Annotated in this window: 51 protein-coding genes (2 of these 51 running past the window's edge); 27 read left to right on the plus strand and 24 right to left on the minus strand. The window is 50.8% G+C overall.

What is annotated here, in order from left to right; translation table 11 throughout:
• Nucleotides 1–1,530, minus strand: the 5' portion of a protein-coding gene (locus SD69_RS04095; RefSeq protein ID WP_041522199.1) for a bifunctional protein-serine/threonine kinase/phosphatase. The gene continues 192 nt to the left of window position 1, outside the view; 1,530 of the gene's 1,722 nt are visible here — the first part of the coding sequence; its start codon is at nt 1,528–1,530; the stop codon falls past the left edge of the window.
• Between the two features lie 105 nt (nt 1,531–1,635).
• On the minus strand, nt 1,636–3,111 hold the full coding sequence (locus SD69_RS04100; RefSeq protein ID WP_041522200.1) for a NarK family nitrate/nitrite MFS transporter: 1,476 nt from the start codon (nt 3,109–3,111) through the stop codon (nt 1,636–1,638).
• Between the two features lie 508 nt (nt 3,112–3,619).
• Between SD69_RS04100 and SD69_RS04105 the strand changes: the two genes are divergently transcribed.
• Nucleotides 3,620–5,185 (plus strand): MFS transporter, encoded by a 1,566-nt coding sequence (locus tag SD69_RS04105; RefSeq protein WP_041522201.1) that lies wholly within the window; start codon nt 3,620–3,622, stop codon nt 5,183–5,185.
• Nucleotides 5,186–5,255: 70 nt separating this feature from the next.
• Here SD69_RS04105 and SD69_RS04110 read toward each other — a convergent pair whose 3' ends face one another.
• Nucleotides 5,256–5,780 (minus strand): hypothetical protein, encoded by a 525-nt coding sequence (locus tag SD69_RS04110; protein ID WP_041522202.1) that lies wholly within the window; start codon nt 5,778–5,780, stop codon nt 5,256–5,258.
• Nucleotides 5,781–6,111: 331 nt separating this feature from the next.
• Here SD69_RS04110 and SD69_RS04115 point away from each other — a divergent pair, with 331 nt between their 5' ends.
• The 6 genes from SD69_RS04115 (at nt 6,112) to SD69_RS04140 (ending at nt 13,927) form a co-directional block, all read left to right on the plus strand.
• Complete coding sequence (locus tag SD69_RS04115; protein ID WP_041522203.1) at nt 6,112–7,122, plus strand: LacI family DNA-binding transcriptional regulator; 1,011 nt, start codon at nt 6,112–6,114, stop codon at nt 7,120–7,122.
• Nucleotides 7,123–7,369: 247 nt separating this feature from the next.
• On the plus strand, nt 7,370–8,587 hold the full coding sequence (gene manD, locus SD69_RS04120; protein WP_041522204.1) for a D-mannonate dehydratase ManD: 1,218 nt from the start codon (nt 7,370–7,372) through the stop codon (nt 8,585–8,587).
• Between the two features lie 41 nt (nt 8,588–8,628).
• Complete coding sequence (locus SD69_RS04125; RefSeq protein WP_041524422.1) at nt 8,629–9,768, plus strand: Gfo/Idh/MocA family protein; 1,140 nt, start codon at nt 8,629–8,631, stop codon at nt 9,766–9,768.
• 11 nt (nt 9,769–9,779) lie between these two features.
• Complete coding sequence (locus tag SD69_RS04130) at nt 9,780–11,543, plus strand: sodium:solute symporter family transporter (protein WP_041522205.1); 1,764 nt, start codon at nt 9,780–9,782, stop codon at nt 11,541–11,543.
• Nucleotides 11,544–11,661: 118 nt separating this feature from the next.
• The gene (locus tag SD69_RS04135; protein WP_232301149.1) at nt 11,662–13,059 is read left to right on the plus strand and encodes an MATE family efflux transporter; all 1,398 of its coding nucleotides are present in this window, start codon (nt 11,662–11,664) and stop codon (nt 13,057–13,059) included.
• A gap of 34 nt (nt 13,060–13,093) precedes the next feature.
• Nucleotides 13,094–13,927: a hypothetical protein gene (locus SD69_RS04140; protein WP_041522206.1), complete on the plus strand. Its 834-nt coding sequence runs from the start codon at nt 13,094–13,096 to the stop codon at nt 13,925–13,927.
• An 82-nt stretch (nt 13,928–14,009) separates the two neighbouring features.
• On the opposite strand, the gene SD69_RS04145 is transcribed toward SD69_RS04140, so the two are convergent.
• From SD69_RS04145 to SD69_RS04160, 4 genes are all read right to left on the minus strand, one after another.
• Complete coding sequence (locus SD69_RS04145; protein ID WP_041522207.1) at nt 14,010–14,834, minus strand: alpha/beta fold hydrolase; 825 nt, start codon at nt 14,832–14,834, stop codon at nt 14,010–14,012.
• A gap of 277 nt (nt 14,835–15,111) precedes the next feature.
• Nucleotides 15,112–15,468, minus strand: coding sequence for a DUF1622 domain-containing protein (locus SD69_RS04150; protein WP_052480876.1), 357 nt, complete (start codon nt 15,466–15,468; stop codon nt 15,112–15,114).
• Nucleotides 15,469–15,673: 205 nt separating this feature from the next.
• Nucleotides 15,674–16,894 (minus strand): ABC transporter permease, encoded by a 1,221-nt coding sequence (locus SD69_RS04155; RefSeq protein WP_084591480.1) that lies wholly within the window; start codon nt 16,892–16,894, stop codon nt 15,674–15,676.
• A complete protein-coding gene (locus SD69_RS04160) occupies nt 16,891–17,556 on the minus strand; it encodes an ATP-binding cassette domain-containing protein (RefSeq protein WP_041522208.1) in 666 nt (221 codons plus the stop codon). Before SD69_RS04160 ends, SD69_RS04155 begins: the two co-directional genes overlap by 4 nt.
• A 66-nt stretch (nt 17,557–17,622) precedes the next feature.
• Between SD69_RS04160 and SD69_RS04165 the strand changes: the two genes are divergently transcribed.
• Nucleotides 17,623–18,180, plus strand: a complete 558-nt coding sequence (locus tag SD69_RS04165) for a DUF3299 domain-containing protein (RefSeq protein ID WP_041522209.1) — start codon at nt 17,623–17,625, stop codon at nt 18,178–18,180.
• Nucleotides 18,181–18,302: 122 nt separating this feature from the next.
• Here SD69_RS04165 and SD69_RS19160 read toward each other — a convergent pair whose 3' ends face one another.
• The 12 genes from SD69_RS19160 to SD69_RS04220 form a co-directional block, all read right to left on the minus strand.
• Entirely contained in the window at nt 18,303–18,470 is a 168-nt protein-coding gene (locus tag SD69_RS19160; protein WP_084591481.1) for an SEC-C metal-binding domain-containing protein, read from the minus strand.
• Nucleotides 18,467–19,393: a GTP cyclohydrolase FolE2 gene (gene folE2, locus SD69_RS04170; protein ID WP_041522210.1), complete on the minus strand. Its 927-nt coding sequence runs from the start codon at nt 19,391–19,393 to the stop codon at nt 18,467–18,469. The genes SD69_RS19160 and folE2 overlap by 4 nt, the downstream gene beginning before the upstream one ends.
• Before the next feature lie 47 nt (nt 19,394–19,440).
• Entirely contained in the window at nt 19,441–19,893 is a 453-nt protein-coding gene (gene hisI / locus SD69_RS04175; RefSeq protein WP_041522211.1) for a phosphoribosyl-AMP cyclohydrolase, read from the minus strand.
• Nucleotides 19,894–19,901: 8 nt separating this feature from the next.
• Complete coding sequence (locus tag SD69_RS04180) at nt 19,902–20,318, minus strand: MerC domain-containing protein (protein ID WP_041522212.1); 417 nt, start codon at nt 20,316–20,318, stop codon at nt 19,902–19,904.
• A 42-nt stretch (nt 20,319–20,360) separates the two neighbouring features.
• Entirely contained in the window at nt 20,361–20,822 is a 462-nt protein-coding gene (locus SD69_RS04185) for a Fur family transcriptional regulator (protein WP_041522213.1), read from the minus strand.
• A gap of 2 nt (nt 20,823–20,824) precedes the next feature.
• On the minus strand, nt 20,825–21,439 hold the full coding sequence (locus tag SD69_RS04190) for a DUF2796 domain-containing protein (RefSeq protein WP_041522214.1): 615 nt from the start codon (nt 21,437–21,439) through the stop codon (nt 20,825–20,827).
• Entirely contained in the window at nt 21,436–22,098 is a 663-nt protein-coding gene (locus tag SD69_RS04195; protein ID WP_052480878.1) for a DUF1826 domain-containing protein, read from the minus strand. Before SD69_RS04195 ends, SD69_RS04190 begins: the two co-directional genes overlap by 4 nt.
• A complete protein-coding gene (zigA, locus tag SD69_RS04200; RefSeq protein WP_041522215.1) occupies nt 22,098–23,306 on the minus strand; it encodes a zinc metallochaperone GTPase ZigA in 1,209 nt (402 codons plus the stop codon). Before zigA ends, SD69_RS04195 begins: the two co-directional genes overlap by 1 nt.
• Nucleotides 23,296–23,700, minus strand: coding sequence for a TraR/DksA C4-type zinc finger protein (locus SD69_RS04205; RefSeq protein WP_041522216.1), 405 nt, complete (start codon nt 23,698–23,700; stop codon nt 23,296–23,298). The genes zigA and SD69_RS04205 overlap by 11 nt, the downstream gene beginning before the upstream one ends.
• Nucleotides 23,694–24,068 (minus strand): MerC domain-containing protein, encoded by a 375-nt coding sequence (locus tag SD69_RS04210; RefSeq protein WP_041522217.1) that lies wholly within the window; start codon nt 24,066–24,068, stop codon nt 23,694–23,696. Before SD69_RS04210 ends, SD69_RS04205 begins: the two co-directional genes overlap by 7 nt.
• A gap of 204 nt (nt 24,069–24,272) precedes the next feature.
• Nucleotides 24,273–24,758, minus strand: coding sequence for a VOC family protein (locus tag SD69_RS04215; protein WP_041522218.1), 486 nt, complete (start codon nt 24,756–24,758; stop codon nt 24,273–24,275).
• A 62-nt stretch (nt 24,759–24,820) separates the two neighbouring features.
• Nucleotides 24,821–25,174, minus strand: coding sequence for a DUF1428 domain-containing protein (locus SD69_RS04220; protein ID WP_041522219.1), 354 nt, complete (start codon nt 25,172–25,174; stop codon nt 24,821–24,823).
• A gap of 990 nt (nt 25,175–26,164) precedes the next feature.
• Between SD69_RS04220 and SD69_RS04225 the strand changes: the two genes are divergently transcribed.
• The gene (locus SD69_RS04225; protein WP_052480879.1) at nt 26,165–27,913 is read left to right on the plus strand and encodes a polysaccharide lyase family 7 protein; all 1,749 of its coding nucleotides are present in this window, start codon (nt 26,165–26,167) and stop codon (nt 27,911–27,913) included.
• A 197-nt stretch (nt 27,914–28,110) separates the two neighbouring features.
• On the plus strand, nt 28,111–29,778 hold the full coding sequence (locus SD69_RS18340; RefSeq protein ID WP_084591483.1) for a polysaccharide lyase family 7 protein: 1,668 nt from the start codon (nt 28,111–28,113) through the stop codon (nt 29,776–29,778).
• A 270-nt stretch (nt 29,779–30,048) separates the two neighbouring features.
• Here SD69_RS18340 and SD69_RS04235 read toward each other — a convergent pair whose 3' ends face one another.
• The 4 genes from SD69_RS04235 to SD69_RS04250 form a co-directional block, all read right to left on the minus strand.
• On the minus strand, nt 30,049–31,920 hold the full coding sequence (locus tag SD69_RS04235) for a serine hydrolase domain-containing protein (protein WP_041522220.1): 1,872 nt from the start codon (nt 31,918–31,920) through the stop codon (nt 30,049–30,051).
• A 183-nt stretch (nt 31,921–32,103) separates the two neighbouring features.
• Nucleotides 32,104–32,418 (minus strand): hypothetical protein, encoded by a 315-nt coding sequence (locus SD69_RS04240; protein WP_041522221.1) that lies wholly within the window; start codon nt 32,416–32,418, stop codon nt 32,104–32,106.
• A gap of 169 nt (nt 32,419–32,587) precedes the next feature.
• Nucleotides 32,588–36,316, minus strand: coding sequence for a DUF7149 domain-containing protein (locus SD69_RS04245; protein WP_041522222.1), 3,729 nt, complete (start codon nt 36,314–36,316; stop codon nt 32,588–32,590).
• Nucleotides 36,317–36,775: 459 nt separating this feature from the next.
• A complete protein-coding gene (locus tag SD69_RS04250) occupies nt 36,776–37,747 on the minus strand; it encodes a CobW family GTP-binding protein (RefSeq protein WP_041522223.1) in 972 nt (323 codons plus the stop codon).
• Nucleotides 37,748–38,036: 289 nt separating this feature from the next.
• On the opposite strand from SD69_RS04250, the gene SD69_RS04255 reads away from it, so the two are divergent.
• From SD69_RS04255 to SD69_RS18690, 12 genes are all read left to right on the plus strand, one after another.
• Nucleotides 38,037–40,358, plus strand: a complete 2,322-nt coding sequence (locus tag SD69_RS04255; RefSeq protein WP_041522224.1) for a TonB-dependent receptor — start codon at nt 38,037–38,039, stop codon at nt 40,356–40,358.
• A 22-nt stretch (nt 40,359–40,380) separates the two neighbouring features.
• Entirely contained in the window at nt 40,381–41,709 is a 1,329-nt protein-coding gene (locus SD69_RS17980; RefSeq protein WP_052480880.1) for a hypothetical protein, read from the plus strand.
• 334 nt (nt 41,710–42,043) lie between these two features.
• A complete protein-coding gene (locus SD69_RS04265; RefSeq protein ID WP_041522225.1) occupies nt 42,044–43,831 on the plus strand; it encodes a DUF1631 family protein in 1,788 nt (595 codons plus the stop codon).
• Nucleotides 43,832–43,904: 73 nt separating this feature from the next.
• Complete coding sequence (locus SD69_RS04270; protein ID WP_041522226.1) at nt 43,905–44,399, plus strand: DUF4870 domain-containing protein; 495 nt, start codon at nt 43,905–43,907, stop codon at nt 44,397–44,399.
• A gap of 8 nt (nt 44,400–44,407) precedes the next feature.
• Nucleotides 44,408–45,388, plus strand: a complete 981-nt coding sequence (locus SD69_RS04275; RefSeq protein WP_041524430.1) for a 2-hydroxyacid dehydrogenase — start codon at nt 44,408–44,410, stop codon at nt 45,386–45,388.
• 193 nt (nt 45,389–45,581) lie between these two features.
• Nucleotides 45,582–46,844: a serine hydroxymethyltransferase gene (gene glyA, locus SD69_RS04280; RefSeq protein ID WP_041522227.1), complete on the plus strand. Its 1,263-nt coding sequence runs from the start codon at nt 45,582–45,584 to the stop codon at nt 46,842–46,844.
• A 301-nt stretch (nt 46,845–47,145) separates the two neighbouring features.
• A complete protein-coding gene (gene rpsF / locus SD69_RS04285) occupies nt 47,146–47,589 on the plus strand; it encodes a 30S ribosomal protein S6 (protein WP_041522228.1) in 444 nt (147 codons plus the stop codon).
• Nucleotides 47,590–47,592: 3 nt separating this feature from the next.
• The gene (rpsR, locus tag SD69_RS04290) at nt 47,593–47,820 is read left to right on the plus strand and encodes a 30S ribosomal protein S18 (RefSeq protein ID WP_041522229.1); all 228 of its coding nucleotides are present in this window, start codon (nt 47,593–47,595) and stop codon (nt 47,818–47,820) included.
• 11 nt (nt 47,821–47,831) lie between these two features.
• Nucleotides 47,832–48,677 carry a YybS family protein gene (locus tag SD69_RS04295; protein ID WP_041522230.1) on the plus strand — a complete coding sequence of 282 codons (846 nt, stop codon included), beginning with the start codon at nt 47,832–47,834 and terminating at the stop codon, nt 48,675–48,677.
• 37 nt (nt 48,678–48,714) lie between these two features.
• Nucleotides 48,715–49,161 carry a 50S ribosomal protein L9 gene (rplI, locus tag SD69_RS04300; protein ID WP_041522231.1) on the plus strand — a complete coding sequence of 149 codons (447 nt, stop codon included), beginning with the start codon at nt 48,715–48,717 and terminating at the stop codon, nt 49,159–49,161.
• Between the two features lie 147 nt (nt 49,162–49,308).
• Nucleotides 49,309–50,709, plus strand: coding sequence for a replicative DNA helicase (dnaB, locus tag SD69_RS04305; protein WP_052481349.1), 1,401 nt, complete (start codon nt 49,309–49,311; stop codon nt 50,707–50,709).
• Between the two features lie 369 nt (nt 50,710–51,078).
• Nucleotides 51,079–51,429 carry an ApeA N-terminal domain 1-containing protein gene (locus SD69_RS18690; protein WP_157471606.1) on the plus strand — a complete coding sequence of 117 codons (351 nt, stop codon included), beginning with the start codon at nt 51,079–51,081 and terminating at the stop codon, nt 51,427–51,429.
• Between the two features lie 52 nt (nt 51,430–51,481).
• Here the strand turns inward: SD69_RS18690 and SD69_RS04310 are convergent, their stop codons facing one another.
• Nucleotides 51,482–52,522, minus strand: a complete 1,041-nt coding sequence (locus SD69_RS04310; RefSeq protein ID WP_041522232.1) for an IS481 family transposase — start codon at nt 52,520–52,522, stop codon at nt 51,482–51,484.
• A 471-nt stretch (nt 52,523–52,993) separates the two neighbouring features.
• On the opposite strand from SD69_RS04310, the gene SD69_RS04315 reads away from it, so the two are divergent.
• The 5 genes from SD69_RS04315 to acs form a co-directional block, all read left to right on the plus strand.
• A complete protein-coding gene (locus SD69_RS04315) occupies nt 52,994–53,596 on the plus strand; it encodes a hypothetical protein (RefSeq protein WP_041522233.1) in 603 nt (200 codons plus the stop codon).
• A gap of 341 nt (nt 53,597–53,937) precedes the next feature.
• The gene (locus SD69_RS04320; RefSeq protein ID WP_041522234.1) at nt 53,938–54,450 is read left to right on the plus strand and encodes an MOSC domain-containing protein; all 513 of its coding nucleotides are present in this window, start codon (nt 53,938–53,940) and stop codon (nt 54,448–54,450) included.
• A 140-nt stretch (nt 54,451–54,590) separates the two neighbouring features.
• Nucleotides 54,591–55,442 (plus strand): pantoate--beta-alanine ligase, encoded by an 852-nt coding sequence (gene panC / locus SD69_RS04325; protein WP_041522235.1) that lies wholly within the window; start codon nt 54,591–54,593, stop codon nt 55,440–55,442.
• Between the two features lie 79 nt (nt 55,443–55,521).
• Entirely contained in the window at nt 55,522–55,902 is a 381-nt protein-coding gene (gene panD, locus SD69_RS04330) for an aspartate 1-decarboxylase (RefSeq protein WP_041522236.1), read from the plus strand.
• 508 nt (nt 55,903–56,410) lie between these two features.
• Nucleotides 56,411–57,671, plus strand: the 5' portion of a protein-coding gene (gene acs, locus SD69_RS04335) for an acetate--CoA ligase (protein ID WP_041522237.1). Its footprint extends 674 nt past the window's final position; only the first 1,261 of its 1,935 coding nucleotides appear in the window; its start codon is at nt 56,411–56,413; its stop codon lies off the right edge, out of view.

Raw genomic sequence — 57,671 nt, forward strand, 5'->3', positions numbered from 1 at the left:
CAGCGCTTTCTCCAGTGCACGGTCGAGCCAGATGGGCACCAAGGGGTTGTACTGCAACGCGGAGCGGTAGCTTAATTTTTGAAATTGATTGAGCGACATGGCTTTGCCATAGGCTTCACCGTAAGGGCGTTTGCCGGTGAGCATTTCGTACACCAGTACCGCGATAGAAAATTGGTCTGAGCGCGGTCCGGTGCGGCCACCGTAGCGATACTCCGGGGCGGAGTAGTCCAGTGTGCCCAGAATATGATCGGGTGTAATAGCTGATCCCATTTCTTGTATTCCGGCCACCCAGCAAGAGCCAAAATCGATTAAACAGGCCCCCTGGGTACCCAGTACGACATTGTCAGGTTTTAAGTCCTGGTGCAGCGTGTCTTTGCGGTGCAGGGCGCGTATGCCGGTTACCAGTTGCTCTGCCAGCTCCACGGCATCTGACACTTCGAGAGGAGCCCGCTCTTTGATGACTTGCGATAGCGTTGGCCCGGGAATGTACTCGGTTAAATAATACAGACACGAGCGCGGCTCCGGCGGCTCTACCACCCGCACGATGTGCCGGTTACTGATGCGCGCCCCAATCCAGCTCTCTTGCACAAAGCGCTCGATATAAGCCGGGTCGTCCTCATAATTAATCGAAGGTGTTTTCATGACCAGGTTTTTACCGTCGGGCGCCTTCACCAGATACACCTGACTGCGCTCGGACTCGTGCATGATTTTCTCGACGGTGAGCCCGTCAATGGTTTTGCCTACATCCAGCAAAGGCGCAAAGGGCAGCCGCGATAATACGGTGACCGCATCGGCTTGGCTCGAAGCGCCCAACTGCTCGACTCGGGCCAGCTGCACACTAATGTTGTCATCGCAACCGGCGTCCATGGCGGTTTGGTGCAACGTGTCACACAGCGTTTGTAGGTCGCTGTTTTGGTTTAATAAGGTCTCGAGAGTTTTATGGTCGACCCAGTCGTGCACGCCATCGGTACTGAGCATAAAAACATCACCCAGTTCGACCTCGTAGGTTTGCATATCGACTTCCAGGTTTAAGTCGGCACCCATAGCGCGGCTTAAGTAAGTTGTGCGGCGATCAATTTTTTGCGTGTGATCACGTGTGAGCAATTCTAGCTGACCGGCGCGCAGGCGATAAATTCGACTGTCGCCCACATGAAAGGTAAACAGTTTGTCGCCTTTGATCACAATAATGCTCAGGGTGGTAAGGTAACCCTCTTGCCGCACGCTGTTTTGACTTTGACTCCATAAATAACGGTTGAGCGATTGAATAACCCGGTTGGCGGATTGCCCGGTACGCCAGGTATCAGGCGTGGCATAGTAGTCCGTTAAAAAGCCGGTAATAGCGGTTTGACTGGCCTGGCGTGCGGCATCGCTGGTGCTGACACCGTCGGCAATGGCTATGGCAACGCCTTTAGTGGTCAGTGCCGCCCCTTCGGGGAATCGTGCTCCAACTGTATCTTGATTTTCGGCTTTGCGTCCGGCATCGCTCAGTTGCGCAAATTCGAGTTTTAGGGATGACTGGATATGCTCCATTGGGACCGTGCCTGATTGTTGTTCTTGTGGCGATATCATAGCGCTTCCTGTCGATGAAAAAAAAGCGGATCCGAAGATCCGCTACAGACACGGGGAAAAGTTGAGTTAGGTAAGTTCGATCTGCGCTAACGAGCCGTCTTCATTGGTTTCGGTCATGTGGCCTTTAGGCTCTTCTAAAAACTGTACAACACCGAAGATAACTAAGGCGCAGCCGCCGATCACCATAAAGAAGGTCGAGGCATCCACAAAGCTGTAAATCGTCAGGAAGGTTACGGCACCCACATTGCCGTAGGCGCCAGCCATGCCGGCAATTTGACCGGTCATGCGACGCTTAACCAATGGGACCATGGCAAATACCGCACCTTCACCGGCCTGAACAAAAAACGAACAGAACATGACGGCAACCACCGCGAGGGCTACGGGCCAGCCGGCGTCCACTTGCGACAGCGTAAAGTAACCAATAGTGAGGCCAACAATAAAAATAGACATGGACAAGCGGCGGCCGCACTTGTCGCTAATGTAACCGCCGCCGGGGCGAGCGACTAAGTTCATAAAGGCGTAGGCGGCACCTAATGCACCGGCCATTGCCAGGCTCATGCCTTCAAAGGTTTCGAGGAAGAACGCCGGTAGCATAGATACCACCGCCAGCTCAGAGCCAAAGGTGACAAAGTAAGCCCAGTCGAGAATCGCCACCTGTTTGAATTTGTATTTGTCGTGCTCGGGTACTTCGGCGCCCTGCAGCATGTCTTTGTTTACACGATAAATTTGCGAGAACTGATAGGCGCACAGGACGATCAACACCAGGTACATCAGGTAGGTGGTGCTTTGAGTCAGCAGGCCAACGCCGGAGGGGGACAGCTTCCAGGCCAGTACCGCCAAGATAAAGTACATGGGCAGGTTCATCGCCAGGTAAAAGTAAAAGTCTTTTTTGCTGGTAACTTCCAGGCCGCCGCTCTTTTTGGGCTTAAAGTACGTTGAGCCTTTTGGGGTGTTGCGGGCACGCAAATAAAACACAATAGAGTACGCCATAGCCATTAAGCCGGTAACACCAATGGCGTAGCGCCAGCCGTCGTCACCACCAAACATCAAGGCAACAGTTGGCAAGGTAAAGGCCGCTGCGGCCGAGCCAAAGTTACCCCAGCCGCCATAGACGCCTTCGGCTAAACCTACTTGGCGGGCCGGAAACCATTCGCCCACTAAGCGAATGCCAATCACAAAGCCGGCGCCGACAAAGCCCAGTAAAAAGCGAGTAAGCGCCAGTTGCTCGTAAGTTTGTGCCGAGGCAAACGCCAGGCACATCAAGCCGCCCGAGGCGAGTAGTAAGCTGTAAACGATGCGGGGGCCGAATCGATCCACCAATATACCCACCACAATCCGTGCGGGAATAGTAAGCGCCACATTCAGAATCAGCAGTGCTTTCCACTGGCTGATATCCATATCGAAGGCTTCCATGATCAGCGGTTTCAGTGGCGCGTGGCTAAACCACACGACAAACGTTAAGAAAAAGGCAAACCACGTCAGGTGTAACAGGCGAATGTTCTCGCGCGTGACATCCAATAAATTAAGTTTCGATGAGCTCATGTGCTAATCCGTCTATTCGGGCGCGACCATCAATGGTCGGCGCGGTGAGTCGGTGTGGGCCTGGTGCCCGCTAAGGTTGCTATCCATAGGGGCTATAGCAAGCGCTGTGCCACAGGTAGTACGCAAAAAAGTAGGGCAGGCTTCGAGCCCTTTATTATCAATTTTTGCTGTTTTTGTTTTCTTCTGGTGCGCGAGCGGTCGGAGTGCCTCGCTATGTGCGTGCTCTTGGTGCGGTTAAAGTTTTGGTGCGTGGTGCATTAATGTGCTCGAGTGCACCGCGGTGGTTCGCTGTTGGGGCAGGCCGGAAATCCGAAGCCGAGGGCCTGTTAATGCAAACGGTATCGTTAAAGCTTTGATGGCACCCGGTTTTTCACGGTTTTTGCTGTACATTTTTGGGGGGTAACCCTATGCTCCCCTGTGCCTGTTAAAGTGCTGGCGGGCCACGGTAATACTAGCCATTGAGCCAAAAAATACCCTATAACAACACCAACCTGACAAGAGGTGGAGAGTGACTACCCCGACCAAACAAAAATTATCCATAATTGAGAAAAGCGGCTACGCCATGGGCGACGCCGCGGCCAATTTGGTGTGGCGCGGCGCGCTGGCCTATTTAGCGGTGTTTTATACCGACACCCTGGGCATTACTGCGGCTGCAGCTGCGGCACTGTTATTGTTGGTGCGGGTATCGGACGGTATTACCGACATTATTATGGGGATGATTGCCGATCGCACCTACACTAAATACGGTAAATTTCGTCCCTGGATCTTGTGGTCGGCCCCGGTGCTGGGGCTATTTATGGTGCTGGCGTTTACCGCCCCGGATATTAGCCCCGAGATGAAGGTGGTGTGGGCCTATTTTACCTATATCGGTTTGACCCTCGCCTACACGGTTAACAATGTCCCTTATTCGGCCTTGATGGGGGTCATGACCTCCAGCCATGAAGAGCGCAGCGTGTTATCCGGCTACCGTTTTGCCGGGGCCTTTTTAGGTGGCGCCTTGGTGATGGCGGGCACACCGTATCTGGTGGAGTATTTCGGCCAGGGGGATGAGGCCAAAGGCTATCAGCAAACCATGTATGTGTTTGCGGTACTATTGGTGGCGCTGTGCGTGGTTACGTTTATGACCACCAAAGAGCGTATTGTACCTACGTCAAATACCGGCTCGTTTAAAAAAGAATTTAAAGATCTGCTGTTTAATCTGCCGTTTATTATCGTTCCGCTGCTGTCGGTTTCGCTGTTCTTTTTTAGTTTGACGCAGGCCGAGGACGCCACCTATAAACTCAACCCCTGGGTTATGGGGCCGTTGTGTGCCGTGGTGCTTATGGGTACCGGCTATTTGATTCGCACGTTAATCAACCGCCCCGAAGGAGCCGGCACTCCGTCTCAGCGCGACCTGATTGACCTGTTAACCAATAAGCCGTGGTTGATGATTTTGGGTCTGGGTTTTTTGACCATGCTGTTTAACGGCATTAAGTATGTGGTTATCGCCTACTACTTTAAACATTACTTGCAAGAACCCACCATGACTGGCATGTACTTTCTGGCGCTGTTGATTACTTCAATCTTCGCCGCCTTTGTGTGCGGTTACTTTACCCGTTTGGTGGGTAAAAAGACGCTGTTTATCGCCTCGCTGATTATCAGTGGTGTGCTCACCTGTTGTATCTCTTTGCTGGATCGCAACGATGTGACCGGCTTGTTTGTACTGGGCTGCGCCGCCGAGTTCTTTGCCGCGTTTATGCCGGTACTTACCTTTAGCATGCTGGGCGACGCCGCCGACTATTCCGAGTGGAAACACGGCCGTCGTGCCACGGGCCTGTTTTATTCCGCCGGTAGTTTTATTCAGAAAACCGGCGGCGGCTTTGCCGGCGCGCTGGTGTTGATGGTGCTGGGCGGTTATGGCTATGTGGGTACCGATCCGAGCACGATTGCGCAAACTACCGACGGTATGGTGATGTTAATGAGCTGGATTCCGGCGGTATTTKCCTTCGTGGCGGTGCTGCTGTTGGTGGTGTATCCGCTTAATACCAAGCGTATGGAAGAGATCGAAGCTGAGCTCAATATGCGCCGAGCTTAACTGAGGCGCTAGCGGGAGCGGCAGCCTTAGCAGGTGCCGCTCTCTCAAGGGGTAGGAATTTGATGGGTGTTTAGTGTTGCCACTCTTCGTTCAGTAAAACAGCCGAGTCCCCATCCAGTTTGATTTCACTTTTTTCCGTTTTATCGCCCTTCACAAAATAAAACTCGTAAACCACCGCGCCGCTCATTTGCTTGCTTTCAATAATGCGTTGCGGTTGCTTCTGGTCATAGGTTTCACTGTATAGCTCGCGTACCGGGGCAGGGCAGTCGGCTAACGATAGGTCGCGTTGGATTTCCACAACTTCCCACAGATCTTGCTCGTTTAACAGCATGTCGAACTCAATTTCGGTGCCGTCGGCGGTTACGCCTTCAAGGTCAAGATATTGGTTGCCGTGTTTAGATTCTTGCTCGGCCTCTTTTAAAACAAAGCCCGGCTGTAACTTTTGTACGGCCTCAAGGGCCTGGGCCGGAACACTGTCGCTAGAGATACCTTCTTTTTGGTATAAGTCGGCGCCAATATCCGATTGCGCAGCCTGTGCTGTGCCACAAAAGCCGAGCGCGATGACTAACAGTGATTGAGAAATACGATTTTTCATAGTGGTGTTCCATCGTCGAGAGTCATAAAGAAAAGTTACAGTTCTCGCGCTGGTGGCTCTTTATGGGTGATTTTATTGGCGCTGGGATGCCCCCGGCGACATTAATCACTCCTGTTATAATGTTAGGTACTCACCTATTGGGTCTCTCATGATGACGAGGGGCTAGGTGTATACTGAGTTTCTCAGATAATCTGAAAAATAGCTACGGTATTAGGTGCTTACACTTTCTCACCCGGCAGCGTTGGTTCGCGATGGATCGGGTATTTTATATCGGGTACCATAAGCGCCTGCCCGCCCAGCCTTTAAGCGTTAAACCAAAGTAGACTCAATAATGGCAAAGGTAAGATTAGTCGATGTAGCCGCACACGCTGGCGTATCCAAAAGTACCGTCTCGCAGTTCTTAAGTGGGCGCTTTGACTATATGTCAAAAGAGACTCGCGTACGTATCGAGGCTTCTATTGCCGCGTTAAACTACGTTCCCAACGCCATTGCCCGAAGCCTTAAAACCAATACCACTAAAACCATCGGCGTCGTTGTGCGGGATGTAACGGGCTTTTATACCAGTCGTACGATTCGCGGTATCGACGATTTTTGCAAAAGCAGTCAGTACAATGTGTTGATTTACAGTACCGATTTTGATCCGCAAAAAGAGGCTCAGGCGCTTCAGAACCTGAGTCAGATCAACGTTGATGGAATTGTTATTGCTCCTTCGGGCGCTAATGTTGCCTTAACCGATAAGCTGCTCGAGCAAGGGCTTCCTATTGTGCAGTTTCAGCTTGAGCATGAGGGGAATGAAAAATTCATTATTTTATCGGACTACAAACAAGCGGCGTTTGAGGCAACCGAGTACTTACTCAAGCTGGGCCATCAAAGAATTTGTTTTGTGACCCAAGAATTCGAGTCGGTAAAGTCGCGCCGTGATCGATATCTGGGTTACCGCGAAGCCTTGCAAGCCTATGGTGAGGCCTTTACCGAAGACCTGTTGCTCCGCTGGCAACGCGAGGACGGTTTTGAGCGCTCGCCTATTGGTATGTTGCGAGGGGATGAGGCACCAACGGCATTTTTCTCTCAGCACTTGGCTATCACCATAGATCTGCTGGAGGCGTTTAACAAAAGTAAGGTTGCCATCCCCGACGATGTTTCATTGCTGGGGTTTGATGACATTCCCATGGTGGACTTTTTTCAAACCCCGGTAACCGTTATCAAGCAAGAGCCCTATGATATCGGCCAGGAGGCCGCTAAATTATTGCTGCGTTTAATTGGCGACCCTGAGGTCGCACCGCAACGCATCACCACCCCCTGCAAGCTGGTCACGCGCCAGTCCTGCCGCAAGATCCGTTAATCCCCCGCTTTTCCTACCCCTTGTTTCTCCGCCTGTTTACGAGGCGCGTTAGTAAATGAGGGGGGGGGGCTCTGCAGTACGTTTTTGACCGTTATCGTTGAGTAAGGTCTCGCGGGTGGGCACCGGCCGTGTCCTTAAGGGCAGTAATCCTCTGTTTGACTTTCGTGACAGTTATGCTAAATTTGATACTAAACCGATTTAGTAAAACGTTTTACTGGGTTCGGGAGGCACATTTAGGGTAGTTTTCATGAAAATTGAAAAGATAGAAGTCTTTGTGAGTTGTCCGGGGAGAAACTTTGTCACTGTCAAAGTCACGACCTCGGACGGAGTGACTGGGCTGGGCGATGCCACGGTTAATGGGCGCGAGCAGGCCGTTGTCGCCATGTTGGAAGAGCATGTTATCCCTTGCCTGATAGGGCGCGATGCACAAAACATCGAAGATATTTGGCAGTACCTGTATCGGGGTGTCTATTGGCGCCGAGGGCCTATTAATATGGCAGCAATTGCCGCGATTGATATGGCCCTGTGGGACATTAAAGGCAAAGTGGCGGGCCTGCCGGTGTATCAGCTGCTGGGGGGCAAGAGTCGCTCGGGGGTGGGTTTGTATGCTCACGCCAATGGTGAAACGATTGAGCAAACCCTGACCAATGCTGAGCAACACATAAGCAACGGCTTTAACGCGGTGAGGTTGCAGTCGGCCGTGCCGGGCTTGGATGTCACCTACGGCGTGCTGGGTGATAAAAAAGATTATTTTGAGCTGCAGGGGAGTCGCCCGTTACCGCCGGAAGAATCTTGGTCCACCCCTAAATACATGGAAATGATTGTGGAGTTGTTTGCGCAGGCGCGAAGCCGCTTGGGCAACCAGGTCCAGCTGCTGCACGATGTGCACAGTCGCTTAACGCCTATCGAGTCGGCCAGGTTGGGTAAGCTGCTAGAGCCTTACAACTTAATGTTTATGGAAGACGCTAGCATCGCCGAGAATCAAGATAACTATAAGGTGATTCGCGAGCACACTACCACCCCGCTCGCTATTGGTGAAACCTACAATACTATTTGGGACTGTAAAGACCTCATCCAGAACCAGCTGATTGACTACATTCGGGTGGCCGCCACGCACGCAGGTGGTATTACGGCGCTGCGTCGGATTACGGATTTTGCCAGCCTTTTTAACGTGAAGCTTGCGCCTCATGGGGCGCCCGACCTATCGCCGGTGTGCTTCGCTGCGCATTTGCACCTTGATGTATGGGCTCCGAACTTTGGCGTACAAGAGTTTGTTGGGCTGGGGAATGAGCAATTGCAACAAATATTTCCGCATGGTCATCAAGTGAAAAATGGTATGGCTTACGTGAGCGATGCGCCGGGCCTTGGGGTCGAGCTTAATGAAGAGGCGGCCAGAGCCTTTCCTTATAAGCGCTCCTATTTGCCGGTGAGCCGTTTAGAAGATGGCACTATGTGGCATTGGTAAATGTTAACGAGTTGATAACAAAAGACAAAGCAGGTGAAGTGATGGCTAAAAATGTAACAGTACTCATTATGGGCACCGGATTTGCCGGACAAGGTCACACCGACGCGTTTCGCGCGGTAGGTGCCGAAGTGGTCGGCCTTGTAGGCAGAACCCCACACGTCGTCAGTGATGTAGCCAAAAAAATGGGCATCCCATATTCTGGCACTGACTGGCAAAAAGCACTGCAAGAATGTCAGCCCGATATCGTCTCTATTGCGACCCCCGGTGGGGCGCATTACGAGCCTATTAAGCAGGCCATTGAGTTTGGCTGTCATGTGTTTTGTGATAAGCCGCTAACCGATAGCGGTGAAACTGCGCTGGAGTTGTACCGACTGGCGGAGCAAAAGGGCGTAAAAACTGCTTTTGCGGCAAGCTTTAGGTACATGCCTGACATCATGCACGCCAAGCGCTTAGTGGCGGAGGGTGCCATTGGTGAACCCGTAGAGGTAGAGTGCATATCGCATTTTAACTTAGAGCGTGAGATTCCCTTTGGTTGGTCGCACCGCAAAGAGCACGGCGGAGGCCGACTTAATAATAATTTTACGCATAAGCTGTCCATCGTTACCTCGGTTATCGGCGAGAAGATTCTCGAAATTATGGGCGAGGTGCGCGATGATCTGGGTAAAGCGCCTATTGTGGAGGGAGTACGAAACTTCAAAACACGGCGCGATTTTATCCCTGAAGATATCAATGATCCAAGCCTAAAATGGGGCGACAGCAATGTAGAGTGGACTTACACAGTGCTGGCTAAACTCGAAAGCCCCCACGCGAACAAGCCAGTGTCTGTATTGTTTAAACACGGTGGTTTGAATCCGCGTTTTCACGAAGATCATATTGTTTTCTACGGCACCAAAGGTGCTATTTATATTAAAGGTCACTATGGAAGTGGGCCGCTTTATTTGTGGGGGGACGATAAGCAATGGCAAGAAATCCCCTTGCCACAGGATATCCGTGACGATGTGCCGAAAGTGACCGGTGATACAGAGCGCAACTGGCAGTACTTAGCTCGCGAGCTTGTAAAAGATGTACAGGGGGAACAAGTGCCGCCTTATCAAACCTTTAAAGAAGGCAGTCAGTATCAACAGCTGATTGATATCATTCGTAAAAATAATAATTGGACAGATGTCTCTCATCTGCAATAAAGGTTCGCTTTATGGTGTATGACTATATCGTCATTGCAGGCTATTTTTTTCTGGTTCTGGCTGTTGGTTTTTCGTTTACTAAGCTGGCCAAACACTCGACCAGTGATTACTTTCGCGGCGGCGGTCGCATGTTGTGGTGGATGGTGGGCTCAACAGCGTTCATGGCCCAGTTCTCAGCATGGACGTTTACGGGCGGGGCAGGTAAGGCCTTTTCCGATGGCTTTGCAATCTGCCTGGTGTTCTTTGCCAATACTTTTGCTTATTTTTGTGGTTGGGCTTTCTTTAGCCATCGTTTTCGGCAAATGCGGGTCGATACCCCCTCACAGGCGATTAAAAGGCGTTTTGGCGATCAGAACGAAACATTTTTTTCCTGGGCATTGATTGTCTTTAGCTTCATTAACGCGGGAGTTTGGCTAAACGCGCTGGGCGTCTTTGCCAGCGCCGTATTTGATGCCGATATTGACATTACCATTATTGCAACAGGGCTTACCGTATTGTTTGTATCGGTATTGTCAGGTTCTTGGGGGGTGGTTGCGTCCGATTTTGTGCAAACACTGATTGTGGCTGTGGTGTCGGTGGCGTGCGCAATTGTCGCCTTGGTCAAAGTGGGCGGCCCGGTTGAGCTGGTCAGCAATTTCCCCGGGGGCTTTGTTATGGGCCCGGATATGAATTATGGGCTTATCTTGGTGGGTACCTTTGTCTTCTTTTTAGCCAAGCAATTAATCACCATCATGAACCTGAACGATTCGTTTCGGTTTCTGAATGCCAAAGATTCTGATAACGCCCGCAAGGCGGCACTGTTGGCGATGGTGTTAATGGGCGTGGGCAGTATTATCTGGTTTATTCCTCCATGGGCGGCGGCGATTTTGTATCCGGATGCGGCCACAGCGTATTCACAGCTGGGTGACAAAGCCGAAGATGCGGTGTACTTAGTATTTACGCGTAACGCTATGCCGGTGGGCACTGTGGGGCTATTAATGGCCGGTTTGTTTGCCGCCTCTATGTCGTCGATGGATTCGGCACTTAATAAAAACTCTGGCATCTTCGTGCGCAGTATCTATCAGCCGTTTCTTGCCCGTCGGGGTAAGGTGTCGGATGATAAAAGGTTACTTAAAGTGAGCCGTTTGGTGAGCTTTATCAGCGGTATTCTGGTCATTATCGTGGCCCTGTACTTTAAGTCGTTACGCGAGCTTAGTTTGTTTGAGCTTATGATGTCGGTTTCTACCATGATCCAGGTGCCGCTGATGATACCTCTTCTGCTTGGCATTGTGATCCGTAAAACCCCTCAGTGGGCGCCATGGGCAACGGTCGCGTTAGGTCTTTTGGTTTCGTGGTTTGTCGCCAATGTATTTACGGCAGAGGTTTTTGCCGAGATGGTGGGTATGCCTACGCTAACCGGTCGCGAGGCGGTGGATATAAACTTGATGATTACTCTGGCCGGACATCTGTTGGTTACCGCTGGGTTCTTCTGTGCCACCACGCTGTTTTACCGCGACAGCTCAGATAAAAACAAAGCTGAAACGGATAGCTTCTTTAAAGACTTAGAAACACCCGTTGTGTCCGATAACGAGCAAGACGATTACGATCGTCAGCAGCGTAACAAGCTCGGCTTGATGATTAAGATTATGGGCGCCGGCGTGTTGTTAATGACGCTTATTCCTAACCCCCTTTGGGGCCGGGTTATGTTTGTGGCTTGTTCTTTCATAATTTTTATGATTGGCGCTCTGCTGCAAAAAAGTGCACGGCCTGACTCTGAGAAAACCAGTACTGCCTGAGGTCAAGCTTGGGCGGTTGGTGCCTTGAGCGAGCTCTCCTTGATTGTGTAGTGGTTTTATGCAAGAGGGTGAGTTTCGCCTTTTTTGGTGAGTAGAAACCAATCATTGGTGCATTAACGTGCGCCGTAGTCTTGAGACGATTGTTGTCAGTGAACTGATAAACGCAGGGTTAGATTTGATTAGGTACGATAGTTATTTACGCCAAAACCTCTCGTTAGCGTGGCCACTGGCGTTGAACGCGTTGCTGATTCAGTCCATGCTGATGATTGATACCTTGCTAGTGGCGCCCTTAGGTGAGCTGTCCGTCGCGGCTATGGGTATCGCCACGACCTTAATTACGTTTGTGCTCGGCGTCGAAATTGCTATAGGCAATGGTATTCAACTGTTGGTGGGTAGAGCTTACGGCTCGGGCAACCAGTCCGATATAAATGTGGCCTACTGGGCTGGCGTCTTTATTAACGGCGTTACGGGCGTCGTCTTTTTTATTGCGCTGGCACTTTTTAGTGACTCGCTGGTAGCACTGATTACCGATGATACGGTGCTGGCGGAGCAAACCAACACCTATCTGAACGTCGCCAAATACATTGTACTGGTCTCGGCTTACAGTCAAAGCTGTACCGCACTTTTTAATGGTTTGGGGAATTCCAAGGTTCCTCTCAAAGGCTTTTTGTTCGAAATCCCGGCGAATATCGCCATCAGTTACTTCCTGATTCATGGGGGCGCTGGGTTCGAGGGTGTTGGAGTAGAAGGAGCTGCCTGGGGTAGTTTGCTGGCGGTATGTTTGCGCGCAGGATTTTTATTCTCGTGCCTTTACCGCGGTTCTTTAAACCTACGCTACCCGAAGGGGCGGCCATTTTTGGGGGAGATTAACCCTCAATTTTCGGTGATTTACCCGATTGCGGCCAATTTTATTATTTTGTCGGTGGGGGCAACAGTGTATCAGCTGTTGTTTGCTCAGCTATCGGTATATTCGTTTGCGGCCATCACTCTTATTTTTCCGTGGGTACGCGGCGGCACCCAGTTTCCTAACGCGTGGGCACAGGCGTCGGCGATTACCATTAGTCAGGCTTTGGGGAAAAGTCATTTAAAAGGTGTCATCAGTTTTATACCGGCTTGTACCCGGTTTGGGATGATGCTGGCTTTTGCCACCGCACTGGCATTCATCGTTCTGAGCGTTTGTGTCCCTTACATTTATCCGGATATAGCTCCAGAGACTCAGCGTGCGCTGAATGTTATTGCGCCACTGTATATTATTCTTCCGGTTATCCGAGCCTACAATACCATTGCTGGCAATGTGCTGCGCGCCATGGGGCAGAGTTCCCGAGTGCTAAAAATTCACTTCTATACTCAGTGGGTTATATCAGTTCCGCTGTGTGCCCTGCTCATTCTGTACTTTGATGTATCGATATTTTGGGCGTTTGCACTTTTGCCTCTTGAAGAGCTGTTAAAAACAGTGCCATTTTACCGCTATAAAAATCGCTATCAAAAAACCTTGTCGAGTCAGGTCGCCGTTTGATTTTTGAATTTCTTAACATGAAAGTAGGTTGCCGATGATAAAGATTACGAAAGTATTTGCTCTGGTCAGTATTCTGGCCGCGCTTGTTTCTTGCGCGAACATGCCATCAGATTCTGTCGTGCGTTTAACTCATGGAGTCGATGATTCGGCCGGCGGGTTGTCGGCGTATATTGTCGAAATTGAAAACGCTACCTTTTATCTCGAAAAGTCAGGCGGCGGTTTGTCTAGCATGCTAGACAACGATGGTGTCGATTGGTTGGGCTTTCACAGCGAGGCAGGCTCAGGCTGGAAGGGCGAGTATCGGGGCTTTCCCAATGCGATTCACAAACAGGATGGCAGTTACTTTCACGCTATGAACGCGGGTACCGATCCATCCCGCTCTGTAGTAACCCTTAATACGGACGATCACGTCCAAATTATCTTTACCTCGGATAATGGGCAGTGGGAAGGACGGTGGGACTTCTACCCTGACCGCTGCGACTTCACCATGAGTAAAGTAAGCCCCGGTTATCAGTATTGGGTGCAGTACGAAGGCGTGCCCGGTGGCTCGATGGATAATGATGATTTTTGGTACAACTCGGCCACTAGTCGGCAGCAGCTCATTAACGAGCCCTTTAAGGGTGATTTGCCAGATCCTGAGTGGTATGCCTTTGGCGATGCAAAAAGCTCGCGCATGCTGTTTATGCTTCACCATGAGAATGACGAGCATCCTGACGATTATGTCAGCCGCCCCTATATGACCGTACTAGGTTTTGGTCGGCGCGATAAAAATAAATACTTAACTCAGCCTAATACGTTTTCTATCGGTTTTATTGAGACAACGGACTACGCGGAAATAGCAGTGTCTATGAAAGACATTGTTGATTAAATGGATGGGATATTACGACAGTGTCTCGCTAAAGAGGGGCCCAAGAGCCCCTCTTTACTCATTTCAGTGTAGTCAAAGCCTGTTAGTTACGTAAAAAATTACCGAGGACTTTTGCTACCTCTTCAGGTTGCTCTTCAGTGATCCAGTGGGCGGAGTTGACCCACTCGATCCGTGAGTCGGGAATTGCACTCGCGAGTTTTTCGGCGTATTCAGGCTTTTGAAAGCTATCATGCTGCCCCCACAATATTAGTGTTTTATGTGGCAAAGACGTTAATTCATCTGCAAGGGCCAAGGTATATTCCGGGTTGAGGCGGCGTAAATTTCGAAAGAAAGCTTTTTTGCCAAGTTCGCCTTTCCAGGGTTCTATCACCATGTCGGCGAGCTCTTCGGTGGCATTGGATGAGTCGTGCATACCTTGAGGTAAGAAGTCCCTTAGCATGCTTTCCAGTTCCGCGGGAGTCATGTCGTCCTCCGCCTTAGGTTCTTGCAGAGGCTTAAACTCGGGTATAGGCCAAGAGTCAAAACAAACCGCGTCAGCCAACACTAACCGATTAATACGCTCGGGATGTTGAGTTGCTATTATTTGCGCCACGCCACCGCCAATGTCGTGCGCTACTAAGTCGGCGCTGCGAATGCCCAGGCCATCCATCAAGCCTAAAAGAATCTCGCTTTGTGCGGCGATTGACACGTTAGCATCGGCGGGTTTATCCGATTTCCCATAGTTAAGCATATCCGGCGCGATTACCCTGTAATGTTTCGCGAGTGTTGGTATGACGTTACGCCATAACAGTGCAGAGGTGGGAATGCCGTGTAAAAAAATAAGGGTTGGGCCGGTACCCTGTTCTATATAAGCAATGCGATGACCCTTAACCTGGGTGTACTGGTACTCTGGATTTTGGGCGTCCATAAAACTGCTCCTGATGGTGAAGTTTTTTGAAACTAACGGCCCCTGTAAAAGTTGCGAGATTGCGTTGTCCGGCCGGTTTCATTCATTAATGCCGGCTGACGGTCTGCTATAAAATCTTTACGCTTAACTGCGTAAGAGTTACAACATTAACGTGAAAATAAGCATTGTCAGCCTCGTAACATGAATAGGGCAACTTCTATGCCAGCGCTACGAGTTCGACAGACGATCCAACTCTTTAAGTGGGAGGGTGTTAAAAAGGTGGGCATAATGCCAACGACTACGCTTTGGGGGCATCTTGCCAAGGCCACCGGCCGGTAATCTCAAGGTCGAGGGTAAAGCTGAGAAAGGTTCGGATAAGTACCACAATGGCCAGTACACCCACAGTGGTGAAGGTGAGCTCTACCGCGACAGTGTGAATAATATCGGCCGCTACTAAAAATTCTAACCCCAGTAGAATCCCTCGTCCCAGACGCCGCCGAATCTGACTGTAAATAATCTCGGGGTTCTTTTTCTTGAGTAAACTAAAAGCGCCATAGGCCAATGTGTAAACCGAGAACGCAACAATAATGAAAATACCGAGTATCTCAATTAGTGCTGCAATCCACTCGGCGATAGGCTCGACGAATTCGATCATGGGGCGGGCTCCTGTTTTGTGACGATTAATGATATACGAGAGGGAACTAAGCCGTTTAACCCCTAATTATACAGATGAACCACGTGTGTATTTTAAGGTGTGATAAATATTGCTAGACAATGGGAAGGAGGCCTTGTTCTTTTAGGTCGCGGCTAGAGGTTAGGCGATCGGTTGTGTTTGTCGCGGTTGCTCCCTGTCGAGACGGTTATTCACGTCTTTTAAGTTGCCACGTACTAATGCTCGCAAGCAGTAAACCACTAGCCAGGCTAAGTGAAAGCATGGCGCCCCCAAGCCAGAGCCAGTCAATGTCGAGCGGCCAGTAAAGCCCCCAGCGACTTTGTGCAATGCTCAGCATGGCGCGCTCCAGTAGCACGGTACAGGTAACGCCTATTAGCATGCCAAGGGCGACTAAGCTTGCAGTCTCGATCACTAAAAGCGCAAAAATAAAGCGATGTCTGGCGCCTAACGTTTTCAGTAATTGAAATTCGCCCAAGCGTTTGTCCAAGTGAGTTAATAAGGTGCTGCCCACACCGATGGCGGCGACCATAGTTGCAAGCAAGCCGAGGCCAAGCAGTGCCGCTTCGACCCAATCGAGCATGGACCACAACTGAGTGATAGCGACACCGGGTAATATGGCTTGGGCCGGTTCCGCCTCGCTTTGGTTGATGGATCGCTGTACCTGAAAGGTGCGCACTTTGTTGGTCAGCGTTAAATAGAACGCGGCTAAGCTGTCGGGTTTTAATGCCGGATTTTCACCAATTTTGAGTTGTGCGGGTAGGGCGGCTAATGTGGCGGGGGGCCAGTGGATGGCCTCAATGCCGTCCAGGCTAACTTGCAAGGTTTTATCGATGGGTGTACCACTCGCCGTAAGAATGCCCGTAACGGTAAAGGTGCGAGCTTTGTGCTGCTGAAAGCTATGATTGCCAAAGCCGTGGCTGAGGATAAGTTCATCACCGGGTTGGTAACCTAATTTTCGCGCCACCTCATGGCCCAGCGTTACCTCAAAGACATGTTTGAAGGCATTACCCTGAGCAAAAGGGTCGCGCTCAAGTACCGCTTGCATATGATCGAACATACTGGCATCGGTGCCGATGACCCGAAAGCCCTTGTGACTGTCGCCCAGCATGAGTGGCACCGCACGGGCAACGCCAGGATCCTGTTGCCAGCGGGTGAAGGTATTTATGCTCACTTCGCGGCTGGGTGCGCCCACCTGAAAGGCGGAAAACAATAATAAATTAATGTCGCCGGTGGGCGCGCCAACAATTAAATCAATTTCTTGTACGCTGCGGCCAAAGGCGGACTGAGTGCCACGGTACAAAGTGTCTACCGTCAACAGTGCGATAGAGCTTAAAGCGACCATGGCGATACAGACAAACGCACTAAAACGGCGGCTGATCAGGCTCTTTATGGCAAGGCGTATCATCATAGTGGTTGTATCAAATCGCTTAGCGGGGTGTGTTGATCGAACGAGCCTCCCAGTCGTTGGTCGTGGCTGGCCAATAGTAGTGTGCAATTTCGCTCACGCACCAGCTCAAACAACAACGCCATAAAGTCGTCGGTATTGTCCTGATCGAGCGCCGAGGTGGGTTCATCGGCAAGAATCATCGGGGGGTCGTTAATCAGCGCCCGCGCAATCGCCACCCGTTGCCGCTGCCCTACGCTGAGTTCACTGGCTTTTTTGTGCAGCAGTTGTTGCGGCAGGTTGAGCCGGGTCATCAACTTACGGGCTTTATCGGCAAGTCGTGGCTCGCCGTTGTTAGCGAAATGCGCCGCTAGCAGAATATTATCCAGACAGTTCAAGTAGTCCAGTAAATTAAGGCTTTGGAAAATAACGCCAAGGTGGCGCGCCCGCCAGGGGGCTGTTTGACGTCGCTCATGCAGCGGCTCTTGTAATACCTTGAGTTGGCCGCTATTAACCGGAATAAGCCCAGCCAGCACGTTTAGCAACGTGGATTTCCCCGCCCCGGACGGCGCTTGCATAAAAATGGTTTGCCCGGCGGTTATCTGCCAGCGGGGTAAGCGCCAACGCGGCCCCTTTTTATGACCGTACTCGATATCGGTAATGTCTATTGCGTAGTCGTTTGGCATACGTCGGGTCGCTTGGGGTTAATTGGTTATGTTATAACGTGTGTTTTGCGGCTAGCAAGGTGTGACATGAAAATAGCGTCAATGTGTGTGCTAATACTGCTGAGTGTGGTGAGCGCGGCAAGTTGGTCTAAAGATTACCAGACAATCGAATGGCCAGATTTGATGCCACCCGAAGATCTGGAGGCGTTGCTCAATCGGCCCGACTGGATTGATGAGGTACCCGAAGGGGCGGCGGCCGATGAGATGCCCCCCGCAGGGGAGGGGCTGGAAGGGTTGCCTGATGACGACCCCTACAGCCGTGCACTACGCTCGGCAAAAACCGTGCCCGAATACAATGATAAAGCGATTCGCATACCGGGCTTTGTGGTGCCCTTACGTTTTGACGATGATCAGCGTATCACCGAGTTTTTACTGGTGCCGTTTTTTGGTGCTTGCATACATCTTCCCCCTCCGCCGCCCAATCAGGTTATTTACGCAAAGTTTAAAGAGGGCATTATCCTTGAGGCCTTGTATGATCCTTTTTGGGTGTCGGGAACTTTAAGCATTGAACTGGTCGAAACGGACTTGTCTCAAGCGGCCTACCAAATGTCCGTGGACGAGATGGCGCTGTATGAAGAGGAGTAATCCGGTTTTGGCCGCATTATGGCAACTGGTCATTTACCTGAGCGTCTAGCGAACGACGAGCCCAGTTAGCGACAACGCTTTGCATGGCAAGAAAATAGCCCTGACACTTACGCTCCCGTTACTTACATACCGCAACACTTTTTAAATTTCTTGCCGTTACCGCAGGGGCAGGGATCGTTACGGCCTACTTTGGGCGTGTCGCGCATGAGCGGCTCAGTAGGCGCGCAACAGCCAGAACTTGTGCAGCAGGTATCCGTCATTTCAGCGTTGGTGTTTTGCGATGTGTTCATAGCGTAGTTGGGACCTCGTGGGTATTGTAAAATTTTCGGTCGGTTACGACGGCGTTATGGGCATGCAGGCTCTCTTGGTGCTCCACTTTAAACCAGTAATCTTCTACCCAGGATGATTGCTCTAACAGCGTTTTTATCTTGCGGGCAGCATCTTCGCAAAACATTAAATTTTCGGCATTCAAGCGAGCAAACTCTTGTTCATCCTGGCGCTTGACCATGGTTTGCACTGGTGTTCCCAGGGCGTCTTCTATCTGCAAAATTAACGATGCCAATGATGGCCATTCGTTATTACCGAGCGATAAATCTAAGTAGACGTAGGAGCGTTGGCTGTGAGGGGTGGCGATACTGGATTTTTGGGCCCAATCGAGTACGTCCTGCTTGCTGATGTTAGCGGTATCGAACTGTGAATCGATGGCATCGGCTAACAGTTGGCGGGCTAGTGCCGCGGAACAAGGGCAGGTGCTGGAATACGGTAGCGTGACTTTGAGTCGATAGGCACAGTTTCCCCTATGTATCTCTCCCCCGATTTCGATGCGGTAAGACTGGAAGCCGGTTTCGTTGCTTAGCAGCGAAGTTTTAGCCATATAGTAATCAAAGCACAAATCGAACTTTGCGTTGTGACTAATGCCTGCTTGCGATGCCACCATCTTTAGCAGCAACGCATCGAACTCAGTTTTGTCGCAAGGCTTTTGCGTTAACTGATTGAGAAGAGCGTGTAGGCGAGACATGTGGATACCTTTTTCAGTCGCGTCATCCAAACTCACATACACGCTGGCCTTGGCGGCAACGGCTTGTTGCTGACCCGTGCCATTATCAAGCGTTAGTGGCACCGCGATGCCCTCCATGCCCACCCACTGCAGGCGACCTGTGGCCGTATCGCTGTGAGATTTGGCGATATCCGGTAATGCTGTTGCAATACTCATTGTTACTGAATGTTAATCCTCTCTCTAACATACCGTAGCCGTGCGGCTTAGTCGGTACTATCGGGCGATATTAATGTGGGTGTTGCGGAGTATCCGGTTACCCAAACGCGCTGCGTCTTTTGTTCGGCCTCCAGGTAAAAACACGATCGTCTGCCAGTGTGGCAGGCGGCACCGTTCTGCTCAATCTGGCAGAGCACTGCATCACCATCACAATCAAACGACATTGAAACGAGGTGCTGTGTGTGGCCACTGGTTTCGCCTTTAACCCAAAGTTTTTGTCGGCTGCGGGACCAATAGGTGACGCGACCGGTTTTCAGCGTGCTCGCCAGTGCGTCTTTGTTCATCCAGGCGAACATCAAGACGGTGCCCGAGCTGGCATCTTGGGTAATGACAGGGATCAATCCGTCGCGATTAAACGCGAGCTCTTCAGTCAGTTCAGCTAAAGGCAATGGTTTGTTTTTGTCGTGATTTTCTAGGTTGACAAAGAAATCTCGTTTCACTAAAAAACCTATACTCGATCGCCAGGGCAGGCGCACTTATTGGCTTTCACGGCACTGCATAAGCGGTAGTTAATTAAATGCCCGAGTGCGACAAATGCAGCGCCCACTAGCGTTAACGCTTTTTCCCCGGACTCACCAATGCGCGCTTCACCCAATACCACTGCAAGTGTTAAAAACGTCAAGCCTATGCCGCCGAGTATTAAAACGCCAAGGCGTCTGTGCTGCTTGCAGCCTAAGGTTAACGCGAAGATGCTGCTCGGAATGACCGCTACCAACATCCACGCATGAAATATCTCGTGATCTAGCTGCAGGGCGGCCAGGCTGGGTAGTAGGGCCAGCAGTAAAGGCACTGCGAGGCAGTGAATCGCGCATGCCAGTGATAAGCTTAATGCCAGTTTATCGGTAATCGCTTGTGCGGCTTTCATAAGTAATCCTGTTTGATCTTAGTAATTCGACATCTTTTAGCGTTAAGTTTTGTTGGGTGCGCAATCATTACAGAGGCAGCTCATCTCAAATTGCGGTGTGACTAACATAAAGCCGGCGTCTGCGGCGTTGTCTTTTAGATTAGATATCGTATCTGGCTTTATTTTAACTTCACGCACTTTGCTGCATTCCCGGCAGATTAAAAACTGTGGTGTTTCGTGTGTGTGGGCACAGTTAATATGAGCACAGGCAACGTATTTGTTGGCAAGGTTCAGTCTGTGCGCCAAACCTTCGGACTCTAGGAATTCTAAAATTCGATAGGTCGACATGGCCGAAAATGTATCCCCATAGTGACTCTTGCAAAAATCGATTAGCTCATAGGCAGACAAGGCTTTGTTGGACTCGATTAGGCCCGCTAGTATCTGCTTTCGCTTAGTGGTTAGCCGAGTGCCTCGGTTTATGCATTGTCGCTCGGCCTCTTCAATAATCTTGTTAACGGGTTTCATTGTTATTGTACAAACTCAACTTTATTATCTTTCGGCGTGAGTGTGGCGCCACCCTGTGTCGTAGGATGAATCCACATGGTGTCGATTTTCTCTATGCCGTCAAAGGCACTAAAAATTCTCAGTTCCAACGACCTCGGAAAGTGATTGCTTTGGCATCGATAGTCATAGTGGGCGCTGATCTCGCTGTGATTTTCTCGCTGGTGGATTTCGTGTGAATGCCCTTCACGTTGGGTGAGCGAGCCGGAAGTCTCGGGTAGTATCGAGGTCAGGTCTATCGCGGTTGCATGCAGTTCACAGTCACTACCGGTAAAGGTAAGCACGGCGTTCGGTTGTTCTAATAACTCTTTGGCGTTGTCCAGCGCTGCTTTTTCGCTATCTGTACGGGCCTTATGCTCAAAGCCGACAATACTGGCCGCCGGCGATACGATGGTTACCGCAAGCTCATCCCCCTCCATGGCAATGGTGAGTTGCGCAACGCCATGAGAGTGCGCGTGCATGTTGGCAGCGACCGCTGGAAACGTTAGGGCCAAGAGTGTCAATGTCGCCGCCCTTTTAGCCAGCCGCTGGCATTTAGCTTCGGCTAAGAAGGTATTATTGATGATGTTGAATAGGTTCATGTGATCGCATCCATGGTGATAAACAGGCGTCGCTCGTTCTCGCCAAGTTTTGGCGAGCGGTGAATGATTCCCCGCCCCTCGTTGCCGGGCCATAGTTCGCCTTTTAATAAAGCCACATCACCGCGATCGAGTTTCTGGACGGCTTGCGAGTTCAGGTAAAGCCCTGTTTTGCTGTCGTCTTTACCTAAAGCGCCCCGGCCTAGCTTGGTGCGATCGAGGTTGATGTTATCCAGCCATTCGGTGGCTTTACCCCGGTAGGTGGTGATTAAGCGGCAGCCGAGTTTATCCACGTGAAAACGTGGACAACTTGCGGTACGGGTAACACATAATCGTAGGCCCACAGCCTTGGCATCTAGCAGGCAAATGAGCATGTCTGCCAATACACAGATATCGTCGATAAAGGCTTCTCGTTGATTGTGCATCGGTAAACTGTTGCGCAGCGTTTCCGCCAGTATTTTCATGTCACCTAATACGCGTATTTCGGTCGCGTACGGGTATTGGCTGAGTAAATAGTCGCTGTATCGGGTGATGTCATTGGCAAGCTCACGTGACCAAACACATAAGTTAACCTCGGCCTTATGAAGGTCGGTGAATACTGCGGGCTCGCTGCTCTGGCTTAATCCATGCGGTGTAGCAATAGCCGGGGCGATATTTTGCATTAGGCATCACTCCAGGAAGGAAAAGGATCGGACAGTTTTTTCCAGTAATCTTTACCCGCCATCAACTCGTCGTCATTCAGCAGGCAGGCGTTCAGTCGTTCGGTGATAACCGTTTGATTTAACCCCTGGCCGATAAACACCAGCTCCTGGCGCATATCGCCAAATGGCTCTTGCCATTTTTCACGAATAAACTCTAAGGTCTCTTCATCTTGGGGCCAGTGTTGCTCGGGTATGGCGCGCCAGAACATACCGGCTGCACCGTGACGGGCGATACCGCCGGCTTGACTCCACTGGCCGGCAAACTCAGGCCGCGAGGCGAGCCAAAAATAACCCTTCGAGCGAATGAGACGACCGCCGGCCGCAGGGTTCTGAATAAACTCAAAAAAGCGGTGTGGGTGAAAGGGGCGGCGCGCTCGGTAAACAAAACTATCAATGCCGTACTCTTCGGTTTCTGGTGTGTGCTCACCGCGTATTTCTTTTAACCAAAGAGGCGATTGTTGGGCGCGCGCAAAGTCAAACCGCCCTGTACCGAGTACTTTATCCAGCGGCACTGCGCCGTTAGCAATAGGCACGATTTCGGCATCGTGATTAAGCCCGCGCAACAAACCTTGCAGATTTAGCAGCGCTGGCTCGTCGACCAAGTCGGTTTTGCTGATGAGTATCACATCGGCAAACTCGACTTGCTCAACCAGCAAATCGGTTACGCTGCGCTCGTCGTCTTCCCCCAGACTTTCATCGGAGTCTTTTAAATCTTTGGCGTATTCGTATTCGGCGCTGAAGTTAACGGCGTCTACCACGGTCACCATAGTGTCCAGCTGGGATATGTCTGATAGGCTCACGCCATCTTCGTCGGCAAAAGTGAAGGTTTCGGCTACCGGTAACGGCTCCGAGATCCCGGTTGATTCGATCAACAAATAATCGAACTTACCCGATTCGGCGAGGGCTCTCACCTCCAGAAGTAGGTCTTCACGCAAGGTGCAGCAAATGCAGCCATTGCTCATCTCTACCAGATTTTCTTCGCTGCGGTTAAGGGTGATGTCATTTTTCACTGAATCGGCATCGATATTAACCTCACTCATATCGTTGACGATAACCGCTACCCGACGATTGTCGCGGTTATGCAAAATATGGTTCAGCACGGTCGTTTTGCCGGCGCCTAAAAAGCCAGACAATACGGTGACAGGCAACTTGACGGTTTCAGCTGGCATAGAATCTCTCTTTCTCTTCGTTAATTACTTTAGAGTCCGCGCCAAACTCGGCGGTTGGGCGAATCAGTAACCGTGGGATGCCGATAGGGTCGCCTGTCTCCAGACAGTAACCGTACTCGCCGGTTTGCAGGCGGCGCAGCGCGCTGTCGATTTTGCGTACCAAGCGGTGCTCGCGCTCCACCAGCCGCAGGTTGAGGTACATGTCGTCTTCGTACTGGGCGCGGTCGGCTTCGTCGTTACATTCAGGCGGGTTGGCCAATTGTTGCTTAATGGTTTCGATATGCACTTGAGTTTGTTGCTTGAGATTCAGCAAGTGTTTTTTAAAAAACGCTTGCTGAGCTTCATTCATATAATCGGCGGCAGGGGCTCGTCGCAGTTGCTGCTCGGTTAGCATGCAGCCTCCTCGCTCGTAACAGTTCGGCGGCAATGAAAACGATTGCTGAGATGACCGCCAATCAGAAGTAGCCCGCCACTGATTGAAAGCGTGGCCTCGGCTTCGTGCGGGGCCAGTAGTGCGGCAAACAATAAAGCGAGCCCGGTAAAGCCTGCGATGCCGGGGAGCCTGCGGCGGTGACGCTTCCAGCCGCAGGGTAAGCTCATGCCGGCGAGCGCGGCAATGGGTACAAAGAGTGCGAGGTGCATCCACTCGGAGGCAAACAGGCTACCAACCAGCCCCAGGCCACCCATTGTTAGTAGCGCAGGGGTGACAATGCAGTGAATTAGACATAGTCCCGAGCACAGCGCGGCTGTTTCGTCTTTCATTGGATACCTTTATGAATTAATGGTAATGTTATAACATAACGAAATGTATAGATTAATTGAGCGTAGGTCAATGGGGGGAGTTTTGATGCATCCAAGAGCAGAGGCGTTTCAGCGGAGCGCATATGCCTCTATTAAAGCGGGGGAATATAACCAGCGTGACGATCTTGCACCTGCTGGTGAGGCTAGCGGATCGAGGGCGGCCGATTAGCCACGAACGGCCGCCTCTATGGTATCAATATCGATTTTTGTCATTGTTAACATGGCATCGAAGGCGCGCTCAGCGAGGGCTGCGTCTGAACTGGTTACCGCTTGGGTCAGTGCCACCGGCGTTATTTGCCACGAAATCCCCCATCGGTCTTTGCACCAGCCGCAGGCGCTCGCCTCACCGCCGTTAGCGATAATGGCATTCCAGTATTGGTCGGTTTCGGCCTGGTCGATGGTTGCCACCTGAAACGAAAATGACTCGTTGTGGGTAAATGTCGAGCCACCATTAAGGCCCATACAAGCAATGCCCATAACCGTAAAATCTACCGTGATGACATCGCCCTTCTTGCCCGCCGGGTAATCGCTGGGCGCGCGATGAACGGCATCCACCGAAGAGTCGGGAAAGATGCTCGCGTAGAATTTGGCGGCCATTTCAGCGTCGCCATCAAACCAAAGGCATACTCTGTTTTTGGCTGTCGTCGTCATAGCATTACTCCAAGCTGCGGAAGGGCCCGCCTGCGCTTTACGATTGAGGCGGGCTGTTTTTGTTATTGATTGAAAATCACCTGAAAGCCGCCGTAAATAAGCCGCTTACCGTCAAGCGGCATGGGGTTGTTCTCGGCGCTCATACGCTCGTCTTCCATCACCTTTTGCATGCCGCTATCTCTAACGGCTTTAGATGGCCACTCGACCAGGCCGAACACGACGGTTTCGTCAGGTTGGCACTTAACGGCCATGGGGAAGGAGGTTGTTTCTCCGCTCGGAACATCATCGCCCCAGCACTCTGTTAGCTTAAGGGCGCCGTGTTCTTTAAAGCATTTGGCGGCTGTTTTCACGTGCTCTAGGTACAGATCTTTATTTACCGTTGGTACGGCGGCGACAAAACCGTCGATATAGCTCATAGCATTACTCCTGTTTTAATGAGGTTAGCAATAACACTGGCCCAATATTGAGGCGGCGATCACCTCTGGTTGCGGCTCGGGTCCGCGATAATCGCAGCTGAAATGGAAGCCCGTGTTACAGGATAGTCGATTCGTACCCAGTGGTTTCGACACGCCGGGTGAGAAAAACCGATGTGCGGAAGAAACCTATTCTACGGCGCTGGGGTTGGGTTTGGTGTTGGGCTTTGTGGTTGTGAGGCGAGACGAGACTCTGGCTTGTGGGCGAAACCGTTAAGCGTCGCGTGCCGGGCCGGCAGTGAGCGGGTAGCCCGCCGGGCTATTTGTCGCCAGGCAGCACGTTGGGCGATGGCTTGATCGGTTACACTTTTTTGCGCTCTCATAACCTTTCGCATTCTGGCCAGGGTGCTTTTAGCGCCGACGATAGTCTGTAGACCGAATTGTATACATGGCGGGCCGGACTTCTCCCAAGTATTTGGGTGTTACCACGCAATAGCGTTTTCAGTTTGTGGATTCTTTCTCGCTAGCTCCGCTGTTACGTGATCCTCGTCTAGGTTTTCGCGTCTTTTAATTTCTAATAGAAATTACACTTGTTTTTAGATATTCCTAAATTGAATTATGGCGTGTGAATTTCTATAAAAACTGATTCTATTCGTAACACTATTTTTATTGGTACGCGTATTTGTTTACAAATAGGTGAACCGTATTGTAATGTTTCTGCCGGATTCGCCAGTGAATGGCATGTGGCCGGTTTCGCCGATATTGGAGTGCGGCGTGTCGGGTTGAGAGTAGTGAGTCGCGATCGTGGTCTGACTGTATTCCACATAAGCTGATTCGTATTAGAGCCTTAATGCCAGTTTCTGACGTTTACCAAAGGTGCACTTACCATACCGGTTTGGATTGTCGAGGATTGATAACCCAAGGCGGTTTACTTGCCCAAAAGTGTGAGTGCCCGATTACATAAGACCTATAACAGAGATAAGAGAGTGTGTTATGAAACTGAATAAATTAATGGTTTTCACTTCCCTGGCCTTAACCGGCTCCTTAGCCCACGGTGCGACCTTTGTGATGGAGAAATACGGCACAGGCTACTCCATTGATGGCAATGGTGGTGCACAAGTTGGCCAACAGCTGTACTTGTGGGGAACCAACCTCAATAATGCCAACCAACAGTGGGTTCAGCTGGATCGTGGCAACGGTTATTACTCTTACAAAAAAGAAGACACCAATCTGTGCTGGGATGCTGGCAGCGGCGGCGCCCGCAACCAGGCGGTGACTTTGCAAACCTGTAACGCCGGTAATTACAACCAGCAGTTTTCTAAAGTAAAAGTTTACGATGGTACTGAGGTTTACCGTTTTGAAAAACGCAATGCCTCGGGCTTCTCGCTTGATGGCAACGGTGGAGCGGCAGATCGTCAGTCTATCTATTTGTGGAACTCTAGTGACACTAACATCAACCAGCAATGGGAGTTGCACCGTGTCGACGACGGCAGTAGTGACGGTGGTAGCTCGAGCGATGGCAAACTCGCCGTAGACACGGCGTTCGACGACGGCAGCAGTCACTCAAGTTATCCAGCTTCTAACGCGGTTGATGGCAGCACCAGTTGGGCATCTCGCTGGGCGGCATCTGGCTCACCGGTTAACTTAACCATTCAGCTCGAAGAGGTGAGTGAGGTGACCGAAGTAGGCATTGCCTGGGGGCGTGGTGATTCGCGCGCTTATACTTTCGAGATTTACGCCCGTCCTGGTACAAGCGGCTCGTGGACGAAAGTGTACGACGATGTCAGCAGTGGCTCAACGGCCGGTATCGAGGTGTTTGACGTTACCGACATTGATGCACAGCAAATACGTGTCAAAACCTTCGAGAATACCTCCGGTAGCACCTGGACCAATATCACCGAAGTAGAGGTTTACGGCGCCGAGGGCAGCGGCTCGGGCGGCGGTGATAATGGTGGCGGCGACAATGGCGGTGGTGACAACGGTGGTGGCGAACCATCTGGCTCGGCTGAGATTCCTTCTGATTTGATGAGCAACTGTAATCAGTGGAAGATCACCTACCCCGATGGCGTAGAAGATAAAACACTGTGTGGTGAAGGCAACAATGAGTACTTCTACGTTAACGACTCGGGCAATGGCATCGTGTTTTTCGCTCCAGTGCGCGACGGCAACGGCACTACTCCAAACTCCAGTTACATCCGCTCCGAGTTGCGCGAGCGCGAAGCCGATGGCAGTAAAGATATTTACTGGACCACCTCTGGTAAGCACGTCGTTTATGTAAAACAAGCGATTACGCATTTACCAATCGTTAAGAGCCACTTGGTTGCCACTCAGATTCACGGTAACAAAGATGATGGCATTGACGATGCGTTGGTACTGCGCCTAGAAGACTCGCATCTGTTCTTGAGCTTTAACGGCGGTAAACTGCGCAGTGATGTCACCATTACCAATAACTACAGCCTGGGTACCAATCACGAGGTTATTTTTGAGGTGATCGATGGCAAGCACTACGTGTACTACAGCGAAGATGGCAACCTGAACAATGCCTATAATTCGGGCAATGCCAGCCAGTACTTAGTGCGTGATGGATCTAACGATTACGTGATGGATCGTAGCTACGGTGAAGCCTACTTTAAAATCGGTAACTACACACAAAGTAATGCCGAACAAGAAGGCAGCGAAACCGGCAAGTCTGATAACTATGGCGAAGTTGTTGTATACGATTACTGGGTAGACCATCAGTAATTAGTGTGCGCCCGCCTGCCGCGGCGGGAATTTGTAAGAAGCCACCAGCGATTTTGTACTGATCGCTGGTGGCTTACCTCCCCGTAAAGTCAATCGATTAACCGTAACATCGAAATGAGTGGCCCATGCCTTGGGTTTGTCAGGGCGTAGCGCGCCTGATAACTTATCACCGATATAATTCTAATAGGTGTTTTGATATGTCATTGAATAAATATATGTTGATCGCGTTAATGGCGGTCTCTGGCTCGTTAGCCAATGCGGCTACCTTTGTGATCGAAAAGCATGGCACTGGCCACGCGATTGATGGCAACGGTGGCGCTCAGGTGGGGCAGCAACTGTACTTGTGGGAAACCAACCTAGACAACGTTAACCAGCAATGGGTGCAGTTGGACCGTGGCAACGCTTACTACGCCTATAAAAAGCAAGGCACCAATTTGTGTTGGGATGCCGGTAGCGGGGGAGAGCGTAATCAGGCCGTACAATTGCAAACCTGTGACGCTAACAATTACGACCAACACTTTGCCAAGGTAGAGGTGTACGCTGGCACCGAGATTTATCGTTTTGAAAAGCGCAACGCCTCAGGATTTTCACTCGATGGAAATCGTGATGCTGCCAACCGGCAATACCTTTATCTCTGGAATTCTAATAGCGACAATATTAACCAGCATTGGGAGCTGCACCGTGTCGATGATGGTGGCAGCAGTGAAGGTGGTGAAAGTGACGACCCCGCCCGTAACAAGCTTCCTATAAATACTGCCTTTGACGATGGCAGCGGCCACGCGAATTACTCGGCCACAAAAGCCATCGATGGCAATACGGCCTGGAGCTCGCGCTGGGCGGGCAATGGCTCTCCGGTTAACCTGACGGTTGAGTTGGAAGAGGTCGCTGAGCTAACCGAATTAGGTATTGCTTGGGGGCGTGGCGATTCACGCGCCTACACCTTTGAAGTGTACGCACGCCCCGGAACCAGCGGTGCTTGGACGAAAGTGTACGACGGCGTCAGCAGTGGTTCAGAGGGTGGTGTTGAGCTTTTTGATGTTACTGATATAAATGCCAAACAGGTGCGCATTAAGACGTTTGAAAATACCTCGGGCAGTAGCTGGACCAATATTGTTGAGGTTGAAGTTTACGGCGCTGGCGACTCTGGTGAAGGTGATAATGGCGATAACAGCAGTGGCTCCGACATCCCAGGCAACATCACCAACGGCAGTATTTTTGACCTGGAAGGGGATGACCCGCATCCGCTGGTTAATGCGTCAACCTTGAGGTTTTTACCGCTAGAGGCGCAGTACACATCGCCAAACGGTAATGGCTGGCGCCACGAGTACAAAATCAAAAGCAGTTTGCGCGTGGCTATGACGGACACTTATGAAGAGTTTGAGGCTGACATAAAAGTGGAGATGTCTAATGCGGGTAAAACCATTGTTGCCCAGCATCACGCCAGCGATACCGGAACCATTATGAAGTTGTATGTATCCGACTCTTCCGAGTCCGGCTTTGACGACAGTGTGGCAGGCAACGGKATTTTCGATGTCTACGTACGCTTGCGCAATACCGCTGGCAACGAAGAGAAGTACGCATTGGGCACTATCCGAAGTGGCGACACGTTCGATTTTAAAATGGTGAATGATTACGGCTATGTCACTGTTTACGGTATGGGCAATAGCTTTGGCATTCCGGTAGAAGACGATTCGGCGTCTTACTTTAAATTTGGTAACTACCTGCAGTCACAAGATACTTACTCGATGGACAAGTGTGGGGAGCCGGGCAATTCCGATTCTTTTGCCGATTGTTTTGCTGACTTAGGGATTACTGAATCCACTGTCACCATGACCAACGTTCGCTACACCCGTATCACTCAGTAAGTGCGGGTAAAGACGGCCGGGCGCCCGTGTTGTGCCGTTATTATTAAAGTCCATGTGGTATCAGCCCGTGGACTTTTTAACTCATCACCCCGCGCACCCCAAGCCAGCGCTTGACGATGAAAAGAACCTGCGGGTCCAAAGCCTAGCTTAACTTTTTAAGCTAGTGGCACGCCTAAAGGCGTATGTAAGAATAATTACCTTCATTAGGCTATGGCCGCCATACGGCTTACATTTATCAAAAACTTCAGGTTGCTTACGCTCTAAAGCTGACTATTCGTCATCAAGCATAACCTGAATCACTTTCTCGGCCGTTCGGGCTTTGTATTTTAACTCCCACCGGTTCGTATTCGCCAAAAAAATGACGGTGAACTTCTCTTTCGGAAGGTGCAGTAATTCCGCATGAAACCCCGGCAGCTCTCCGGCATGCCCAAGGGCTTTGTGGCCAGCGATGTTTTCAATGGCGATGCCAAAACCGTATTCAACATGGGGCGTAAATCCGTTGGGGAATACCGTTGCAGAGGTGGCCTCAGTGTATGCTTTGTCACTAAGCACGTGTCCGTTATGAAGATCCTCATTCCAAATAAAAAGGTCTTCGGCTGTAGAGATTAACCCAGTTGCTCCAGTCCAGTTTCCGTGCAAGCCCGAAACGTTCTGATCCAGAGCCTTAACGGTCCGTTCATCAACCACTGCATAGCCGGTCGCCCCATTGGTAACGGGCTGGTTGCTTCTGTAAATTTCGGAGTTTTCCATTCCTAACGGTAAAAATATATTGGCCTTTACGTACTCGCCGAAGGAAAGATCGGATACTTTTTCTACAATCATTGCCAGTGTCACATAGGCAGCGTTGCTGTAGCGCCACTGCTCGCCCGGTTTAAAGTACAAATCCTGATTTTCTAGTGTTTTAATAAGATCGGTCGGTTCGATAGGCTGACTAAACGGCGATTTAGATCCATCGGGCTCAAATAAGCCCGAGGTATGGTTCAACATATGCCTAAGTGTCACTGAGGTAGTCTTTGATAAGCTGGGAAAGTACTTGGTTAGCGGGTCGTTAAGGGAGAGCAAGTTCTTCTCTTTCAGTTGCAAAATAGACGCAGCGGTAAACTGCTTGGTGATTGACCCAACCTGAAATTTTGTTTCGGTGTCGTTAGGCATGTGGGCTGCTACGTTAGCCAGACCCCGGCCACCTTTAGCCAGCACTTTGCCATTTTGAGCAATTAAGTATGAAAATCCCGATGAGCCTCTATAGTAAAGGCTGTCGAAGTAATTAGAGATTTGTACGGCTGTATCTGGCGCGGTTATTTTGGTGTTTGCTCCACGCTCTATAAGCGCGTTCTGCCGCTCGGTATCGCCTGATCGGTTAGCAATGTTAAATGATGTTAGGCCTAGATTATTTCTTGCGTCGATATCAAAGCCGCTTTGAAGAAACTTATCAAGCTCGTCATAGGGTAAGCTGGGGGATAAGTTTACAAAAGCATTGTCTGCAGCGATTTCACTTAGCGGCCTGAAGAGAAAAGACCAACCCTTGTCTTCGCGCAACACTTTGATGATGAGCTGATTCGCCCCTTTTTTAAGGTTGTATGGCACAAGGTATTGATCCGGGCTTATGCCTGTGCCAATTGCGCTCTTATGGATAATCTCACCGTTCAGCCAGATTTTTAGTGCCGCGTTGCTGCCCACACCAAAATACCCCTTTGCTTTTTTGTCAGACTCGATTTCAGCGGCTGCGTAGGTATAGGCGAATGTTGTAGGCTCAAGGTATCGATCTAAATGAATATAACTGAAGCCGGAATGGATCGACTTCCAGTTACGTGGCTCGCTGTTTAGACTGATTTTACCCGTTTTTATTGAGCCCCACAGATCATTGACCTTTATTAGCTCCTGGCTATGCGCAGCCTCTAGGTCTTTTTCGGTACTGCCAAGCTGGACTGGTTCCAGTAATGTCCAGCGAGTTAGAAATACGTCATCTTTGATGTTGTTGTAGTTGGTGACAGGGCTTTCCAGGGGTGACTCGGGTGTGGACTTACCCTGATGTTTTCTTGGTTGAGGTTCGTCATCATAAGTGCATGCGCTAGCGAGTAAAACTGAGAGCAGTAGCCAGAAAAAACCGCGGTTCGTTTGAAGGTCTTTTAATTGTCCCGTCATTTTTATCCTTAAAATACAGGGTTTTTAGATCAGTAATTAAACTGTTTTGAGATGTTCTCGCTGCGTCCTTAGGTGTGCCGAGTTCTGGTTTTAACGATGGCGTCTACTTTTTTGGGTAACTTGTACGTATGACGCATTGAACAGGGGCGAGCCGTCAGGCGAGTCCCTGACTGGTTTAACTTGTTAAGCATTTGACCACGAAGCCTGCACTGCAAAGCCATGGAAATGTAGCACAATGCCCGCCCCCATTTCTTGTCCACTACTATAATACTGCTCGCTGTCTTCATAGTTGATATCCCCGCCATAATCACAGCGGCGAAACTGAAAGCTCTTGGAGTTGAGTGCCTCCACCATGGACTCAACTTTCTCTATCAAGGCGCTTGATAGAAATTCTCTTCCTCTATTCTTGTTACTCTCAAAGAAAGCACGCAGCTCGGAATTTAGCTCCGCTTGGAGCTTTAATATCGATGAATACTTTTCTGCGGTGCTCAATTCCATATTCGATCTTCGAGATACTTAACGCCTCAAACACCGGCAGCATTTATGCTGTCCGAGTGCTTTGGTTTGTTATGTATTACTTTCAATTTAACACCAGCCCATGTATAACTATAACCTTGTTTTAAAGCTAACCAGAAGTTAGCGATGTAGGAAGCTGTTGATCGCTGAATTATGCATTTTCAATAATTTCAATTTCTTCTTCCTCCAAACCATAAAGCCGGTAAACCAAATAGTCGATTTCTTTTATTATTGTTTCAGATGGAAAAACCGCATTAGTTTCGATTTCTTTAATAATATGGTTTGTTTTACTCTCAATTTCAGAGACTAACGAACTATCAAAATGCAAGCTGACTGGTAGGTTTTGAAGAACACTGGGTTTAATTTGGGCTAATGTTCTACTCTCTTCCATTGAAACAAGTCGATATAGATATGTTGCCAGTTTGGAATTAAGAAGCCCAACTAAGAATGTATTCGAATATGTACCATTCGAGGAAAACACGTATAAGCCATCTGTCGGGTATAGCCTGTTTTTATCTAGTGATAGAGATATTTTGTCTCCTGTTATAACACCTACTATTTTTTCATGTTTCTCAAAGATTGCCTTATCTCGCTCCCTATGTAGAGACCAAAAAGGATGCTTCCCTTGCTTTACTTCTTTGCAGGTTATTTTATCTTCATATTTAGATATATGCTTTATAATATTTGGTATGTCTTTAGGATTATCAGATTTCTTTGTATAGATTATTTTTTTACCAATATCCTTGGCATAGTATTTTTGAACGTCTCTTCCACCTGTAATTGTTGACTTCAGATAACCAGTTTCTAATGGCCCGAGATTTTGGTCGCTCTCATCAACAATAAATGCTTCCTTTAAGTCAGGGCTTATGCCACGCTGCATGCCGTCAGTATCAATAAGGTCAACTAGCTTTCGATCACTGAAACGTTTCAAAATTTCATAACCGCTAATATTTCTAGTTGCGAATAATTTATTTGGTAATACATTATAAAAACTTGAACTAACTATTGAAGGGGTAACATCTGCAATATCTACACTATTATTTGAGGAGTATTCTAAGATTGAAATAGCATCATCTAAATCCTGATTCCCGAATAGCACAATGCATGAAGGTCTCGCAACATCTTCAAATATGTGATCGCCCAAATTAGCAACTAGAAGCAATTGAGACTGGTTTAATATTTTTTGGCGTAGTTTAAAGTTGTCAACTTGATATAAAATCACGTCAGGAATGATTTGACAGACCAATCCTTTATTAGATTTAATAATAAAACTGAGATTCAAGAAAAACATGAATGTATCAATCATTCGAACAACAATATCATGACTCCATTCTTTTATATGCTTTAGCATTTTTTCAGATAGCTTAGCCCCCCAAGGCGGGTTCCCAATCACAACATCAAAGCCAATAAAATCACCATCATCATTTAGTGCTTCTGGAAATTCAAACCTCCATTCAAAAGCGGCCTCAAATATTTTATTGGCTTTTATTTCCTCAATTTCCGCCTCTAACTTTTTGCAGTCTTCAGTTAGCTTTTTAACTCCCTTATTCCAAGAGGTTTTTTCCTTTTTACTCATTTCAAAAAGCTGCTCTTGATTCCTTAACTGAAATAACTCCGCCGAGAGTTTCCTGAACCTTTTGACTTTTGGATCGCTCAATGAAACCTCACTTTTGAAATCCGATTTAATATTGGAAATCAAGAGTTCCATTTCTCTTTTTTTCTCTTTACTTTTAGCATTCCTGTAATCATCAACAGCAACTCGATAACTATCAATTGTCCAGTTGTTTTTCTTCAAGGCTGGCTTTAAGTCTGCATCTATTTCAAAACGGCTTACCAAGGAATTACCGCACTTGATGTTTATGTCAATATTTGGGAGCGTTTCAAGTTCAGTAGCGGTTTTATAATACGCATTTTTTAAAAGCTCAATCCATAAACGCAAACGGCAAATTTTCACTGAGTTTTGATTGATATCTACACCAAAAAGACAGTTCTCAATTATGATTTGTTTTTCGTGAAAAAGTGTTTCCTGGATACGCTGACTTTCTTTGTTGTTAGGTTTGTAGTAAAACAGCTCTCCATCCTCATCCGTTACAATAAGTTCATCATTTGAAATTTCTACATGATATTCTTTAAGTCGTTTTCCATTTCTATCTTGTAGGATTTTCAAATCGTTTTTTACGGCGATCATTTCATTTAGAGCTGAAACTAAAAAGTGTCCTGAGCCAACAGCAGGGTCGCAAATTGTCAGACTGTTTAGAATCTCGTTGGCTTCTTGTCGATCTTCAATCTTGTCGTAAAGCTCTTCAAGGTTTTTGCATTTCCAATTTTTCCGCTCGTTGAATTTCTGAACAACTGCCTTGCGAATTGCTTCGCGGCACATATACATGGTAATGAAACCTGGGGTAAAAAAAGAGCCATCTTTGTACCCGTTGATTTTCTCGAAAATCAAACCAAGGACCGAAGCGCTTATGAGTGATTTATTATCTTCCTGAATTTCTTCTGAACCTTCACTGCTGAAGTCGTAAGCGTTCAAAAACTCAAATAGATATTCAAGTGTATTCAGCTCTCCTGTCCGTTTTTTGCCATTCTTATCTTTCAACACCGTAGACGAAATAATTGGAATCCTTTTATCGTCTCTAAGATTACTGATAAAAATCGTGTCCTGTTCAATATCTGCTGGCTCAAATAGGGAAGAGTTTAGATAGGGAACGTTCTTGAAATCTTCTATGACATCTTCGTTTCGCTCGTCATATTTTCTTGCTAATACCTGAAAAAACAAGCTGTTAAGGTCATCATAGTTTTTAACCTTGTCAGAATTCAGAAACGAATAGGAATTTCCATCTTTGTGGTAAGTGATAAGTTGAGCTTCCAACAATTTTAGGAATAAAATTCTGTTTATCCATGTGATGGAAAGTTCAAGAGCAACATTGAATAGCCTTTCTTCCTGTGTTTCTCCATATTGGCTGGGGCGTTCTAATCGAATAATTTTGTCCAAACTTTCAAGTTGGATGATGGTATCTTCAAGAAGGGTTCCTGTGTATCGCTCACCCGGCTTTTTTCGCGAAATCAGTTTTTTGTTCCCATTTTTGGTTTCGCTCAATCCGATGATATGTAACAACTCGCTATAGAATCTTTTATCAAGGCTGTTGCTATCGTTAGAAAAAGGAAGTTTTAAAAGATGTTCAGGGGATAAAACCTTGAATAAGCTAATAAGTTTACTATCGTCCGCTTTCTCATCATTGCGTAAAATCTTTTGATAATCCTGTAAATTGAAATAGGTGAACTCAATTTCAGTTTTGATTTCAGCAATAAATGGTTCAGCAATTTGCTTGTAGAAAAAGTCGGTTTTGGTATCCGCTAATCGCCCGCCTTCAAAGTCGTTGAACCGTTCTACAAGCTTTTTGTTTTGTGCAAATAATCTTTCAAAAGTATTAGCATTAAAAACAAACCATTCATTGATATTAGTAATAATAAGATGCTTTGCTTCAAGGTTTTTTAATGTAATTCTTTCTCTAAGGTAGTAAAGCATCAATTCCTGAAAAGATTTAGTATTTAGATTTTCGGCGGTGACCATTTCGCTTTTGTTGGTCGGCTTTTTAGCTTCAACGATTACTCCGACCGTGCTTTTTGCTTTGTCTCCATTATGGATTACTAAGTCATTTCGTCCTTTGGTATTAATGTAATGATTTGGGTCATAATAGGTTTTTTTTAGAAAGTCAATTACAAGATTCTTGTGGAACTCTTCTGATTCGGTGTCATTTATTCTGTCGAGTAACTGAATGAGATTGGTCTTGAAACCTTCGATTTCTGTCCTGTTCGGCTTTACTCTCAAAAAGGCTTTGTTCAGTGCTTTTCTTGGCTTCAGTGAATTTGTCTTCATTTACTCTATCTATTTCCTTCAACTATTCAATTTCTACTGAGCTCGTTTAAAAGCCATACTATTTGGAGCGCATGTGGATAATTCTGTTTATCTCTTATTTTCTGCCAAATTTATATTCATCTGGACGCATAACAGCTAATTCATGCGACTCAGTCGCACTTTCGCCTATCACCCTATCCACAGTAGAAAAGGGATGAGGTTGCATATAGAAGCTGTTGAAAACAGAGGGGGAATAGGCATATTTTGACAGCTCCATGTCTGGGGAAAGTGCGACGGGCTTCAATGAACAACGAATGTAATGACTTTTTCGCTCTAGGGCAAGCTTTGGCTAATCGACTGATACATAGGGCTTTGGGCTGTTGATTGCTATGCTGGCCTGCTGTCTTCTTGCCCGTCATCCGTCATCCGTCATCCGTCATCCGTCATCCGTCATCCGTTATCCGTTCCCCCATCCCCCATTCATTCCAAACATTTTTCCATCTCCCCACCCAATGCATCCCAATCCAGCGGTTGATGATGAATAATCTCTAACCGGCTGTCTTCGCACTCATCCAGCTCCAACATTTTAACCACGCCGTCGGCGAGGTTGAGGGCGATGATGCCCTGATCGGTAATCAGCACTGCTTTTAGCCGGTCGCAGGTGAGGCCGTTTACCCAGTTAAATAGTGGCTCTAGGGCAAATACTTTGGCGGGGTGTATCACCCAGCCGGCGCTGAAGTATCCCTGCCCCTGGTGTTGTTTGCTGACAATAGGGTGCCCGGCCGTTGGCGTGGGCAGCGTGGCGGCGGGGTAGTTGCCGCCGTGGTGGTGACTGGGCTCGGGCAGTGGGCTGTGCTGTTGGTGCTCGCCCTCTAGCCAGTGTGGTTGCAGTTGGCCCTGCTTGATCTGTACCTGTGGCCGTTGCTGCAGTAACCATTGGTCTAGTTGTTTGTGCATGGCGGTTAGCTGCTCGTCGCTCGCTAAGTCCATTTTGCCGATAACCAGTACATCGGCCACTTCCAGTTGTTGCCGGAAGATGTCGTTGTCTAGGTGCCTTTGGCTGGCAAAGTGGCGGGGGTCGATAAGGGTTAAACAGGCTTTTAGCTCGATCACGTTTTGAAATTGATCGTTAAGGGTTTGCAGTATTTCGAGCGGGTGACCGAGGCCGGTGGGCTCGATGATTAGCCGGTCAAACTGCTGCTGCCGCAATAGCTGGGTTAGCCCCACCTGCATGGGTAGGCCCGCCACACAACACATACAACCGCCGGGTATTTCTTTAACGGTGGCTCCGCCCTCACTTAACAGCGCACCATCGATGCCGATTTCGCCAAACTCGTTGACCAGAATCGCCCAGCGTTCATGCTCGGGCTTTTGGCTTAGCAAATGGCGAATCAGGGTGGTTTTACCTACGCCTAAAAAGCCGGTGATGATGTTGGTGGGGATAGTCTTCATGGAGATCCTGCTGGTTACGGGTTACGGGTTACGGGTTACGGGTTACGGGTTACGGGTTACGGGTTACGGGTTACGGGTTACGGGTTACGGGAGGTTGGGTGGAATACTCAGCGCCAACAGTAGCCCTTGGCGGAGTCTCAGTGCTTCCCAAAATTATCCACCGTCCCAACAAACGTTACATTGTTGCTTTACCGAGTTGTTATGTTATAACATAATAATCATTCGGGCGAGTTGACCAAGTCTATGCTCCGTCCGTTCATTGTCTATAAGTGTCCAACTAGGGGGTTAAGTGTTGAAGCGGTCGTTATTGTATCTCGGGTTTCTGGGGCTGCCGTGCTGGGCTAGTGCCGCCACGATTCAGGGCGTGGTCCAGGATGAGGCGGGGCAGCCTGTCGACGGTGCCATTGTGCAAGTCGTGGGTACGCGCACCACCTCCACCACTAATCCTCAGGGTGAGTTTGTGTTGCCGGATTTGTCCAGTGAGGATGTTGAGCTGCACGTGCGCGCGCCGCGTTATATGCACAAAAATGTTCATGTCCACGGTGGTGACGATTCTCTACACATTACGCTCGACGGTACGGTAATGGAGGTTGTGGATGTTACCGGGTTGCCATGGCACGTTTCTCAATTAGAGTCGGCCACACCGGTAACCGTGTTGCAGGGCGAAGCGCTGCGCGATCAACAATCGGCCACCTTGGGAGACACACTTAATAAGCAGGTGGGCGTGCACTCTAGTTACTACGGGCCAGTGGCCGGTAGCCCGATCATTCGCGGTTTGTCAGGCCCACGTGTGCTGGTGGCGCAAAACGGTTTGGATGTGGGGGATGTCTCGCGCAGCGGCCCCGATCACGCTGTGACGGGCGAAGCAACCACCGCGCGACAAATTGAGATCCTGCGTGGTCCGGCGACTTTGTTTTACGGCAATGGCGCCATTGGTGGCGTGGTTAACGTCGTCGATGATCGCATCCCGCAGGACGTTGACACTTTTGGCCAGTGGCAGCTCGAGTATAACGGTGCCAATAGCGAGCCTGTAATCGAAGGCAGTGCCAATATCGGCTTGGGAGATAATTTTGCCGTGCATGCCGATGGCTTTTGGCGCGAGGCCGATGATCTAGAGATTCCCGGTTATGCCGACGTTGAGCCCGATGCAGATGCCGCCTACGGCACCTTAGAGAATTCGGCCTACGACAGTCAGGGCGCGACCCTTGGCGGTAGCTACATTAGCGATAATGGTTTCACTGGGTTAAGCGTAGGTCGGCTGGAGCGCACTTACGGTATTCCTGGCCATAGCCACGATGGCGTGATGGTCGAGGCCGAGTTGGAGCAGGACCGTTTACAGTTTGTCAGCGAGTACAGTTTTGATCACGACATTCTGTCTGAAGCGCGGCTTCGCTATGGCTATACTGATTACCAGCATCGCGAGCTAGAAGGCAACGCCGTCGGTACGACGTTTAACAACGAATTACACGAGGCCCGCCTGGAGTTGTTCCATCAGCCTTTTGCCGAGTGGCGTGGTGCTATTAGTTTGCACGCCACACAAGAAGATACCGAAGCCCAGGGCGAAGAGGCGTTTACTCCACCGTCGGCCACCGAGTCGTTTGCCTTAGCCTTGATGGAAGAAAAGCACTTTGGCGATTGGCTGGTGCAGTTGGGTGGCCGGGTGGAATGGATCGATGTCGAGGCTCGCAATGTGCGCCTGGATGAGGAGGGCGAGCGCGGCTTGTACCGAATCGATCAAAGTTTTACGCCTTATAGCGTGTCGGCCGGGACCGTATGGGATTTTACCGATGGCTATAACTTTGGATTAAACGTTACCCATGCCCAGCGAGCGCCGAGCGCGACCGAGTCGTTGGCGTATGGCCCGCATATTGGTGCCGGCAGTTTTGAAGTGGGCTCTATTTTTGATATTGCGGCCAACGATCACGGCGACTGGGTGGTCAACTTTTCCGAGCAGCCGCTACAGCTCGAAACCTCAAACAATATCGATATTTCCTTGCGTAAGTTCAAGGGTGACGTGGGTTTTGTAGTGGGGGCCTTCTACAACCAGGTCGATGACTTTTATTACGCCCGTGCCACTGGTCTCGAAGCCGATAGTGGTCACGACCATGACCATGATCATGCAGAGGAGGGCGATGAGCACGGTGAGCACGAAGACGAAGAGCTGCTGCCCGTTTATCAGTTTACTGCCGCCGATGTTGAATTGTACGGGTTTGAGGGTGAGCTGCACTGGCAGGTGACAGCCCCGCTGCTGCTGCGTGCGACCACTGACTACACCCGTGCCACCTTGCGCGATGGCGGCAATTTGCCCCGTATTCCGCCGCTGCGTGCAGCGCTTGCGGCCGAGTATGAAGTGGGCCCTTGGCACCTAAACGCCAGTGCCACTCACTACTTTGAGGCCGATAACACCGCCGAGCTGGAAACCAGTACCTCCGCCTATACCTGGATCGATGCCGAGGTGCGCTACACCTTGCCGGTGCTGGGTGGCGCCGACGTATATCTGCGCGGCGAAAACCTGCTGGACGAAACCGCCCGGGTGCACAGCTCATTCATCAAAGATATCGCACCGCGCGCCGGACGTTCGCTATCGGCCGGCATTCGCGCCTCTTTCTAATTTAATGATTAAGGATTTATCGATGCAAAAGATTTCAAAGTTTAACCCGTTATTTGCCGCATTTTTAGCGCTGGCGTTAACCGCCTGTGGCGATAGTGAGACGAATATCTACGATCAGGACGTGGCGGAGCCTGAGCACGAAGATCATGATGACCATGATCACGACGACCATGACGATGAACACGATCACGATGAAGAGACCAGTGCGGCGCGCTTGATTTTAACCGAGTCTGGCTCTGAGATTGTCCATGTGTTTGAGGCCGCTGATGGGGATGAGGTGGCGGAGCTAAGCCTGCCGGCGCCCGTAGGGTATGCTTACCCCATGCAGGGCTACCGCTACGCCGCGTTTGTCCACCGCGACGATAATTGGGTGAGTTTTGTTGATGGCGGCGTTTGGGTTGAAGACCACGGCGATCACGACCACCCGTACGCCGAGGCGCCAGCCATTATGGATTTTGCGCTGGACGGCGTACGCCCTACACACTTTACTCTGTCTGACGATGGTGCCGCGGTCTTCTACGACGGCAATGGCGAGACGGCAGACGTGGCCGGTGTGGCCACCTTTAGCGATACTACCATCGCCGATAACGGCCTGGAAAATACACTGCAATTTGGCACCCACCAGCACGGTGCGGCGCAGTTGCGCGGCGAGCATTTACTGGCAACCGAGCGTGATCCGGCAGCCAGCAGTACATTACCTGCCGCGGTTGGTTTGTATCATTTGCACGATGGTATGTACGAGCACGAGTTGACCTTTACTGAGCCGTGTCCAGGCTTGCACGGCAGCGCGCAAAATGAAGATTTCATTTTATTCGGTTGTGAAGATGGCGTGTTGCTGATAGATGAGTCGGCCGATTTTAGCGCGAGCAAGATCGTCAACGCCGATGACTTTGCCGACGGTATGCGAGTGGGTACCTTACGTGCGCACCATCATGTGGAGCAGGCGGTCGCCATTGCCTCTGGGCAGTTCTACCTGGTCGACCCTGCTCAGGTTCAGTTGGCGCCACTGGGTGTTAGCTTCCCCGACGGCGTCAGCGCTGTGAGCTACGAGTTTGTGCTGGGCGGAGAGGCCTTTGCCATACTGCAATCCGATGGTGAGCTGGTGGTGCTGGACGCACACGACTGGTCCGAGCAAGTGCGTGTCTCTGTATTGCAAAACCCGGAAGCTGACTCCCTGAAAATGGTTGTTCAGCCGGATGGTCACATGGCTTATGTGTTGGATAGCGCCGGCGAGCAAGTGATTCCGGTAGATCTGGAAGACGGTGAACTGGCCGAGGCGTGGTCGCCAGGCTTTGCGCCCGCCTCAGGTGTCTGGTTGGGCAGCGCAGAAGAGCACGATCACGAGCACTAAGCTCGCTTCTATACCAGGTTAGGCAATTTAAAAGGCCGGCAACGCCATGCGTTGTCGGCCTTTTTGTGTGCTGCATAATATGAAAACACGTTGTCGCCAAATTCAACATTTGTTACTATTTGTTCATAGTCACGAGCTGCTTGGCATTTGCCTCATTTAATGGCGCCTAAATACTGATTCGCACCCGGAATGGGCGAGCTGGCTGACGGGTGAGCTCCGCAATAGCTTAATATTACCTACGTAACCTATCAGGAACGATTGGCCGCTTTATTGCTGTTTACCGGGTACATATGCCTAGTGCTACCTGTAAAGCGGTGTTTAGACGAGGACGTTAATGCAGCACGATAACCGCCGTGACCCCAGCCGCCTTGCGCAACTACTGGACGATATGAGCCAGTGGACCGGGGCCTGCACGCCTTTACCCGCATCAGACTTACTGCCACTGTTGGCGTGGGATAAAGTAAGTTGGGAGTCCTTCCGGGCCAAATTCCCCGACGCCGATATTCAGGGCTTGCTGGCGGTATGGCTGTTGCGCGCATTTCAGGACAATATTGATGTCGATCGCGCGCTTAATGACCGGGTGCGCCAGTTGCAAGAAGTATTGTTGGTGCGTCTAACCGAGAGCGCTGCAACCCTTGCATGGTGTCTGCCGGAATGGTGCGAGCAGCTCGATCGGCTGTGTTTTCATTGGCAGGGGTGGTATCCGGCTTCGGGCCGTTTGGGCGAGCGATTTTTAGCGCGTACCGATGAGCTGCTGGGGGTGCTTGAGTCTCGTCCGTCGGCAGCGGCGTTAGCGGCGCTGCAAGAGTTCAATCGGCGCGCCGATCGAGAGTTGGATCGCGCCGCAAGGCTGGCGCACCGGATTCGCGAGTCGGAGCTTGGGCGTCAGAGCGTCGACGAGGCGCACCGTGAGGTGATTGCCTACCTAAATAATCACCTCGCGGGTAGCAGCTTGCCAGAGCCCATTTACGAGTTTGTGATTAACTCTATTCAGCCGGCGCTACAGTATTACTTACTCAACAATAAGCGCGAGCAGTGGCGTACCTGGGCCGATACTCTGAGTAATTTAACCGCGTGTTTACGCCCGGTTAAAACCACCGAGCAGTGGCAACGCTTTCGGCAAAACGCCCCAGTTTTTGTCGCTCAGTTAAGTACCGCTAAACCCCCGCACAATTGTATTTTTGAGCACTACCACCAGTTTGTCACCGACGTTACAGTCTGTGTCGATAGGCTTAGCGCGGGCGATATCCCGGATATGATCATTGCGCCGCCATTATTTGGTTTACGCTCTGGCGCTAAAGCTGGCGAGTCGCGCACCGAGCTGCGCCCGCGAGATCTTGAGCCCCACGGCTTAAAGTGCGGCGACTGGTTGGCCTATCGCACCGAATTTGACGGCGTGTTGCGTTGCCAGTTTTTGCTCCAGCCGCCCGGCAGTCACGAATTACTGTTTGTTAACCGCGAGGGCCACCGGGCATTAATCGCGCCGGTAGGGCGCATTATCGACTGCCTGGAGTCTGGTGAAGCGCGCCGTTTATTGCCAGTGCAAGCCTATAGCACGGCACTTAACAAGGCCTCGGCGCGCCTGGAGTACGTGCACACAGAGCTTGCTTGCGAGCGCCGCGTGGCCGAGCAATTAGAGCTACAGCGTTTGCAACGCGCCGAGCGTTTGCGCGAGGCACGCGAGCGCGATCGCGTGCGGCGCAAGGCGGCTAGCCGGGCCGAGCGTATTAAAGCACTGCTAGAGCAAAAGCAGCGGCTAAAACGCGAGCAGCTGGTGGTCGAGCGCCAGCGTGAAGCTGCCCGCCAAGCACTGGCCGAGCAGCGGTTGCACAATGCGCTGACAGAGGTGGCGCAACTGACGGTGGGCAGCTGGGCCGAGCTGAAGCTCGAGAGCGGACAAAGCGTAAAGTGTGAGCTGGTGATGGTGTTACAGTCGACCGACAAATACGTGTTTCACAACCATTTGGGGCGCCCGGTGGTAACACTGCCGCGGCAGCGCTTGGCCCAGATGCTGATGGCTGGAGAGGCGATGTTTTTCCAGCCGGCGCTGGGTTTTGAAAACCGTCTGGAGCGCATCGTACAGGGGCAGCGCCGGCCGCCTTCAGGCGCTGATCGCGCTTAGCCGCCGGAGGTTGGTAGTGTAGGTTAATCGCACTATACTGGGTGCTTTAATCACCACGAAAAGGATGGGCAAGATGGATCTGGATAAAATCGAAAAGCTGAACGAACTAAAAGAAAAAGGCCTGATTAGCGACGAGGAGTACGCCGAGGCCAAAGCCAAGGCGCTGGGGTCTAACTCCGCTGCCAAGTCCGACCCGGTCGGGGATATGGACAACCGCACTTACAGTATGCTGCTGCACTTTTCGCAATTGTGCGGCTTTGTGGTGCCTATCTGCGGCTGGATTGCCCCGCTGATTCTGTGGATTATCAAGCGCGAAGATCCCTACATCGATCAGCAAGGCAAGGTCGTGTTTAACTGGATCATCAGCTCGTTTATCTATTTTGTGGTATGCGTTATTTTGATGATGATTGTTGTCGGTGTGTTCTTAATGGTCGCGCTGGGTGTGGTCTCTATCATCTTTATTATTATCGGGGCAATTCGGGCCAAAGACGGCGTGATACAAAACTACCCCATGAGTATTAGCTTTTTCCGGGTAGAGCCCAGCAGCGTAGAAAAAATCGAACCCTAAGCCTGATGATGCGTGTTGCGGTATTTAACACGAAGGCTTACGACCGCCTCTATTTAGGGGCGGGGCAAGAGCACGAGCTGTGTTTTATCGAAGCGCACCTTAACGCGCAAACCGCCCCCTTGGCAGCGGGCCATGATGCCGTATGCTGCTTTGTTAACGACACTCTCGATGAGCCGGTGCTAAGCCAATTGGCCGAGTGTGGCATAACGCTTATTGCGATGCGCTGCGCCGGCTTTAACAATGTCGACCTGCTGGCCGCCAAACGCTTGGGCCTTAGCGTATGCCGCGTGCCCGAGTACTCACCTTACTCAGTGGCTGAGCACGCGGTGGCTTTGATACTGGATTTAAACCGACACATTCACCGGGCGTTTAACCGCGTGCGCGAGCAAGACTACTCGCTGGATGGTTTGCTCGGGTTTGATCTGCACGGCAAAACCGTGGGGGTGGTGGGCAGCGGTAAAATTGGCCGCGGCTTTGCCCGCATCATGAACGGCTTTGGCTGCCGGGTGATTGTCAGCGATCCGGTGGTTAACGACGAAATGGCGGCCATGGCTACCTATGTGAGTGCCGAGCGGCTGTGGGCCGAGAGCGATATTATCTCGCTGCATTGTCCGCTGTTGCCTGCCACCCGGCATCTCATTAACGCCGCCACTATTGCCCAGATGAAGCCGGGCGTTATGCTGATCAACACCAGTCGCGGCGCGTTAATCGATACCTTGGACGTTATTGGCGGTTTAAAAAGCGGCCAGATCGGCTACCTGGGCCTGGATGTGTACGAAGAGGAGGGTGACCTGTTTTTTGATAATCTCTCGGGCACCATTATTCAGGATGATGTGTTTGCCCGGTTAACCACCTTTCCCAATGTGTTGGTCACCGGCCATCAGGCGTTTTTTACCCACGAGGCACTGGCCGAGATCGCCCGTGTCACCGGTGAGAATCTAAATGCCTTTGCCCGCGGCGAGCGCAGTGGGCCGAGCTTTGTGGTTTAAACTGTAAAACGGTAAGGGTGCCAATGCGCGATTTAGAGGTCGGTTGCGTCCGACGTCAGACATCTGGCTGAGGCCCAATTTAGCGTGGCGAAACGCTGGATGTTTGGTGTACAATCGCGGCCTTTCTTTTTACAACCTATCCCCTTTCAACAATCCGGTAGTGCCAGCGCTGCCCGTAGTGTAGGAATTGTCCATGTTTGATAAAAGCCAAACAATCGCCTCGTTTGACCCCGAAATCTGGGACTCTATCGAGAACGAAAGCCGCCGTCAGGAAGAGCACATCGAACTGATTGCCTCTGAGAACTACACCAGCCCGCTGGTCATGGCGGCCCAGGGCACTAAGCTAACCAACAAATACGCTGAGGGTTATCCGGGCAAGCGCTACTACGGCGGCTGCGAATACGTGGACAAGAGCGAGCAGTTGGCGATTGAGCGCGCCTGTGAACTGTTTGGTGCCGATTACGCCAACGTTCAGCCACACTCGGGCTCGCAGGCTAACGGTGCGGTTTACCAGGCGCTGTGTAAGCCGGGCGATACCATTTTGGGTATGAGTCTGGATGCCGGTGGTCACCTGACTCACGGTGCCAAGCCTAACTTCTCGGGCAAAACCTATAACGCTGTTCAGTACGGCCTGAACTCGGACACCGGCCTGGTGGATATGGACGAGGTTGAGCGTCTGGCGGTAGAGCACAAGCCGACTATGATTGTGGCTGGTTTCTCGGCCTACTCGCAGGTGCTGGACTGGGCTAAGTTTCGCGAAATTGCCGATAAAGTTGGCGCTTACTTACTGGTTGATATGGCGCACGTGGCCGGTTTGGTTGCCGCGGGTGTTTACCCAAGCCCCATCCCACACGCTCATGTGGTGACCTCGACCACCCACAAAACTCTGCGTGGTCCTCGCGGCGGCATCATCCTCGCCAAGGCCAATGAAGAGATTGAAAAGAAGCTCAACTCGGCGGTATTCCCTGGCGGCCAAGGCGGCCCTTTAATGCACGTGATTGCCGCTAAGGCCATCAGCTTTAAAGAAGCCATGAGCGACGACTACAAAACCTATCAGCAGCAAGTTGTTAAAAACGCGAAAGCCATGGCCAAAGTGTTCTTGGAACGCGGTCTGGATGTAGTATCCGGCGGCACCGAAAACCACCTGATGTTGGTGAGCTTGATCGGCAAAGAGTACTCGGGTAAAGACGCCGATGCCGCACTGGGTCAGGCCAACATCACCGTGAACAAAAACGCCGTACCCAACGACCCGCGCTCACCGTTTGTTACCAGCGGCCTGCGTGTAGGGACTCCGGCTATCACCACCCGTGGTTTTGGCGAGAGCGAGTGTACTGACCTGGCGCACTGGATGTGCGACGTACTGGATGGCCTGGAAAAAGGCAATGCCGATGACGCTATTGCCAGCGTTAAGCAAAAAGTATTGGACGTTTGTGCCAAGTTTCCGGTTTATGGTTAATAGCAGCCGGTAAACGGTTGACGGGGTACGGCGAACGAAAATACTGCCGTACCCCGTACCCCGTACCCCGTACCCCGTACCCCGTACCCCGTACCCCGTACCCCGTACCCCGTACCCCGTACCCCGTTCAAAATTTAACCTTGCATCCTCCCTGCAAACTCCCTAGAATAGCGCGCCCTTGGGGTGCCTGCGTCTTGCGTGCGCTTCAAGTTAACGGCTCTTGGCTTTTATCGGTCAATTAAGAGAGCCACTCCTTGTCTCACCGGCTTGCCGGGAGGCTACAACCCGTAAGGAGCGATTAATGCGTCATTACGAAATTATCTTTATGGTTCACCCGGACCAGAGCGAACAGGTTCCGGGCATGATCGAGCGTTACAGCGCGACGGTTACCGGTAGTGGTGGTCAGGTTCACCGCTTAGAAGACTGGGGCCGCCGTCAAATGGCTTACTCCATCAACAAAATCCACAAAGCACACTATGTTCTGTTGAACGTTGAGTGTAGCGATGAAGCGCTCGAAGAGCTGACCACCAACTTCCGCTATAACGACGCTGTGCTGCGTAACCTGGTTATCCGCACTGATGAAGCGATCACCGAAGAGTCACCGATTGCTAAGGCTGATAAAGAGAGCCGTGAGCGCAAGCCACGTGCACCTCGTCCAGAGCGTCGTGAAGAGTCTGAAGAACAATCTTCAAACGAATCTAACGATTCAGCTGAAGAACAGACTACCGAAAAAGAGGGGGAGTAACCAATGGCTCGATTTTTCCGCCGTCGTAAGTTCTGTCGTTTTACCGCTGAAGGCACCAAGCAGATCGATTACAAAGATCTGGAAACCTTGAAAGCCTACATCACTGAAACTGGCAAAATCGTACCTAGCCGTATCACAGGTACAAAAGCGAAATACCAGCGTCAGCTTGCTACTGCTGTTAAGCGCGCGCGTTATTTGGCTCTGCTGCCGTACACGGACAGCCACGAGTAAGAGACTGACTTGTGCGTGCGCTCGCTGAATTTATTATGCGCGGCCGCACACAGGCTGCAATAGTTGCACTGATTGGGCACTGGATACCATTACTGGGCCCGGCCACTGTTGCACTCGTTACGCTCAGACGCGGCGCCGCCAATGGCGCGCTGATTTTGCTCTGGGCGATATTACCGGCGATTGTCTTGCTGGTAATGCAACAACAAAGTGCGTTGCTGGCAGTAACCGGTGTTGTCAGTGTGTGTGTCGGGGCCGCAATTTTGCGCCGGTCTGCACAGTGGCAGTACGCCTTAATGGCCTTAGTGGCCTGTAACACCTCAGGTGTTTTACTGCTGGCGCTGCTAATGCCAGAGGCGGTAGCCCGCATGCTGGAGTTGTGCACTCAACTGTTTAATCAGTTGCAGGCGCAATCCGACCAGCCGCTGGGCTTGCCGGTACCCGACACGACGTTAGTGTTGGCGCTGATGGCAGCCATGACCACGTTAAGTGGTGTGTTGGGGCTGATACTGGCCCGTTGGTGGCAATCGCTGCTGTATAACCCCGGTGGGTTTGCGGCAGAGTTTCGCGCCCTGCGCTTAGCGCCATTGCCGGCAACGGTATGCGCGTTAGCGGTGGCCTACTGCTACTGGCGCGGCGAAGGTACAGGTATGTGGGTGTTGGTGTTTGCCCAGCCTTTGCTGTTTGCCGGTATCGCACTGGTACACGCCATTGTCGCCGCCCGGGGTATGGGCGTGCAGTGGTTGGTTATGTTGTATATCGCAATGGTGGTGCTGCAGCCGTTGACAGCACTGTTGGTTATAGTCGCATTTTGCGACACGTGGTTGAATTTTCGCGGCCGGCTTAGGCCTAAGGCATAGCTGCCGCGCAGCTAATTAAACGTAGAGGGTAAACGAGATGGAAGTTATTCTGCTCGAGAAAGTGGGTAAACTGGGTGCCATTGGCGATAAAGTCAGTGTTAAAGCCGGCTTCGGTCGCAACTTCCTGGTTCCACAAGGCAAGGCTATTCCTGCCACTGCATCAAATGTTGCTGAGTTTGAAGCGCGTCGCGCCGAGCTCGAAGCCGCCGCTGAAGCCAAAAAAGCCGAAGCACAAGTTCGCGCCGATAAGCTGGCTGAACTGTCTGTCACCATCGAAGCTAACGCTGGCGATGAAGGCAAACTGTTTGGTTCTATCGGTACTCGCGACTTGGCCGAAGCCATCACCGCCGCTGGCGTTGAAGTTGTTAAGGCTGAAGTACGCTTGCCAGAGGGTGCGATTCGCGAAGTGGGCGAGTACGAAATTGACGTACAGGTTCACGCCGATATCACTCAGGCCGTAAAGCTCGCTGTTGTTGCTGAGTAATCGTTACCGCTAGGTAAACGCACGCTCACGCTGACAAAGCGATAAAAATCGGGCACTATCGACAACCTTAACCGGTTGTTGTGGTGCCCGTTTTTTTTGCCCGCCAGCAACACCCCGATTAACCCGATACGTTTGGATTTGAGTTTTATGCCCAGCGACGCCACTGCCCAGTACCGCGAGCCCACCCAGCCACAGGGGGCGCCCATGCTGCCTACCTCGGTTGAGGCTGAGCAGTCGGTGCTGGGGGGCTTGATGCTCGACAACAGTCGACTGGATGCGGTGTTGGAGATCGCCTCGGAGGTCGACTTTTACCGCGAAGATCATCGCCTGATTTTAAAGATGATGATGGAGCTGCAAGAGGACGGCCAGCCGCTGGATGCGGTAACCCTGTCTGAGGCACTGGAACGCCACGGCGAGCTGGAAAATGCCGGGGGCCTCGGCTACTTAGTCGAGCTTGCGGCTAACACCCCGAGTGCCGCCAATATCACCGCTTACGCCCGCATCGTGCGCGAGCGCTCGACCTTGCGCCAGCTGATTGTCGCCGCTCAGGAGATTAGTCAGTCCAGCTTTAACCCCGCCGGGCTCGACTCCGACGACCTGCTGCAAATGGCCGAAAAGCGGGTGGCGCAAATCGCGGAGGATCGCCCCAAAGACGGTGGCTTGCGCGAAGTAAACGGCCTGCTAAAAGAAACTGTCGAGCGTATCGATGAGTTATTTCGTTCCGGCGACGATGTGACCGGGGTGACCACCGGCCTGACGGATCTGGATGGCAAAACCTCGGGTTGGCAGCCGGGCGAGTTAATCATTCTCGCCGCACGCCCCTCGATGGGAAAAACTGCACTGGCGCTTAACTTTGTCGAGGCGGCGATTTTTACCCAGCCCAAGCCGGTGCTGGTATTCAGTATGGAAATGCCCTCGGCCGCGCTGGTGATGCGGATGATGTCGTCCATCGGGCGCATCGATCAAGGTCATATGCGCAACGGTAAGCTCACCGAGGAGGACTGGCCCAAGCTCTCGGCGGCGGTGAGTAAGATGAAAGATAAACTGCTGTTTATCGACGATACCCCCGGCCTTACCCCGCAAGAAATGCGCGCCCGCACCCGGCGTGTGGCGCGCGAGCACGGCAACCCCGGCATGATCATGGTCGACTACCTGCAGCTGATGCAGGTGGCCGGCGCCAGCGAAGGTCGCACCCAAGAGATCTCCGAAATCTCCCGAGCGCTAAAAGCCCTCGCCAAAGAATTTGAGTGCCCGGTTATCGCGCTATCGCAGCTTAACCGGAGTGTGGAACAGCGCCCCAACAAACGCCCCATGAACTCAGACCTTCGTGAGTCGGGCGCCATCGAGCAGGACGCCGACGTAATTTTGTTTATCTACCGCGACGAATACTACAACGAAGACAGCGCCGAGAAAGGCGTATCTGAGTTGATCGTGGGCAAGCAACGTAACGGTGAAGTGGGCACAGTACGCGCCGCGTTTGTGGGTAAATACACGCGCTTTGATAATTTGGCGGCGGAGTATTTTAGTCAGCAGGATGATGGCTATTAACCTATTGTCACAAGAAATACGTCCGTGTATTTTTTGTGACGTCGCCGGTTAAATCCGGCGCAAAGGCGCGGCTTTGCTTGGATTGAAACGGCTCGCATTGACGCTGCCAATGGCGCCCCTCCGTGGGCGCTGATGATCTCCTGAGACTTGATGCTTTGCTGGGGCGGTTTTCGGGGAGCTGTAGGCGGTGCTAATTTTTAAGCTGATTGTTTAGTAAGGTTCGGGAACCACTGTAAAAAGGATTTTGTGAATTGAAAGGTTCAGCTCAGTTCTGCTTCCTATTTGAGTAATATGAGATGCCAACCTCGTTTCCGTTAGCTGAGAAAACAAAGTTTAAGTGTCGAAATAACTCTAGGGAAGGATATTTCCGTGAATAGTTTACTAACTGAGAGAAGCTGGTCAGGAGAGTTTTATGTTCCCGATCATTATCCGAATCGATTCTTTGGAGCCGTTAACTACTCACCTACGGACGGTGTCTCTCTAGAATATCGTATGCAATTTGGGGATCTTCCTCCACGCACGAACGTGCTCCATGGGTTATTAGATACAGGTGAGCCATGCACACTGATCGGTGACTTTAATCCAGCCACAAGTGGAGTGGGGATTTCAAATAAATTTGAGTCAAGGMCTGGGTTTGCTCGTTTCCAGGCGCTTGTCTTAGGTGGGCATGTCTGCGACGATAACAATATAGATTCAATTGAATTCCGCCTTAATCTGTAGTAGCTCAGACTTGATCTGACAGTTACCCGTTTTTCATCCGGTGTCTGTCAGTTTAGATCTGAGCTAAATTTTTCTCGGCCCAGATCATTTTCCCATCAAGTAATGTATCCATCGGCGTTCTGCCACAGCACATTTTACCCTGATGCGTTCGTTGATTATTGTAGTATTCTATCCAATCGTCCAGATCTTTTTGAAGCTCCTCTAAGGTGCTGTAGAGTTTCTTGCGGAACGTCACCTGATAAAACTCGGTTAAAATCGTTTTATGGAAGCGCTCGCAGATCCCATTTGTTTGTGGTGACATGGCTTTGGTCTTTGTGTGTTCAACGTCATTAATCGCCAGGTAGAGTTGGTAGTCATGCTGATCGACGCGGCCACAGAACTCTGTTCCCCGGYCTGTGAGTATTCGCAACATGGGTAGATCATGAGCCTCAAAGAATGGCAAAACCTTATCATTGAGCGTGTCAGCAGCGGTAATTGGTGTCTTCGTCGTATAGAGTTTGCAGAAGGCAATTTTGCTGTAAGTATCAATGAATGTCTGCTGGTAAATACGGCCCACACCCTTGAGATTGCCCACATAAAACGTGTCCTGAGAGCCCAGATAACCTGGATGGGCTGTCTCAATTTCACCACAGGCCTCGTCGTCATTTTTCTTCTTCTCCAGAGCGGAAACCTGCGCATCGCTTAGGATAATMCCCTCMCTCTCGACCTTGGCCTCAAGGGCCGCCAGCCGCTTTTTAAAGTTCTCCAAGTTATGCCGTACCCAGATAGAGCGGACTCCGCTGCCAGATACGAAAATTCCCACCTTGCGTAATTCATTGCTCGTGCGATGCTGACCGTGAGCTGGTTGTTCCACGGCATACTCTACAACAGCTTGTTCTGTTGCCTCATCCACGCGATTTTTCGGGTTGGGAGTTCGACGGCTTTTGTTGATCAGGTTATCGATTCCGCCGTCTTCCACGAGCTCCTGATAGCGATAGAAGGTATCGCGCGATACCCCCATTACCTTACAAGCTTTGGATACGTTACCAAGTTCTTCCGCCAGATTGAGCAAGCCTGCCTTGTGTTTGATGATAGGATTGTTAGTATGGATCATGAGAGTTACCTTTTGTTTTGATTTAAGATTCGACACCTTTATCAAAACGGGTAACTCTCTCTTTTTCAAGAAGAAATGTCAGATCAGGTCTAAACTTCTACACTTAATCACTTAGACGAGTTTTTTGTTCACTCCTTTCATCAAAAGTTGGTTAAGTATGAATCGGGCGCGCTGATCTCCATCAATACAGGTATTGGTAATCTCAGCCTTTACCACCATGCAACATTTGATAAATTCTCACCCTCAGTATTTGAATCGCAGCTGTACTCTTCAGATTCCAGAGTAACTGAAGCGTTAGTCAGCGCTTTGAAGAAGGTTGAGCATGATAACCCAGATTCAACGGTTTTCGCTAAACGAGACCTCCACTTCAGGCTACGTTTATCGTTTACGACATCTAGTAGTATAAAATCGGCTTACACGTCTGTGTTGAAGGTTTCCGATCTGTTTTCGGTTTTGATTAACGAGCCCGTTATGCCTACTACTATCACAGTACCTTTCGGTCAAGGGATGACGTTAGACTTATACCCTTCGTCTATTAAAGATCAAAGAAGCATCGACCTTTGTAAGCAAAGAAAGCCCCATCATCAAATGGCGCTCAACGCTGAAACCGTTTCGCTAGAACGGATGTTTGAGAAGTGGTTTAACGAGGATATTATAGATCCAGTAGTTATCTCTAGTATCCAAAATGAGACAAATATTCCGGACATTAACAAAACATACGGTGAAATCGTTTTGTTTGCGACTCAGCTCGAGTTTATTACTGAAAATGATGGAGAAAAGGGAGGTAAGTATGTTTACCCGTTTAAAAAGTATGCGGCAGGTTTCATCATTAAAGAACTTCTCGCGTTGTTTGGCCTGTCCTCTTTAGACGACCTAGGTGCGGAAATCAGTAATTTACGAGCTGAAGTTGCACATCTTAAACGGAAGAAGGTTTGGCTCAAGAGGCTTGAGCACAGGAAGCTTGTTCATGTTACGCAGTACCTACACTTAACCATCCTAGGGCACGCCTTGAGCAAGCTCGGAATATCCGATGACCTTATCCACCAATATCAGATAAAAAATAGGCCCCGATGAGAAATGGTCGATGATTCCAGGGGTTAGGCGTTGCATAGCTTTCGCACCGGCTAAGCACTAGGTTCGGCACTCCTTTGCCCAGATAACCTGAGTGGTATATCAGGTACCCCCGAAACTCGGCCGCCTCTGTGGGCAGTTGAGTGTCTCATTTCGTCGGAGCTGGGCAAAAACAAATATCATTTAGCTATGCGAGCTTCAAGAGAGAGTTTATTTTTTGTGAGATCAGTGGCTTCCCCTGAAAAGCGGCTATTTCAAAGGGTTATTGACGCCCCGATAGCCAGCGCCCACAATTTTGTTCAGCGTCGTTCTCCATCACCCGTTTCCCGCAACCCGGTCAGTATATGAACTCTCAAGCCAGACTCTTAGACAAGCTCGCCAAAGATATTAAGCCCGGTCGGCTGGACTGGATTGGTTTGCGCACGGTACGTCGTGGCGAGATTGCCGAGGTGGAGTCGGTGCAGGCTCTGGCCGAGCAGGGATTGCAGGGCGATCATCGCTGCCGAAAAACCCGTGGTTCTGGCCGGCAGGTAACCATTATTAGCCGTGAGTTTATCGAGCAGATCTGTCGCCATATGGGGAGGGCGAGTATCGATCCGGCATTGTTGCGGCGCAACTTGGTGGTGTCGGGTATGAACCTTAATCTACTGCGGCATCAAATCTTGCAAATCGGTGAGGCGATTATTGTGCCCGGCGCTTTGTGTCACCCTTGCTCGCGGATGAACGAGAACCTAGGGGAGGGCGGCGTGGCGGCGATGTACGGTTATGGTGGCCTGTGTGCCAAGATTGTCCGCTCGGGCACTATGGCGGTGGGGGATGCGGTGGTGCGCTTACCGCTGGATACTGAGTTTCGTTGAGCCTTTAATAAGCCGGCGATTACACGCCCAAATTTGTGCCCAAAAAATGTACTTGTTTGGCGTGAGCGTGTATTATCCCGCCCCCGACCCCCTGAGCGTGTAGCGGCCGTTGTGGGGTCATCGGCGATTGAGGTTTCCCCATGCAGGTATTTCACCATATTCGCTCGTTACGCGAGGCGCTGGCCGAGGCCCGCCGCGACGGTAAGCGCATTGGCTTTGTGCCCACCATGGGCAATTTGCACGATGCTCACCTGGCGTTGGTAAAACAGGCGCAGCAAAGCTGTGATGTCGTGGTTGTGAGTATCTTTGTTAATCGTCTGCAGTTTGGCTTAAACGAGGACTGGGACCGCTACCCGCGTACATTGGCGGCTGATTCGTCCAAGCTTGAGGCGGTCCACTGCGACTTTTTGTTTTGTCCCGACGAAACCGAAATTTACCCCAATGGTATGGACGAACAGACCCGGGTGATTGTCCCGGCCATGACCGATGTGCTGTGTGGCGCCAGCCGTCCCGGCCATTTTGAAGGGGTAACTACGGTCGTTACTAAGTTGTTTAATATCGTACAGCCCGATGAAGCTGTGTTTGGTGTCAAAGATTTTCAGCAGCTGGCCGTGATTCGCCGCATGGTAGAAGACTTGTGTATGCCGGTGCAAATTAGCGCCGGCGAGATCTACCGCGAAACCGATGGTCTGGCACTTAGCTCGCGCAACGGCTTTATCGCAGATGCCGAGCGGCCTAGAGTAAGCCAGTTGTACCGCACGTTAAGCTGGGTGGGCGAGCAAATCAGCGCCGGCCAGCGGGACTTTATCGCTTTGGCCGAGGCCGGTAAAATACAAATTGAAGAGGCAGGTTTTAAAGTTGATTACTTAGAGATCTGCAACAGCCGCACGCTTAAACCGGCGGCGCATGATGACACCGAAATTACCGTATTGGGCGCCATGTACACCGAAAGTGCCCGATTGATTGATAATCTCTCGCTAGAGCTTGTCTAACGAGGTATTAGCGCGCCGAGGCATCGGAGTGCTAAGTCGCGGTTAAGAACCGCACATTGACAGAATACAGGAGGGGCACATGCTCTCTACCATGCTCAAAGGCAAACTTCACATGGCCGCCGTCACTCAGGCAGAGCTATGGTATGACGGCTCTTGCGCCATCGACGCTGATTTGGTTCAACTGGCGGGCCTGCGCGAGTTTGAGCAAATTGATATTTACAACGTCAATAATGGCGAGCGCTTTACTACCTACGTGATTCTGGCTGAACCAGGCTCTGGCACCATCTCCATGAACGGCGCCGCCGCACGTAAAGTGCAGGTGGGGGACCGGGTGATTATCGGTGCTTACGGCCAGTACACCGAAGCCCAGCTCGAGGGCTACAAGCCGCGTTTGGTCTACCTTGACGAGGCCAACCGGGTAGAGCGCACCACCAATACCATTCCTATGCAGGTAGTTTAAGCCTACCTACAACGCTGATTACCTCCTCGCTCCGGACTCAGCGCAGATCCGGAGCCTAACGGCTTCAGACAATCGCCACGCCCGTACCAACAAACTGCCACACCCCAAGACACTGGTTTCCCGCTCGTGGCCGGGAATGACAGCAGACGAAACATCACCTACCCCGTCATTCCGGGCGCAGCGCAGACCCGGAATCCGGCGGCTCTAGAAAAACGGTACGCCTGTATCAGCAAAGTGCCACACCCCAAGACACTGGTTTCCCGATCGTGGTCGGGCATGACAGCAGACTCAACATCACCTACCCCGTCATTCCGGGCGCAGCGCAGCGTAGACCCGGAATCCAGCGGCTTTGAACGAACTGTAATATCGAGCGGCCTAACACCACCGGGCCTCATTCCCCGTCAAATTTTCACTCCAAAAAGACAACGTTGTCTCTGGCGGAACCTCTGTAGGACTGTTAAGCTCTAACGACAACAAAATAACAGTACTCACGCGCGGAGATATGTGTATGACCGAGCAAGTTTACCCCGTACCGGCCGAGCTACAACGCGACGCTTTGATCGATAAAGACCGCTATCAGTCGCTTTACCGGCAGTCGGTAGAAGATCCGGACACCTTCTGGGCCGAGCAAGCCGAGGAGTTTCTGACCTGGCAGCAAAAATGGCACACCGTTAGTAAAAGCGATTTAAGCCGCGGCGAAGTCGCGTGGTTTTTGGGCGGCAAGCTCAATGTCAGCGTGAATTGTATTGACCGGCACTTGGCCAAGCGCGCCGAGCAAACAGCGATTATTTGGGAAGGCGACGACCCTGCCGATGATCAACTAATTAGCTACCAGCAACTACACAGCGAAGTGTGCCGCTTAGCTAACGTACTGCGTGAGCGCGGCGTTAAAAAGGGCGATCGTGTGTGCTTGTATATGCCCATGATCCCAGAGGCCAGCTACGCCATGCTTGCGTGTGCGCGTATTGGGGCGGTGCACTCGGTAGTGTTTGGTGGTTTCTCGCCCGATGCGCTAAAAGATCGCATTAACGATGCCGATTGCCAGGTACTGATTACCGCTGATGAAGGGCTGCGCGGCGGTAAAAAAGTCCCGCTAAAAGCCAACGCGGATAAAGCCCTGGCAAACTGCCCCAATGTGCACACCTGTTTGGTGGTTGAGCGCACCGGCGGCGATATTGCTTGGGACGATTCTCGTGATGTCTGGTACCGAGATTTGGTTGAGGCGGCGTCTGAGCAGTGTGAGCCAGAGTGGATGGACGCCGAAGACCCATTGTTTATTTTGTATACCTCAGGCTCCACCGGCCAGCCCAAAGGTGTTCTGCACACCACCGGTGGCTACTTGCTGCAGGCGGCCATGACTCACAAGTACGTGTTTGACTATCGCGATGGCGAGGTCTACTGGTGTACTGCCGATGTCGGCTGGGTAACCGGCCATAGCTACATTGTGTACGGTCCGCTGGCCAACGGAGCCACTACTCTAATGTTTGAAGGGGTGCCGACCTACCCAGACGCCTCGCGCTGCTGGCAGGTGGTCGATAAACATGGCGTTAACAGCTTTTATACTGCGCCTACCGCCGTGCGCGCCTTGATGGGGGCGGGCGATGATTTTGTCACTCGCACCTCGCGTAAATCTCTGCGCATTTTGGGTAGTGTGGGCGAGCCCATTAACCCCGAGGCGTGGGAGTGGTACTACCGTGTGGTGGGCGACGAGCGCAGCCCAATAATGGATACTTGGTGGCAAACCGAAACCGGCGCCCACATGATGACGC

Origin of the sequence: Gilvimarinus agarilyticus (assembly GCF_000832015.1) — a bacterium.
GTDB classification, from domain to species: Bacteria; Pseudomonadota; Gammaproteobacteria; order Pseudomonadales; family Cellvibrionaceae; genus Gilvimarinus; species Gilvimarinus agarilyticus.

Coding starts and splice junctions, on each gene's coding strand:
- SD69_RS04160 (WP_041522208.1), bottom strand. CDS start 17,556: ATGCCAAACGACTACGCAATAGACATTACCGATATCGAGTACGGTCAT.
- glyA (WP_041522227.1), top strand. CDS start 45,582: ATGTTTGATAAAAGCCAAACAATCGCCTCGTTTGACCCCGAAATCTGG.
- SD69_RS04190 (WP_041522214.1), bottom strand. CDS start 21,439: ATGAACCTATTCAACATCATCAATAATACCTTCTTAGCCGAAGCTAAA.
- rpsR (WP_041522229.1), top strand. CDS start 47,593: ATGGCTCGATTTTTCCGCCGTCGTAAGTTCTGTCGTTTTACCGCTGAA.
- SD69_RS04130 (WP_041522205.1), top strand. CDS start 9,780: ATGGTGTATGACTATATCGTCATTGCAGGCTATTTTTTTCTGGTTCTG.
- panD (WP_041522236.1), top strand. CDS start 55,522: ATGCTCTCTACCATGCTCAAAGGCAAACTTCACATGGCCGCCGTCACT.
- zigA (WP_041522215.1), bottom strand. CDS start 23,306: ATGCCAGCTGAAACCGTCAAGTTGCCTGTCACCGTATTGTCTGGCTTT.
- SD69_RS04110 (WP_041522202.1), bottom strand. CDS start 5,780: ATGAAAAATCGTATTTCTCAATCACTGTTAGTCATCGCGCTCGGCTTT.
- SD69_RS04205 (WP_041522216.1), bottom strand. CDS start 23,700: ATGCTAACCGAGCAGCAACTGCGACGAGCCCCTGCCGCCGATTATATG.
- SD69_RS04165 (WP_041522209.1), top strand. CDS start 17,623: ATGAAAATAGCGTCAATGTGTGTGCTAATACTGCTGAGTGTGGTGAGC.
- SD69_RS04210 (WP_041522217.1), bottom strand. CDS start 24,068: ATGAAAGACGAAACAGCCGCGCTGTGCTCGGGACTATGTCTAATTCAC.
- manD (WP_041522204.1), top strand. CDS start 7,370: ATGAAAATTGAAAAGATAGAAGTCTTTGTGAGTTGTCCGGGGAGAAAC.
- SD69_RS04320 (WP_041522234.1), top strand. CDS start 53,938: ATGAACTCTCAAGCCAGACTCTTAGACAAGCTCGCCAAAGATATTAAG.
- SD69_RS04220 (WP_041522219.1), bottom strand. CDS start 25,174: ATGAGCTATATCGACGGTTTTGTCGCCGCCGTACCAACGGTAAATAAA.
- SD69_RS04315 (WP_041522233.1), top strand. CDS start 52,994: ATGCCTACTACTATCACAGTACCTTTCGGTCAAGGGATGACGTTAGAC.
- SD69_RS04215 (WP_041522218.1), bottom strand. CDS start 24,758: ATGACGACGACAGCCAAAAACAGAGTATGCCTTTGGTTTGATGGCGAC.
- rpsF (WP_041522228.1), top strand. CDS start 47,146: ATGCGTCATTACGAAATTATCTTTATGGTTCACCCGGACCAGAGCGAA.
- SD69_RS04265 (WP_041522225.1), top strand. CDS start 42,044: ATGCAGCACGATAACCGCCGTGACCCCAGCCGCCTTGCGCAACTACTG.
- SD69_RS04275 (WP_041524430.1), top strand. CDS start 44,408: ATGCGTGTTGCGGTATTTAACACGAAGGCTTACGACCGCCTCTATTTA.
- SD69_RS04245 (WP_041522222.1), bottom strand. CDS start 36,316: ATGAAGACAAATTCACTGAAGCCAAGAAAAGCACTGAACAAAGCCTTT.
- rplI (WP_041522231.1), top strand. CDS start 48,715: ATGGAAGTTATTCTGCTCGAGAAAGTGGGTAAACTGGGTGCCATTGGC.
- SD69_RS04250 (WP_041522223.1), bottom strand. CDS start 37,747: ATGAAGACTATCCCCACCAACATCATCACCGGCTTTTTAGGCGTAGGT.
- SD69_RS04115 (WP_041522203.1), top strand. CDS start 6,112: ATGGCAAAGGTAAGATTAGTCGATGTAGCCGCACACGCTGGCGTATCC.
- SD69_RS04155 (WP_084591480.1), bottom strand. CDS start 16,894: ATGATGATACGCCTTGCCATAAAGAGCCTGATCAGCCGCCGTTTTAGT.
- SD69_RS04150 (WP_052480876.1), bottom strand. CDS start 15,468: ATGATCGAATTCGTCGAGCCTATCGCCGAGTGGATTGCAGCACTAATT.
- SD69_RS04225 (WP_052480879.1), top strand. CDS start 26,165: ATGAAACTGAATAAATTAATGGTTTTCACTTCCCTGGCCTTAACCGGC.
- dnaB (WP_052481349.1), top strand. CDS start 49,309: ATGCCCAGCGACGCCACTGCCCAGTACCGCGAGCCCACCCAGCCACAG.
- SD69_RS04185 (WP_041522213.1), bottom strand. CDS start 20,822: ATGAAACCCGTTAACAAGATTATTGAAGAGGCCGAGCGACAATGCATA.
- SD69_RS04180 (WP_041522212.1), bottom strand. CDS start 20,318: ATGAAAGCCGCACAAGCGATTACCGATAAACTGGCATTAAGCTTATCA.
- SD69_RS04100 (WP_041522200.1), bottom strand. CDS start 3,111: ATGAGCTCATCGAAACTTAATTTATTGGATGTCACGCGCGAGAACATT.
- SD69_RS04235 (WP_041522220.1), bottom strand. CDS start 31,920: ATGACGGGACAATTAAAAGACCTTCAAACGAACCGCGGTTTTTTCTGG.
- SD69_RS04140 (WP_041522206.1), top strand. CDS start 13,094: ATGATAAAGATTACGAAAGTATTTGCTCTGGTCAGTATTCTGGCCGCG.
- SD69_RS04270 (WP_041522226.1), top strand. CDS start 43,905: ATGGATCTGGATAAAATCGAAAAGCTGAACGAACTAAAAGAAAAAGGC.
- SD69_RS04125 (WP_041524422.1), top strand. CDS start 8,629: ATGGCTAAAAATGTAACAGTACTCATTATGGGCACCGGATTTGCCGGA.
- SD69_RS19160 (WP_084591481.1), bottom strand. CDS start 18,470: ATGAACACATCGCAAAACACCAACGCTGAAATGACGGATACCTGCTGC.
- SD69_RS04240 (WP_041522221.1), bottom strand. CDS start 32,418: ATGGAATTGAGCACCGCAGAAAAGTATTCATCGATATTAAAGCTCCAA.
- SD69_RS17980 (WP_052480880.1), top strand. CDS start 40,381: ATGCAAAAGATTTCAAAGTTTAACCCGTTATTTGCCGCATTTTTAGCG.
- SD69_RS04145 (WP_041522207.1), bottom strand. CDS start 14,834: ATGGACGCCCAAAATCCAGAGTACCAGTACACCCAGGTTAAGGGTCAT.
- panC (WP_041522235.1), top strand. CDS start 54,591: ATGCAGGTATTTCACCATATTCGCTCGTTACGCGAGGCGCTGGCCGAG.
- folE2 (WP_041522210.1), bottom strand. CDS start 19,393: ATGAGTATTGCAACAGCATTACCGGATATCGCCAAATCTCACAGCGAT.
- SD69_RS04195 (WP_052480878.1), bottom strand. CDS start 22,098: ATGCAAAATATCGCCCCGGCTATTGCTACACCGCATGGATTAAGCCAG.